The 57671-nt window shown below is 42.6% G+C and carries 48 protein-coding genes and 7 pseudogenes (1 of these 55 running past the window's edge); 51 read left to right on the top strand and 4 right to left on the bottom strand.

The annotated features are described in order from the left end of the window. The 27 genes and pseudogenes from B9Z54_RS12185 to B9Z54_RS12050 all read left to right on the top strand — a co-directional run. Positions 1-763: the 3' portion of an NAD(P)H-dependent glycerol-3-phosphate dehydrogenase gene (locus tag B9Z54_RS12185; protein ID WP_113928657.1), read on the top strand. The gene continues 290 nt to the left of window position 1, outside the view; 763 of the gene's 1053 nt are visible here — the last part of the coding sequence; the start codon falls outside the window, past its left edge; the stop codon is at positions 761-763. A 1149-nt stretch (positions 764-1912) separates the two neighbouring features. Then, the gene (locus tag B9Z54_RS12175; protein ID WP_481747793.1) at positions 1913-2101 is read left to right on the top strand and encodes a DUF2768 domain-containing protein; all 189 of its coding nucleotides are present in this window, start codon (positions 1913-1915) and stop codon (positions 2099-2101) included. Positions 2102-2188: 87 nt separating this feature from the next. Then, on the top strand, positions 2189-2896 hold the full coding sequence (locus B9Z54_RS12170; protein ID WP_205207708.1) for an LptM family lipoprotein: 708 nt from the start codon (positions 2189-2191) through the stop codon (positions 2894-2896). A gap of 237 nt (positions 2897-3133) precedes the next feature. Next, positions 3134-4612 carry a stage IV sporulation protein A gene (gene spoIVA, locus B9Z54_RS12165; protein WP_113928654.1) on the top strand — a complete coding sequence of 493 codons (1479 nt, stop codon included), beginning with the start codon at positions 3134-3136 and terminating at the stop codon, positions 4610-4612. Positions 4613-5020: 408 nt separating this feature from the next. Beyond that, positions 5021-5293, top strand: a complete 273-nt coding sequence (locus B9Z54_RS12160) for an HU family DNA-binding protein (RefSeq protein ID WP_113928653.1) — start codon at positions 5021-5023, stop codon at positions 5291-5293. 916 nt (positions 5294-6209) lie between these two features. After that, complete coding sequence (gene mtrB, locus B9Z54_RS12155; protein WP_162785193.1) at positions 6210-6440, top strand: trp RNA-binding attenuation protein MtrB; 231 nt, start codon at positions 6210-6212, stop codon at positions 6438-6440. Positions 6441-6835: 395 nt separating this feature from the next. Next, positions 6836-7657: a heptaprenyl diphosphate synthase component 1 gene (locus B9Z54_RS12150; RefSeq protein ID WP_113928652.1), complete on the top strand. Its 822-nt coding sequence runs from the start codon at positions 6836-6838 to the stop codon at positions 7655-7657. Positions 7658-7660: 3 nt separating this feature from the next. After that, positions 7661-8374, top strand: a complete 714-nt coding sequence (locus tag B9Z54_RS12145) for a demethylmenaquinone methyltransferase (RefSeq protein ID WP_113928651.1) — start codon at positions 7661-7663, stop codon at positions 8372-8374. A 27-nt stretch (positions 8375-8401) separates the two neighbouring features. Next, a complete protein-coding gene (gene hepT, locus B9Z54_RS12140; RefSeq protein ID WP_113928650.1) occupies positions 8402-9364 on the top strand; it encodes a heptaprenyl diphosphate synthase component II in 963 nt (320 codons plus the stop codon). Between the two features lie 102 nt (positions 9365-9466). Continuing rightward, positions 9467-9912: pseudogene (ndk, locus tag B9Z54_RS12135) on the top strand (nucleoside-diphosphate kinase). Between the two features lie 596 nt (positions 9913-10508). Further along, positions 10509-11279, top strand: coding sequence for a CheR family methyltransferase (locus B9Z54_RS12130; RefSeq protein ID WP_481747792.1), 771 nt, complete (start codon positions 10509-10511; stop codon positions 11277-11279). Positions 11280-11562: 283 nt separating this feature from the next. Continuing rightward, positions 11563-12734, top strand: a pseudogene (aroC, locus tag B9Z54_RS12125) (chorismate synthase). 3 nt (positions 12735-12737) lie between these two features. Then, positions 12738-13820, top strand: coding sequence for a 3-dehydroquinate synthase (gene aroB / locus B9Z54_RS12120; RefSeq protein ID WP_113928648.1), 1083 nt, complete (start codon positions 12738-12740; stop codon positions 13818-13820). A 315-nt stretch (positions 13821-14135) separates the two neighbouring features. Continuing rightward, positions 14136-15230, top strand: a complete 1095-nt coding sequence (gene hisC, locus B9Z54_RS12115; protein ID WP_113928647.1) for a histidinol-phosphate transaminase — start codon at positions 14136-14138, stop codon at positions 15228-15230. Between the two features lie 118 nt (positions 15231-15348). Further along, a complete protein-coding gene (locus B9Z54_RS12110) occupies positions 15349-16446 on the top strand; it encodes a prephenate dehydrogenase (protein WP_113928646.1) in 1098 nt (365 codons plus the stop codon). A 40-nt stretch (positions 16447-16486) separates the two neighbouring features. Then, a complete protein-coding gene (gene aroA / locus B9Z54_RS12105; RefSeq protein WP_240189903.1) occupies positions 16487-17758 on the top strand; it encodes a 3-phosphoshikimate 1-carboxyvinyltransferase in 1272 nt (423 codons plus the stop codon). A 398-nt stretch (positions 17759-18156) separates the two neighbouring features. Continuing rightward, complete coding sequence (locus B9Z54_RS12100) at positions 18157-19053, top strand: hypothetical protein (protein ID WP_113928644.1); 897 nt, start codon at positions 18157-18159, stop codon at positions 19051-19053. A gap of 68 nt (positions 19054-19121) precedes the next feature. Further along, positions 19122-20381: a tetratricopeptide repeat protein gene (locus B9Z54_RS12095; protein ID WP_113928643.1), complete on the top strand. Its 1260-nt coding sequence runs from the start codon at positions 19122-19124 to the stop codon at positions 20379-20381. Positions 20382-20426: 45 nt separating this feature from the next. After that, positions 20427-20969 carry a ReoY family proteolytic degradation factor gene (locus tag B9Z54_RS12090; protein WP_113928642.1) on the top strand — a complete coding sequence of 181 codons (543 nt, stop codon included), beginning with the start codon at positions 20427-20429 and terminating at the stop codon, positions 20967-20969. A gap of 407 nt (positions 20970-21376) precedes the next feature. Further along, positions 21377-23041: a transposase gene (locus B9Z54_RS12085; RefSeq protein WP_113928641.1), complete on the top strand. Its 1665-nt coding sequence runs from the start codon at positions 21377-21379 to the stop codon at positions 23039-23041. A gap of 228 nt (positions 23042-23269) precedes the next feature. Continuing rightward, positions 23270-23859, top strand: a pseudogene (locus B9Z54_RS26685) (YpiF family protein). A gap of 147 nt (positions 23860-24006) precedes the next feature. After that, positions 24007-24522, top strand: coding sequence for a QcrA and Rieske domain-containing protein (locus B9Z54_RS12075; RefSeq protein ID WP_113928640.1), 516 nt, complete (start codon positions 24007-24009; stop codon positions 24520-24522). A 3-nt stretch (positions 24523-24525) separates the two neighbouring features. Continuing rightward, positions 24526-25200 carry a menaquinol-cytochrome c reductase cytochrome b subunit gene (qcrB, locus tag B9Z54_RS12070; RefSeq protein WP_113928639.1) on the top strand — a complete coding sequence of 225 codons (675 nt, stop codon included), beginning with the start codon at positions 24526-24528 and terminating at the stop codon, positions 25198-25200. 41 nt (positions 25201-25241) lie between these two features. Continuing rightward, complete coding sequence (locus tag B9Z54_RS12065; protein ID WP_113928638.1) at positions 25242-26012, top strand: menaquinol-cytochrome c reductase cytochrome b/c subunit; 771 nt, start codon at positions 25242-25244, stop codon at positions 26010-26012. Positions 26013-26188: 176 nt separating this feature from the next. Beyond that, positions 26189-26785, top strand: coding sequence for a lipoprotein heptaprenylglyceryl N-acetyltransferase LhaT (gene lhaT / locus B9Z54_RS12060; protein WP_113928637.1), 597 nt, complete (start codon positions 26189-26191; stop codon positions 26783-26785). A gap of 65 nt (positions 26786-26850) precedes the next feature. Beyond that, entirely contained in the window at positions 26851-27642 is a 792-nt protein-coding gene (ypjB, locus tag B9Z54_RS12055) for a sporulation protein YpjB (protein WP_113928636.1), read from the top strand. 56 nt (positions 27643-27698) lie between these two features. After that, on the top strand, positions 27699-28379 hold the full coding sequence (locus tag B9Z54_RS12050; protein ID WP_113928635.1) for a zinc metallopeptidase: 681 nt from the start codon (positions 27699-27701) through the stop codon (positions 28377-28379). 96 nt (positions 28380-28475) lie between these two features. Here the strand turns inward: B9Z54_RS12050 and B9Z54_RS12045 are convergent. Next, positions 28476-29347: pseudogene (locus B9Z54_RS12045) on the bottom strand (YitT family protein). A gap of 398 nt (positions 29348-29745) precedes the next feature. Here B9Z54_RS12045 and B9Z54_RS12040 point away from each other — a divergent pair. The 20 genes and pseudogenes from B9Z54_RS12040 (at position 29746) to B9Z54_RS11940 (ending at position 49238) form a co-directional block, all read left to right on the top strand. Then, positions 29746-30098, top strand: a pseudogene (locus tag B9Z54_RS12040) (nucleotide pyrophosphohydrolase). Beyond that, the gene (dapB, locus tag B9Z54_RS12035; RefSeq protein ID WP_113928634.1) at positions 30085-30885 is read left to right on the top strand and encodes a 4-hydroxy-tetrahydrodipicolinate reductase; all 801 of its coding nucleotides are present in this window, start codon (positions 30085-30087) and stop codon (positions 30883-30885) included. The pseudogene B9Z54_RS12040 and the gene dapB overlap by 14 nt, the downstream one beginning before the upstream one ends. A gap of 78 nt (positions 30886-30963) precedes the next feature. Continuing rightward, positions 30964-31389, top strand: a complete 426-nt coding sequence (gene mgsA / locus B9Z54_RS12030) for a methylglyoxal synthase (RefSeq protein ID WP_113928633.1) — start codon at positions 30964-30966, stop codon at positions 31387-31389. Beyond that, positions 31379-32071 carry a bacillithiol biosynthesis deacetylase BshB1 gene (gene bshB1 / locus B9Z54_RS12025; protein WP_113928632.1) on the top strand — a complete coding sequence of 231 codons (693 nt, stop codon included), beginning with the start codon at positions 31379-31381 and terminating at the stop codon, positions 32069-32071. Before mgsA ends, bshB1 begins: the two co-directional genes overlap by 11 nt. A gap of 3 nt (positions 32072-32074) precedes the next feature. Continuing rightward, positions 32075-33207, top strand: a pseudogene (bshA, locus tag B9Z54_RS12020) (N-acetyl-alpha-D-glucosaminyl L-malate synthase BshA). Further along, complete coding sequence (locus B9Z54_RS12015) at positions 33207-34397, top strand: CCA tRNA nucleotidyltransferase (protein WP_113928631.1); 1191 nt, start codon at positions 33207-33209, stop codon at positions 34395-34397. The pseudogene bshA and the gene B9Z54_RS12015 overlap by 1 nt, the downstream one beginning before the upstream one ends. Before the next feature lie 10 nt (positions 34398-34407). Beyond that, on the top strand, positions 34408-35361 hold the full coding sequence (locus tag B9Z54_RS12010) for a biotin--[acetyl-CoA-carboxylase] ligase (RefSeq protein WP_113928630.1): 954 nt from the start codon (positions 34408-34410) through the stop codon (positions 35359-35361). Between the two features lie 327 nt (positions 35362-35688). Next, entirely contained in the window at positions 35689-36525 is an 837-nt protein-coding gene (gene panB / locus B9Z54_RS12005) for a 3-methyl-2-oxobutanoate hydroxymethyltransferase (protein WP_113928728.1), read from the top strand. Position 36526: 1 nt separating this feature from the next. Continuing rightward, the gene (gene panC / locus B9Z54_RS12000) at positions 36527-37393 is read left to right on the top strand and encodes a pantoate--beta-alanine ligase (RefSeq protein WP_113928629.1); all 867 of its coding nucleotides are present in this window, start codon (positions 36527-36529) and stop codon (positions 37391-37393) included. Further along, a pseudogene (gene panD / locus B9Z54_RS11995) lies at positions 37386-37768 on the top strand (aspartate 1-decarboxylase). Before panC ends, panD begins: the two are co-directional and overlap by 8 nt. A 1806-nt stretch (positions 37769-39574) precedes the next feature. After that, positions 39575-42376: an ATP-dependent DNA helicase DinG gene (gene dinG / locus B9Z54_RS11985; protein ID WP_113928628.1), complete on the top strand. Its 2802-nt coding sequence runs from the start codon at positions 39575-39577 to the stop codon at positions 42374-42376. 81 nt (positions 42377-42457) lie between these two features. Continuing rightward, positions 42458-42880: a hypothetical protein gene (locus tag B9Z54_RS11980; protein WP_113928627.1), complete on the top strand. Its 423-nt coding sequence runs from the start codon at positions 42458-42460 to the stop codon at positions 42878-42880. Between the two features lie 23 nt (positions 42881-42903). Next, complete coding sequence (locus tag B9Z54_RS11975; protein WP_113928626.1) at positions 42904-43287, top strand: ComEC/Rec2 family competence protein; 384 nt, start codon at positions 42904-42906, stop codon at positions 43285-43287. Between the two features lie 385 nt (positions 43288-43672). Continuing rightward, positions 43673-43843, top strand: a complete 171-nt coding sequence (locus B9Z54_RS11970; protein ID WP_113928625.1) for a YpmA family protein — start codon at positions 43673-43675, stop codon at positions 43841-43843. A gap of 12 nt (positions 43844-43855) precedes the next feature. Then, entirely contained in the window at positions 43856-44329 is a 474-nt protein-coding gene (locus B9Z54_RS11965; protein WP_113928624.1) for a cell wall elongation regulator TseB-like domain-containing protein, read from the top strand. A gap of 15 nt (positions 44330-44344) precedes the next feature. Then, positions 44345-45529, top strand: a complete 1185-nt coding sequence (locus B9Z54_RS11960) for a pyridoxal phosphate-dependent aminotransferase (protein ID WP_113928623.1) — start codon at positions 44345-44347, stop codon at positions 45527-45529. 161 nt (positions 45530-45690) lie between these two features. Beyond that, positions 45691-46983 carry an asparagine--tRNA ligase gene (gene asnS, locus B9Z54_RS11955; protein WP_113928622.1) on the top strand — a complete coding sequence of 431 codons (1293 nt, stop codon included), beginning with the start codon at positions 45691-45693 and terminating at the stop codon, positions 46981-46983. Between the two features lie 198 nt (positions 46984-47181). Continuing rightward, positions 47182-47889: a DnaD domain-containing protein gene (locus B9Z54_RS11950; RefSeq protein ID WP_113928621.1), complete on the top strand. Its 708-nt coding sequence runs from the start codon at positions 47182-47184 to the stop codon at positions 47887-47889. Between the two features lie 183 nt (positions 47890-48072). Further along, positions 48073-48723 carry an endonuclease III gene (gene nth / locus B9Z54_RS11945; RefSeq protein ID WP_113928620.1) on the top strand — a complete coding sequence of 217 codons (651 nt, stop codon included), beginning with the start codon at positions 48073-48075 and terminating at the stop codon, positions 48721-48723. Continuing rightward, a complete protein-coding gene (locus tag B9Z54_RS11940) occupies positions 48723-49238 on the top strand; it encodes a YpoC family protein (protein WP_113928619.1) in 516 nt (171 codons plus the stop codon). The genes nth and B9Z54_RS11940 overlap by 1 nt, the downstream gene beginning before the upstream one ends. A 163-nt stretch (positions 49239-49401) precedes the next feature. Here B9Z54_RS11940 and B9Z54_RS11935 read toward each other — a convergent pair whose 3' ends face one another. Together B9Z54_RS11935 and recU are read right to left on the bottom strand one after the other, a co-directional pair. Further along, the gene (locus B9Z54_RS11935; RefSeq protein ID WP_240189899.1) at positions 49402-52035 is read right to left on the bottom strand and encodes a PBP1A family penicillin-binding protein; all 2634 of its coding nucleotides are present in this window, start codon (positions 52033-52035) and stop codon (positions 49402-49404) included. Positions 52036-52111: 76 nt separating this feature from the next. Continuing rightward, a complete protein-coding gene (gene recU, locus B9Z54_RS11930; protein WP_113928617.1) occupies positions 52112-52717 on the bottom strand; it encodes a Holliday junction resolvase RecU in 606 nt (201 codons plus the stop codon). 113 nt (positions 52718-52830) lie between these two features. Here recU and B9Z54_RS11925 point away from each other — a divergent pair, with 113 nt between their 5' ends. The 3 genes from B9Z54_RS11925 to B9Z54_RS11915 all read left to right on the top strand — a co-directional run bounded on the left by B9Z54_RS11925 (position 52831) and on the right by B9Z54_RS11915 (position 55090). Further along, entirely contained in the window at positions 52831-53832 is a 1002-nt protein-coding gene (locus B9Z54_RS11925; protein ID WP_113928616.1) for a DUF2515 family protein, read from the top strand. 468 nt (positions 53833-54300) lie between these two features. Further along, a complete protein-coding gene (locus tag B9Z54_RS11920; RefSeq protein ID WP_113928615.1) occupies positions 54301-54555 on the top strand; it encodes a DUF5446 family protein in 255 nt (84 codons plus the stop codon). Positions 54556-54727: 172 nt separating this feature from the next. Then, a complete protein-coding gene (locus tag B9Z54_RS11915; RefSeq protein ID WP_113928614.1) occupies positions 54728-55090 on the top strand; it encodes a YppE family protein in 363 nt (120 codons plus the stop codon). 53 nt (positions 55091-55143) lie between these two features. Here B9Z54_RS11915 and yppF read toward each other — a convergent pair whose 3' ends face one another. Then, positions 55144-55335 (bottom strand): YppF family protein, encoded by a 192-nt coding sequence (gene yppF / locus B9Z54_RS11910; protein ID WP_113928613.1) that lies wholly within the window; start codon positions 55333-55335, stop codon positions 55144-55146. 246 nt (positions 55336-55581) lie between these two features. On the opposite strand from yppF, the gene B9Z54_RS11905 reads away from it, so the two are divergent. Next, positions 55582-56079 (top strand): YppG family protein, encoded by a 498-nt coding sequence (locus B9Z54_RS11905; RefSeq protein WP_240189898.1) that lies wholly within the window; start codon positions 55582-55584, stop codon positions 56077-56079. Positions 56080-57671: the final 1592 nt, after the last annotated feature.

Raw genomic sequence — 57671 nt, 5'->3', positions numbered from 1 at the left:
CACTGAAGCGAAGCCTTTGACAATCGTCCATGTAAGTAAAGGGATTGAGCCAGATACATTGATGAGGATTTCTGAAATGATCAGGGAAGAAATGGGTGAGTCGGGATTAAAGGATGTCGTTGTCCTTTCCGGCCCTAGCCATGCAGAGGAAGTCAGTTTGAGACATCCGACAACTGTCACGGTATCTTCTGAAAACATGGAATCCGCAGAACATGTACAAGATCTCTTCATGAATCAGCATTTCAGGGTTTATACTAATCCGGATGTTATCGGTGTGGAGATAGGCGGGGCACTCAAAAACATCATCGCTCTTGCTGCGGGAATCACTGATGGTCTTGGATATGGCGATAATGCCAAAGCAGCTCTCATAACGAGGGGACTTGCTGAGATTGCGCGGCTGGGTACCAAGATGGGAGCAAACCCGCTTACTTTCTCAGGATTGACGGGGATTGGCGACTTGATTGTGACATGTACAAGTGTCCACTCCAGAAACTGGAGAGCGGGAAACCAGCTTGGAAAAGGAATGAACCTGCAGGACGTGCTGAATGAAATGGGAATGGTCGTTGAGGGCGTCAGAACTACAAAAGCAGCCCACCAGCTGGCGGAGAAGTACAACGTCCAGATGCCTATCACCCAAGCGCTCTATGATGTCCTTTTTAATGACGTTCCTCCAAAACAGGCAGTTGATTCATTAATGGGCAGGATGAAAACCCACGAAATGGAAGATCTGTTCAATATACTCGGTGAAAAAATGACGGATTAATTCACAATAATGGGCATTCGACGATGCAAATGCCTTTCATTTGCATACGATGAATGGAACATAAACAGCTTTAAACGTGGATGGGGTAACTGTCACTTTGGACTGGAGTTGGGAAATTTCCCGGCTTCAGTCTTTTTTTGCTGCATTGGAACTGCCTATGGGCTTCATTGCCGTTTAATCATGATTTAAAAGCACTATCAGCCGTAATTGCCGAGGGTCGGATGTGGGTGTTTGGAAGGAGCGGCAAACAGGGAGAAATGCCCTCCAGAAACCTCTGGCAGGCTTCAGATATATACAGCCAGATCAGACGGCTATGGTTTTGAGGGCCTTTAAAATCATTCTTTCGTGTGCTGAAATTTAATTCAGCTCCTTGCCCTATGAAAAGTGACTTTCATACTAACCGATTTTATAAGAAACAATGTAATTGTAGAGAAGTAGTGCGTCTGAAGCGGAAAGGCTTTACTACTCATTATCCAGAATCTTTAACGAGCGAAATTTGTAAGAGACGCCATTATCCACCGAAGATATTTTGGAAAGCAAGGAGAAAAGACCTCATCCCAGTTTAGAGAGAAAAACCTTGGTATCAGGCAAGAATCCTGTCTTGAATTTTTCCGGAAACCTATTTATAGCGAAAAAGTATATTTTCTTTGCTTTTATAAAAAAATGTCGCTTTAGATCGTTATTTACCTTCCTTCCCTGTAATAGGAGGATCTTCGCTGCAGGCGTAAGATCTCTTGCGGGACTAGCGGGACAGGTGAGACCAAGGTTACGTACCCACACTGGAACGTAACCCCCAATCTAGTTCCAGCGCCTAGCACCTCGGGGTCAAATAACCTCAAGAGAATAAAAGGAAAGACCGCCTTTTTTTCTCTTGAGAACATTTGCCTGTCGGGTCTGACCAAGGCTCTTCCACTTTTGATACAGGCGTATCCGAGGCTCACCGCACGCCCCGCGGAGTCGTACGGCTGGAGCGGAAATCCATTACTTTTCAATAGCTGCATTTTTTGCAAAAAGAGAAGCAAATAAAAATCAATACAAATATCCACCTAAATACGACATAAACGTGAATTATCTTCATTCTCTATTAACATTATTGGAGGGTGTGATATAATACTTTCGACAAATAAGGAGGGACGTCCAATGTCTTCGATGATGAAAATGTGGGTTTCATTTGCTTCCATGGGATTTATGATATTTGCCATATTAACTATTTACGTAAGCAGATATAAATTAAAAAAAGGCTTTTTCCGCTTTGTTACTGCATTAATAGCATATGTTTTAATGATTACCGGCGGATTGATGATGGCCTATATAGTGTTAAGCGGGCCAACGAACTAAGTTTTATTGACTGTTGATGGAAAACAAATAGAAGAGGAATAGAAAGTAAAAATATTACCAGAAGTTATGCTTGAAGGATGTGTTACGTTGAAGAAAATTATTGCCGCACTGCTTATGGTGCTTACAGTATCGCTTCTGACCGGCTGTTTATATCCCCAGGAACAGCTGCAAAAGAATCAGCTGCCGTATGATGACCAAATCGCTGCGGTCCAGTCGGCTGTTGAGAAATATCAGTCAGATAATGGCGGGATCCTGCCGATTAAAACGAAAGACCAGGACACACCCATTTATATAAAATACCCGATCGAATTTAACAAATTGAAAGGCCAGTACCTTTCCGAAGTTCCCGGAAATGCCTATGAAAATGGCGGGATCTTTCAATATGTCTTGATTGATGTGGAAGAAAAGCCGACAGTAAAGATTTTTGATTTGAGGATTGCGGAGAAAATCCGTGAAATCAATATCAGAATCCGTTCAGCCGGTTACCCTCCATTCAAGGAGAGTATTGCCGACAATGTTTATACACTTGATTATTCCCAGATTGGTTATGATGAGGAGCCATTCGTTGTGAGTCCTTATTCAAAGCAAAATCTGCCGCTTTTAATCAGCGGCAGCGGAGAAATTTTTGTTGATTATCGAAATGACTTAACTCGAAAACTGCAGGATCAAGAATACAAATTGGAAGAAGGAGAAGATATCCGGTCAATACTGACGGAAGACTCTGCATTCGTTCCGGCATACTCGCCTGCATATACTATAAATGAAAAGAATGAACCGGTCTTTATGACTAAATAGGCATAACCCCTTACTTACAAAATATATTTGTATAGAAAGGGGTTTTTTCATTTTCGTTACTCCCATTTCAAATCTGCAATTTTCTTGTCTTCAGTATTTATTTTCCCTTTTTAGTAATAAGGAGGCAAAAAAACATATTAATAGTCATAAGTAATTGGGACAACATCATAAATATATATTGTCCAAACAGCTAAGCGGATGAAACATCCCTGGAAGATAAAGATTGGAGGGAATCTCTTGGAAAAAGTAGATCTGTTTAAAGACATTGCAGAAAGAACCGGCGGAGATATTTACCTAGGTGTTGTAGGAGCCGTTCGAACCGGGAAATCGACATTCATCAAGAAATTCATGGAACTAGTCGTCCTTCCTAATATTTCAAGTGAATCAGAACGGGCACGAGCTCAAGACGAACTGCCTCAAAGTGCAGCTGGCAGAACTATCATGACAACGGAACCGAAATTCGTTCCGAATCAAGCGGTTTCTGTTCACGTGGATGAGGGCTTGGATGTTAATATCCGATTGGTCGATTGTGTGGGCTATACAGTCCCTGGAGCAAAAGGCTATGAAGACGAGAATGGGCCAAGAATGATTAATACACCTTGGTATGAGGAACCGATCCCATTTCATGAAGCAGCTGAAATTGGAACAAGGAAGGTCATTCAGGAACACTCCACTATTGGTGTGGTTGTCACGACAGACGGTTCGATTGGGGAGATCCCAAGAAGTGACTATTTAGTTGCAGAAGAAAGAGTAATCGAGGAACTGAAAGAAGTCGGAAAACCATTCATCATGGTGATCAACTCCGTCAAACCACATGCACCTGAAACTGAGGATCTGCGGATTCAACTGCAGGAAAAGTATGATATACCTGTACTCGCTATGAGTGTTGAGAGTATGAGAGATTCAGATGTTCTCAATGTACTGCGCGAAGCATTATATGAATTCCCAGTGCTTGAAGTGAATGTAAATCTTCCAAGCTGGGTAATGGTGCTGAATGAGGACCACTGGCTGCGTGAAAATTACCAGGAAGCAGTCAAAGAAACGGTCAAAGACATAAAACGATTAAGGGATGTCGACCGGGTAGTGCACTACTTCAGCGAATTTGAGTACATTGAAAGAGCTGGATTAGCTGGAATCGAGATGGGTCAGGGTGTAGCAGAGATTGACCTATACGCGCCAGATGAACTGTACGATGAGGTGCTGAAGGAAATAGTCGGTGTTGAAATTCGCGGCAAGGATCATTTGCTGGAGCTGATGCAGGACTTTTCTCATGCCAAGCGTGAATATGACCAGGTAGCTGATGCTTTAAAAATGGTAAAACAAACAGGGTACGGTATTGCCGCTCCTTCGCTGGCTGATATGAGTCTGGATGAGCCGGAAATTATCCGCCAAGGGTCCCGCTTTGGTGTCAGTTTGAAAGCTGTAGCTCCATCTATTCATATGATTAAAGTAGATGTACAGTCTAAATTCGAACCTATAATCGGTACTGAAAAGCAGAGCGAGGAGCTTGTCAGATATCTGATGCAGGACTTTGAGGATGACCCGCTTTCAATTTGGAATTCGGATATTTTTGGCCGAAGCTTAAGCTCGATCGTCAGAGAAGGTATCCAGGCTAAATTGTCCTTAATGCCTGAGAACGCCCGGTATAAATTGAAGGATACGCTGGAAAGAATCATCAATGAAGGTTCAGGCGGCCTGATAGCGATCATCTTGTAGGAGGCTCTCTTTTGAGAGTCTTTTTTTTTGTACATCTTACAAGGCGCAATATTTGCGAAAACAGTTTTGCTTTATTAAGAAACAGGTTTAACTTTAGAAGCCCTTCTATATAAGGATTTACTTTGTTGAATCCGTTTTGAATGTTAAAATAACAGCCAAAAACGTTCGTTAAGAAGAATTTAATGCCCGGAAAAGAAAAGATTCCCATTATTTCTTGGATTATTCTTGCTAACCTTATTTTTATATGATAATCTTTTAACAGAATTGATGTCGAACATTGATTCTACAACGTTTTTTGAGGTTTTTGTTCACCTTCATGTATAGAAACCGAAAAATATGTTCACTAATGTAACAAGACAGTTATATGAATCATGACTGAAACATTTCCTTTGGGAGGAGGTGAATGGCATGAACAAAACAGAACTAATTAATGCTGTTGCAGAAGCTGCTGAGCTTTCTAAGAAAGATGCTACAAAAGCAGTTGATGCCGTTTTTGAAAGTATTCAAAACGCACTGGCAAATGGTGATAAAGTACAATTAATCGGTTTTGGTAACTTCGAAGTTCGCGAACGCGCTGCTCGTAAAGGACGCAACCCGCAAACTGGTGAAGAAATCGAAATCTCAGCTAGCAAAGTACCTGCATTCAAACCAGGTAAAGCGCTTAAAGATGCAGTAAAATAATTACATACTTTAAAGCGTTAAAAAAGAGCCGCATCATGCGGCTCTTTTTTAAATTTAGTGGATACCTTAAGATTTCCTGATTAAAAAAGCTGACGTACACTTGAGACTATATTTTGCCAGAAGACAGTGGAAAAACCATCGTTTCCTTTTTAAAGGCTCATTTCGTAACTTTGTGGCTATTTTATATGAACTTCCTAAGTTGAAATCATTATTCACAGGAAATATTCTGGTAAGCAAGAACAAAAGTGCTGTGCCCCTTTTGAGAGAGTAACTGGGTAACCGGCTATTCCTGCACTAGAGATGTTTCCGAATGCAACAATTCATTGAAAACAGTCTATTATTTAAAGGGCTCTTTAAAAAATTTGTTTGAGAATCCGCTTTTACCATCTCGTTCTTGCCGGAGAAGGATCTTCGCTGCAGGCGTACGATCTCCTGCGGGACTAACGTCGTCTAGTTCCAGCGGCCAGCTGCTAGCAGATTTCGGTCTCTCTCCTTGCGATAAGTCAACATCAACTCACTCCGTTCGTTTTGTTTCCTTTACCTCATCCGAGAGCCCTGAAATGTGTACGTCGCTGAACGGCCGCTTCCGCTTTTTAATTCACCGCCCGCCCCGCGGAGTCGTCCGTCTGGAGCGGAAATCCATTAATTCTCAACAGCCGAAATCAGTCTGAAAAGAACGTTTTTTAAAAATAACACTCTTTGGTGGATAAATGGCCTTGTGCTACTATTAATTTATAGAATGTTTAAAAGAGACTTTATGTTTACGGATAACAGTAATTGAAACAGGTGTCACCTTGGAATCAGCATGATTCCTATAAACTTTGATACAATATTAGTATGAACATAATGAACTTGTAATACATATATGAGTTTTCAGAAAAGGAAAATCAAATTTTTAAAAACAGGAGTGAAGAAAATGGCAAACAACTCAACAGATTATATTGTGATCAAGGCAATTGAAGACGGAGTAAACGTGATAGGCTTGACTAGAGGGACGGACACGAAATTTCATCATTCTGAAAAGCTTGATAGGGGAGAAGTAATGATTGCTCAATTTACAGAGCATACTTCTGCAATCAAAGTCCGTGGCAAAGCGAAGATCATTACAAGCAATGGAGAAATCGAAAGTGAAATGAGAGAAAAATAATCCCTCTAGCCGGTGGCATTCAGCTGCGGGTTTTTCACTCGATAGTACCGCTGCTTAATGACTGTGAATTACTTCTAATAATTTCAACTGCCAATAATGGGGAAAAATTAATTTGGAATAATGATTATTGCACTTTAATTTCTTTTCTAAAAAGGCTGATTAAAGGAGCTATGGAAATGCCTCCTTGTGTCCCTCACAGGGTCAAGCCGGTTTGGAGCGAAGGTTCAAAGACCTCTCGGAAAGGGAATTAAAAACGGACTTTCCAAATGAGGGGTAAAGGCAGTCTAAGTGCCTAATGGGGAGATATAGTATTCGCCCGGTATAGCTTATTATGTTATAATATTTGTTGCTGAAACGACTAAGTAGATACATATACGAAATGGGGATTTAGGTTTATGAAACGTTTGGACTGTTTTCATCTTGAAGCATCAATAAAACACTATGTGGAAGAGAAATTATCTTACTCTTATTTGCAAAAGTATATTGATTCTCCTCAAATTGATGAAGACAGGATCAGCTTTTTGCTCGTTCCATTTTTACAAGGTGGACATGAGCTGGATGAGAATGAGATCATTCGGGTCATATCGACTGTGATGCTGATCCAGATAGGCCTCGATACCCATGAAAAAGTTTCTAATTCACCAACCGGTTCCTTGAAGGAGAGACAATTGACTGTTTTAGCTGGAGTTTATTTCAGCGGTCAATATTATAAGATCCTTTCAGATCTTGAAAATGTAAGCCTGATCAATCAACTGGCACAAGCTATTAAAAGGGTGAATGAAAGCAAGATATCCCTTTATAAACAAGAATATTCAAGCATTCATGATATCATGGAAAGCATCAGGACAATTGAATCTGCTGTAATAACAAGTTTTTATGGCCACTATGGTGCAGCACAATGCATGGAACTTGTAAGCGAGATATTGTTTTTGCGCCGGATGCTTAACGAGAAAAATAAATTGAATCAAGGAATAGTGACGCCGGTTTTTCCATCAGTTAAGGCTGCACTGCTGCCGCAGGACATTCTCCCTTCAGCAGGGGGCAGAGGTAACCAGCTGCTGGAAGAGATATTCACAACATACATCAGTGAATCGAGGGACAGGGCAGCAAAACTGTTGAGAAATGGATCCTTCGTCGGCTTGGGTGTGGAAAACCGCATCCATTCCTTGCTCAAACAAACGAGGCTACACACGAAAATTTTTGCGGAAGAGGGTTAATGGATGAACCAGTCAAAAGAGCAGAGAGTTCATACCGTTTTTGAAAAAATATACGGCAATTATGACAAGATGAACTCCCTTATAAGTTTTCAACAACACAAAAGATGGCGGAAAGATACAATGAAACGGATGGCCGTCAAACCAGGGTCTTCCGCACTTGATGTTTGCTGCGGTACCGCTGATTGGTCGCTGGCATTGGCGGAGGCGGTCGGAGAAACAGGAACGGTAAAAGGACTGGACTTCAGTAAGAATATGTTGAAAATCGGGGAAGAAAAGGTACGTAATTCAGGGATGGACCAAGTGGAGCTGATTCATGGAAACGCAATGGAACTTCCCTTTACGGACAATTCATTTGATTATGTCACAATCGGCTTCGGCTTGAGAAATGTACCTGATTACCTGCATGTCCTTAAAGAAATGAACCGGGTGCTGAAACCGGGTGGAATGGCTGTTTGCTTGGAAACCTCCCAGCCAACTATGTTTGGTTACCGTCAGGCTTATTATTTTTATTTTCAATTCCTGATGCCTTTGTTCGGCAAGGTTTTCGCTAAGAGCTATAGTGAATATTCCTGGCTTCAGGAATCAGCCAAAGATTTTCCTGGCATGGAAGAGCTCTCGGATATGTTCAGCAAAGCCGGTTTTGATAAAGTGGCTTACAAGCCATATACCGGCGGAGTGGCGGCAATGCATATGGGGTACAAAAGAAATAATCAATAGAAAAATTTAAATCTGGGTGGAAATGAAATGAAGTTTAAAATGATATATTCGTTTCTGAAAGCGGATATCGACCTCATTGAAAATGAATTAAAAAAGGCTATCGATTCCCGCTCGCCTCTTTTAAACGAAGCATCACTTCACTTGGTGGAGGCGGGCGGAAAACGTATCCGCCCCGTTTTTGTTTTGTTGTCTGCGAAGTTCGGCAGCTATGACATTCACAGTATTAAGAACGTGGCAGTTGCCTTGGAACTCATTCACAGTGCCTCACTAGTTCATGATGATGTGATCGATGATGCGGATCTTAGAAGAGGAAAACCGACGATTAAGTCTCAGTGGGATAACAGGACGGCGATGTATACGGGAGATTATATATTCGCTCGTTCACTTGAATATATGACGAAAATCCAAAATGAAGATGCTCACAAAATCCTTTCTAATGCCATCGTTGAGTTGACAGTTGGGGAAATTGAGCAAATCAAGGATAAATACCGTTTTGATCAGAGCCTCAAGGATTATCTCAGAAGAATAAAGAGGAAGACGGCTTTGTTGATAGCTGTCAGCTGCCAGCTTGGAGCCATTTCAGCAGGAGCACCGCCTCATATACATAAGAAGCTTTATCGTTTTGGATATAATGTAGGTATGTCCTTTCAAATCACGGATGATATTCTTGATTTTACAGCAAACGAGGAAGAGTTGGGAAAACCTGCCGGAAGCGATCTTCTCCAGGGGAATATTACACTGCCGGTTTTATTCGCCATGCAGGATGCTGCGTTAAAAGAGAGAATAATCCAAGTCGACGAGACTGCTGATCAACAATCCATGACTGCCGTTATCGAGGATATCAAAAGGTGCGGGGCGATTGAACAATCTCATGATCTCAGCTCGCGTTATTTGAAGAAGGCATTAAAAGAGCTTGAAGGACTGCCGAAGAACGGGGCAAACAAAACGTTGAGAGACATCGCCAATTTCATCGGCAAGCGAAAATTTTAGAAAATTTCAAATGGAAACGTTGCCAAAACGTGAAATCAATGATACCATTTTTGTGGGAAATGAAATAGAGACCCATACATACATATCTAGGAGTGGAAAAAAATGGAAAAAACATTTTTAATGGTAAAGCCTGACGGCGTACAACGCGGTTTGATTGCTGAATTTGTTTCTCGTTTTGAAAAAAAGGTTTCCAACTTGCTGGTGCCAAGTTGATGAGCATCTCTAAAGAATTGGCTGAGGAGCATTATGGCGAACATAAAGAACGTCCATTCTTCGGTGAGCTTGTGGACTTTATCACTTCTGGTCCTGTATTCGCTATGGTATGGCAAGGAGAGAACGTCATCACTACAGCTCGTACAATGATGGGTGCTACCAACCCTAAGGATGCTGCACCTGGAACTATTCGCGGCGATTTTGGAATCACTGTAGGTAAGAACGTCATTCACGGCTCGGACTCTCCTGAAAGCGCAGAGAGAGAAATCGGCTTATTCTTTAAAGAAGAAGAGTTGGTTGAATACTCTAAATTGATGAATGAGTGGATCTACTAATTTTAATTTAATAGAAACTTTCCTTTTCTGAATAGGGGGAGGAAGGAATAAAAAAGCCTGATCCAGGTAGATTATCTCTTGGATCAGGCTTTTTATGTATTTAGGGTTTAGGAATTTAAAGGAATGAATGTTCTTTAGGATGGAAGCGGCGGGAGGGGAATATAGGCTGTAATGTTAGAGATACGTTCTTTTCTCAAGGCTGTTTTCACATATATTGTTGCTTTCGGAAAAATCCCAAGAGCCGGATTTTCCCCCGGATACTAAGAGTTTTATCTCTTATTGGGGGAGAGTAGCTCTTTTCTTTTCGGTGTTCCCAGATTTTCCCCTCTTAATATGGTTACTTTTTCGGAATTAGTATCAAATAGCAACAAATTTTACGAAATGAGCTTTTCTCAAAGATGGTGGCTGTTTTTTAGTAATAGATTTCCGTTCCAGGCGCGCGGCTCCGCGGGGGCGGGTAATAGGATCCCGAGGAGTTAGGTGCTGTAACCAGATACCCGGTTTATTATTATTTCTGCTAAATTACCCTTTTCTCTGAAAATTTCCGCTATACTAGAAAGGAACTTATTAACCATTGCTGGAGTGTTTGCATGATGATTTATGATTACAGTCATTTCACTAAAGATATACATAAGAAAACGGGAATCGATCTTTCCCTCTACAAAGAAGCCCAGATGAAGAGAAGGCTGACTTCTCTTTATGAAAAAAAAGGTTTTTCTGACTTTAGAGCCTTCTACCAAGGAATTGAAATGGACACGCCGCTCTTGCATGAATTTCTCGACAGGATGACTATCAATGTTACAGAATTTTACCGAAATGAAAAGAGATGGTCAGTTCTGGAGGAGAAGATCCTTCCGCGGCTGCTGTCACAGAACAATAGGCTGAAAATTTGGAGTGCTGCCTGCTCGACAGGCGAAGAACCTTATACGATAGCCATGGTGCTTTCCAACCACCAGCCCCTATCGGGAATATCTATAAAGGCTACTGACATAGATGATAACGCAGTTGCAAAAGCCAAGCTTGGAGTATACCCTGAGCGCTCTTTGAATGAAGTCCCAGCTGTTATTAAGCAGAAATACTTTTCTAAAAGCGGCGATTTTTATAATCTATCTTCACAAATTAAAAGCAGGGTCTCATTCAAGAAACATAATCTTCTCTCTGATTCTTATGATTCCCATCATGATCTAATCGTTTGCCGGAATGTCATGATTTATTTTACCGAAGAAGCAAAGGAAGAAATATACCATAACTTCAGTTCAGCCCTGCGTCCTGGCGGTGTGCTGTTTGTTGGAAGTACCGAGCAGATATTCAATCCTGCCAAGTATGGTTTGGAGACAGAGGATACATTTTTTTATAGAAAAAAGTAAGGGGAACGCCGAGTGAAACGGCGTTTTTTGTTGGTTTTCGGACCACTCCATGTCATTTTGGTTTGAAGTACAATCTTTCATTGAGTCTTAAATTAGCGGAAATTTTCCAGTTAAACTGCTGAAGAGATATCGAGTTTGGGTATATAAGCGGGATTTTTCCGATTAGGCACAGCAAGAAGAATTAAATTTACAGCTATTAAGCAAAAGATTATCTTCTATGTTTTTGGCGGAAGAATGTGTTATATTGATACAAAATTATTTAAGCAGGGAAGGGGAATACTGGATGAGATATTTAACAGCCGGGGAGTCACATGGCCCACAATTAACGGCTATCCTTGAGGGTTTGCCTGCAGGAATGCCTATAAGTGCTCAAGATATTAATGATGAGCTGGCGAGGCGCCAGAAGGGTTACGGAAGAGGCCGCAGAATGCAGATTGAAAAAGACCGGGTCAATATTGCCGGGGGAGTGAGGCATGGGCTGACGCTTGGCTCACCACTCGCGCTTTTAGTTGAAAATAAAGACTGGACCCATTGGACGAAAGTTATGGGGATCGAACACATTTCTCCTGATGAGCAGGAAGAAGTCAAAAGGAAGATTACAAGACCGCGTCCCGGTCATGCTGATTTGAATGGCGGAATTAAGTATGGCCATCGTGATCTCAGAAATGTTCTTGAAAGATCCTCTGCAAGGGAAACGACAGTAAGGGTGGCAGCTGGAGCTGTAGCCAAAAAGCTGTTGAATGAGCTGGGTATCAAAGTGGCAGGCCATGTAAGGGAGATAGGTGGAATTATAGCAGAAGAAGTAACCTATTCATCTGTTGAAGAGTTAATAAAAAAACAGAGGACTCTCCTGTACGTTGTTTAGATGATGAAGCAGCTGTGAAAATGATGGCGGCAATTGATTCTGCCAAGAAGTCCGGAGATTCTATCGGCGGCGTGGTTGAAGTCATCGTGGAAGGAATGCCTCCGGGGATAGGCAGTTACGTACACTATGACCGAAAGCTTGATGCCAAAATCGCAATGGCCATCATGAGTATAAATGCATTTAAAGGAGTAGAATTCGGCCTTGGTTTTGAAATGGCAAGAAAACCAGGGAGTGAAGTCCATGATGAGATTGCTTGGACTGAAGAGAAGGGCTATTACCGTAAAAGCAACAGACTGGGTGGATTTGAAGGAGGCATGACGACTGGTATGCCGATTATTGTGAAAGGTGTTATGAAGCCTATCCCCACCCTTTATAAACCATTAAAAAGTGTGGACATTGAAAGCAAGGAAGAATTTTCAGCAAGTATAGAGCGGTCTGACAGCTGTGCAGTACCCGCGGCAAGCGTTGTTGCCGAATCGGTGGTGGCATGGGAATTGGCTAATGCCATAACGGAACAATTCAACAGCGATCAATTCCAGGCATTAAAAAATTCTGTTGCTGAATACCGCCGGCACTCCAGAGAGTATTAAGCCATGGATATTTTGCAGATTTCTACAGATTCAAAACAATATCCTGTTTACATAGGCAGAGCCATATTGGGAAAGCTGAGGGATTTCCTGCTGGAACAAGCAGTCCCAATTTCACAAATCATGATTATCGCCGATAGCACTGTATATGATTTACATGGTGAAACACTGAAAGGTTTTCTCCCATCATCTCTTGAGTACTCTGTCTTTATTGCGCCTTCAGGAGAGGAAGCAAAGACGTTGAAGGTCTATGATGATTGTATGACTTTTGCCATTCAGAAGGGGCTGGACCGCCAATCGTGCATCATTGCGTTTGGAGGCGGGGCCTGCGGGGATTTAGCGGGATTTGCCGCATCCACTTATATGAGGGGAGTAAGGTTTATCGGACTTCCGACAACCATCCTTGCTCATGATAGTTCAGTAGGAGGAAAAGTAGCCGTCAATCATGAACTTGGGAAAAATATGATTGGACAATTTTATCATCCTGAAGCCGTGATTTATGACACGAAATTTTTGGAAAGTCTGCCCCTCAAAGAAATCAGGTCTGGCATGGCAGAGGTTATCAAGCACTCTTTGATAGCGGACAAAGCTTTTTATACGAGGCTGAGAGAAAACGTGGCAACCCTTTCTTCAATTGACCACCCTTTTCTTATAGACTCTTTAAAGCAGGGGATTGCCATTAAGGCAGGAATCGTGGAAATGGATGAAAGGGAGAAAGGGGTAAGGGCTTATTTGAATTTTGGCCACACCTTTGGACACGCGTTGGAAAACCTCGCGGGGTACAAAGGGATTTCACACGGAGAAGCTGTGATGACCGGAATGGTTTTCGCCCTTTTTCTCAGCGTGAAGCATGCAGGATTGCGTCTTGATCTGCCCGAGTTCCTTTTATGGATCAACCAGCTCGGATATACAGCCGATTATGCAGCTGAACATTCATTCGACGATATATATGATGTCATGACAAGGGACAAAAAAGCTGAGAATAAAATTCCCCGGTTTGTTCTTCTCCAGGAAATTGGCAAGCCTCTCATGAAAAAGGTGAGCAAGGAAGACCTGAAGGAAGCTCACGATTTTGTTCTGAGCCTCTAAAAGAGTGAACGCTGCAATGGAAGTACAGACTACCTGCCATTCCGAGATAGATGAATCAGGGATCATGAATGAAGTCGGTATCATATCGTAAAAGGAATAAGTAAAATTGTCCGCCGCACTTATACCGGAGCAGTCAGCGAAGCCTCTGGAGGAAAATCAAGGTCTTTTTTCATAGACATTTCTTTGCTTAGGCAACCTCATAAATTCACTGTACATCTCCATATAGAAATAAACATAGAGTATATGTTAATATTATTATTGTAACGCTTTAACGTGATAACGTATTAGAGGACTGAAGGGAAGGGTGGATATACAGTGAATTGGAAAAAACAAATAGAGAATTTAAAAGCATATCAGCCTGGCAAAACAATAGATGATGTGAAGAAGTTATATGGGCTTGACTCAATCGTAAAGTTATCTTCGAATGAGAACCCGTTCGGATTTTCGGCGAGAGTAGAAGAGTACTTGAAAAAGGCGGACTTCACTTATTCCATTTATCCTGATGGATATGCTAAGACGCTTAGGAGTGCACTTTCTTCGCACTTGGGAGTGTCAGAAAAAGAAGTGATCCTTGGGAACGGATCCGATGAAATCATACAAATTATTGCGAGGGGGCTCCTGCAGCAGGGAACGAATACGGTAATGGCGAGACCGACATTTCCTCAGTACAAACACAATGCTGTAATTGAAGGGGCAGAAGTGAAAGAGGTTGTGCTGGATGAATACGGCCGCCACAACCTTGATGAAATGCTTGAAGCCATTGATGAAGAAACAGCTGTCGTATGGCTTTGCAGTCCAAACAATCCAAGTGGAGAGTACATATCAGAGAAAGCATTGACCAGTTTCTTGGACAATGTCCCATCACATGTATTGACGGTTTTGGATGAGGCTTACTTTGAGTATGTGACAGCAGGAGACTATTATGATTCCGTGGATCTGGTACAGAAGTATCCCCGTCTTTTGGTCACAAGGACTTTTTCTAAAGCCTATGGACTTGCAGGGCTTCGTGTCGGCTACGGAATCGCCAATGAAGAAATTATCTCGAAGCTGGAACCATTGCGGGAGCCTTTTAACAATAATATCGTTGCCCAGGGTGCCGCTGCAGCTGCTCTCACCGACCAGGAGTTCATTGAGGGGTGCCGGATTGAAAACAGAAAGGGCATGGAACAGTATTATGAGCTATGCAGAGAAAAGAACCTGAAGTACTTTCCGTCACAAGCCAATTTTATCGTGATCGATTTTGGTGTTGATGGAGATGAAGTTTTTCAATTCCTATTAAGCAAAGGGTATATCGTCCGTTCTGGAAAGGCACTGGGCTTTCCGACAGCCGTGAGAATCACGATAGGAACTCCTGAGCAGAATGATGGCTTAATCAAAACAATCAGGGAATTCCTGAAAAAGGGCAGCTGAAGATTAAAGTACGTGCGTATGGAGCGGGGAGCATCTGCTTCTTAAAGAGCTATTATGGTTAAAACACAGACATTGGAAAAGACGCGAATCAAGACAAGCAGAAAAGAGGGTGAATCTTTTGAAAGGAACCGTTCTGGCTGCCGGATTAGGGTTAATTGGCGGCTCCCTTTGCATCAGCATCAAAAAGGCGCACCCGGACAGCAGGATAATCGGGTATGACAGTAAAAAAAGTGAACAGAAGCTGGCGAAGGAACTCGGAATTATAGATGAAGAGGCTGCTTCTTTTGAAGAGGCTGCTGAAGCAGCGGATTTGATCATCCTTGCCGCCCCTGTCAACGCTATCGTTGGATTGATTGAAAAACTTGGGAATCTGACTTTACGAGAAAATGTCTTAATTACAGATGCGGGAAGCGTGAAAAGTCCCATCATGGAAGCCTCTAAGCAGCTTGCAGGGAAAGGGGCAGCTTTCATAGGGGGTCACCCGATGGCAGGATCTCATAAAAGCGGTGTTCAAGCTGCAAAAGACCTTCTTTTTGAAAACGCCTATTATATTTTGACTCCCGGAGATGGTACCTCCCCGGAAGAAATAGCAGCACTTCAGCGATGGCTTGAAGGAACGAGAGCGAAGTTCCTTGCACTTAATGCAAGGGAACACGATGAACTAACCGGTGTGGTAAGCCATTTCCCTCATTTGATTGCCTCTTCACTGGTCCATACAGCCAAGACGGCTGAAGGTCAATTTCCTTATATTTCGAGGCTTGCTGCAGGAGGATTTAAAGATACCACCAGAATTGCATCCGCAGACCCGCAGATGTGGAGCGACATCACTTTACAGAACAGCCGGGTGCTCCTCAAGCTTTTGGATGAATGGAAGGAAAGTATGAGTTCTCTCATTGAAAAAATTAAAGCGAAAGATAACGGAAGTGTGTTTCGTTTTTTCTCTGAGGCAAAGGTATTCCGAGATGGACTACCGATGAAAAGCAAAGGAGCAATTCCTGCTTTTTATGATTTGTATGTCGATATTCCGGACCATCCAGGTGTCATTGCTGAGATTACAGGAGTGCTGGCAAGGGAACAGATAAGCCTTACGAATATTCGGGTCTTGGAAATGAGAGAAGATGCGGTGGGAAGGCTGGTAATCAGTTTCCAGAATAACATGGATCTTGAAAGAGGAAAAAAGGTCTTGATACAACAAACGAGTTATGAAGTATTTTAAAAAGGAGGCTGCTATGGAAACCTCAAGAAAGCTAGCTTTTATGAGCAATGGAATTAAAGGAAAAATGAAAGTTCCTGGTGATAAATCAATTTCCCATCGTTCCATCATGTTCGGAGCAATCGCCAGCGGCACCACAGTCATACAAAATTTTTTAAGAGCAGAAGACTGCATAAGTACGATGACCTGCTTTAAACAATTGGGTGTGGAAATCACCGAAGAGGGTGACAAGGTGACCGTCCATGGAAAAGGCTGGGAAGGGATTCAAGAACCGGAGACCATTCTTGATGTTGGAAATTCGGGGACTACCGCCCGCCTGATGGCTGGAATATTGGCGGGGAGACCGTTTCATTCTGTTCTGGTCGGGGATGAATCAATCGCCAAGAGGCCAATGAAACGAGTCACTGGTCCATTGGGCCTTTTCGGTGCTGACATAGCCGGCAGGAGAAATGGAGAATTCACTCCTTTATCAATCAGGGGCCGAAAGCTGTCTCCTGTTGACTATAATCTGACAGTCGCCAGTGCGCAGGTCAAATCAGCGATGATCTTTGCCGCTCTTCAAGCAGAAGGTGTCTCTTACATCAAGGAGCCGCTTTCCACACGGAATCATACGGAAACGATGATAAAAAAATTCGGAGGGAATATCAGCAATGAGAATGGTTTGATTAAAGTCAGCGGGGGACAGGAATTCAAAGGAACAGAAGTTGAAGTCCCTGGAGACATTTCTTCCGCAGCCTTTTTCCTTGTGGCAGCTGCCATTGTGCCTGGAAGTTCATTGGTTCTTTCAGATGTTGGCCTTAATCCGACAAGAACAGGCATCATTACAGTATTAGAAAAAATGGGTGCGGATATTAATGTGGTCAAATCGGAGGATAGCAGCGATTTTGAAGCAAGGGGATCAATTTCGATACAAGCGTCTCATCTTAAGGCGATCGAGATAGGGGGAGAAATCATTCCGGCATTGATAGATGAGCTTCCAGTTATCGCTTTGCTGGCAACACAAGCAGAAGGGCGTACAGTAATCAAAGACGCTGAAGAACTGAAAGTGAAAGAAACTAACAGGATTGATGCCGTAGTTTCCCAACTGAAGGTTCTTGGAGCGGATATTGAAAGCACGGAGGATGGCATGATCATCAATGGCAAAACCAGTCTGCATGGGGGAACAGTAGACTCTTTGGGGGATCACAGAATAGGCATGACGCTGGCTGTTGCAGCTCTCCTCAGTAAAGAAGAAGTTACCCTGAAGAATGCGGATGCTGTCAATATCTCTTTCCCGTCCTTTTATTCGGATCTGGCATCATTATCCACTACTTAAGTTCGACTCTAAAAGGTGCTTCTGTTCTTTTATAGAACGGTGGCGCCTTTTTCAGCATAATTGGCAAGGGAAGTTGAAATGACAGGTCACTATCTATTGTTAATAGGGGCTTTGAGAGACAATTGGAGGCGTCTCCTGATTGGTAAAGTATTTGAAGCTGGTTCTCAGAGACAATAGTAAGTATTCCCGGATTTTTGCAGATACCTTTCCGGGTAAATGGAACGGCCGGCTTGAATGAGGTCGCTTCTGTATGTTGAGGCTGTGCTATAAAGCGAAATTTGCTGTAGTAAAACTAGCAGCAAATCCTAAGAGGTTAATAGAGAGTGCGGGTAATTTAATTGTCATTACTTTGCTCTTTTTCTCATAGCTTGTCTTAAGAGAAGAAGGGAGAGCTGACAATGGCCTATATAATAGATAATGTCCCCTGCATCGAATACGACCGGAGAAGAGATATCACAATGCTCGTTGAAGACAATACTATTCGTTCTATTAATTCGAATTTTAAACGCTATACTTTTCCGCGGATGAATGTTTCCCCTTTCCTAATGTCGCCTGTCCACGTTATGGCAGATCTTGAACTTCCTGATTTTTTGGAATTCCACCATTTCAAATCTTATTTTACAACTGAATTCTTGATGAAGGGATGTACAACCCTTATCACGTCATTTTCTATAGATTTTCAGTCGCAATTTGAATTGAACTTAAGACGCACGAGAACTTCACTGCTGAGCAGCCCGATTGATTATGTGCTGGTACTTCGGTGCAAAGCCAAGCTGGTGGCACCTGACTTGATCAGGCAGCTGAAACGGAACAAGATTCCTGCGGTATTTATTGAATTCTCATCAGAAGAAGAGCTCAGGAACATAGCGTGGGGATGGGTAAGGGAGGCTTTATATGGTTACCCATTGGTTTTTTGTCCTCTTATTTCACCAGAAATCGACAAAAGGAGAAGGGAGAAATTGTTGAATGCGTGGCAGGAAATCTTACGAGACGAACTGATTCCGCATATTCAGTCACCATTATCAATCAAAAGACCGCTGCCTCTGCAGTTTTTGAAAAAAATTGGCATCTATCCTCTTAAAGGGAATTTCATGGTAGGCGGAGAAATTAGTTATAACCTATATGAAAGCCCAGCTTCTGAAATAGTTGCCCATTGCCAATCATTTCTTTATGATAATCATATGTTAATTCTTACAGTAAACAAGGGTAAAGTACTTATGTCTAATGGAAGATGCTTCTTTCAGCCTGGAATCGGGGAAGAATTGATGATTAAAAATCCCGGCTATTTAATATGATCATCTCTTGATATAATTTCTGAACAGCCCTTCTATAAAGTACCTGTAGAAGAAAGGAATTTTTTATTATGAACTATGCAGAAGAAATGATAACATCACTCGAACAGGGAGATCTTGACAACGCCGCAAAACATTTCAAGCGGGTGAAGAATCTAGGTACAGATGAAGAGAAGTTTACACTTGCGGAAAACCTCTATCACTTGGGTTTTTTGGAAGAGACAAAAGAATTGCTCGAACAGCTTTTGACTAAATACCCTGGAGAAGGCGAACTGATAGTGACCCTGGCAGAAGTCCTCGTTGAGATGGATGATGAGGAAGGTGCCTTGGAACTGCTGTCAGAAATGGATGAAGAGGACCCGGATTATCCCAGGGCGTTATTACTACAGGCAGACCTCTATCAAATGCAGGGCCTTTTTGAGGTGAGTGAACAGAAGCTGCTTCAAGCCAAGAAGATACTCTCAGAAGAACCAGTTATTGATTTTGCGCTTGGTGAACTCTATCTTGAAATAGGGAAATTTCTTGAAGCGATCCGTTCTTACGAAAATGTCCTTAAAGCTCAAAAGACAAATGTTGGCGGAGTGGATGTCCATCAGAGGATGGGTGAGGCCCTCAGTGCCGGCGGTGACTTCGAGCAGGCCCTGGACCATTACGAGAAGGCTCTTGATGAGCATTTGGAAATCAATACGCTGTTCGGCTATGCCTTCACAGCTTATCAAGCGGGGTACTATACGAAGGCGATAGAAAAACTGGAGTCTGTTAAAGCACTGGATCCTGGCTATAGTTCACTTTACCTGCTCCTGTCTAAGGCCTATGAGCATGAAGAGGAACTCGAGAAGAGTCTGGAAACAGTGAAAGAGGGAATCACCCATGATGAGTTCAACAAGGAGCTCCTTTTCCATGGAGGTAAAATTTCCTTGAAGCTCGGCCTTGAAAAGGAAGCAGAGCAATTCATCCGTGAATCTCTTGCTCTTGACCAGGGCTATATGGAAGCCGCCCTCACTTTGAACAAACTCTTTCTCCAACAGGAAAGATATGACGATATCCTGGAAATCATTAAATTGATGGAGAGTGAAGGTGAAGAAGAACCCCAGCTTCATTGGGACGCGGCGGTTGCTTTTGAAAAAACAGAAGATTATAAAGAAGCATTAAAACAATACCGTCTTGCATATACTTTCTTTAAAGAACATCCAGAATTTCTTCAGGAATATGGATATTTCCTTATTGAAGAAGGAAAACGCGATGAGGCTCGAGAAGTATTTAATGAACTGTTAAAGAAAGACCCAACCAACGAAGAGTGGGCAATGATGATCGAAAGGTTGGAAGATTGACTGCCTGTATCGCTGCAGGACATAACATGCAGAGGAGGGAAATGAATGAAGACCCCTGTATCTGTCAACGAGAAAAAGGATTTCATCCGGTGGTTTTTAAATCGTTATCAGCTGAAGAGACGTGAATGTGTCTGGATTCTTAATTACCTTATGAGCCATGACCAGCTAATGAAAAAAGTTCATTTTGTCGAAGAAGCACAATACTGTCCAAGAGGGTTGATCATGTCCACCCATTGTGTAGAAGAAGTACCGTTCAGGTTTTATAAAGAAAATATTATGACGACGGATGCTGAAAAATCATTTCATGATATCAGGCTGAATAAAGATGAGGATATCTATATTCAACTAAACTTCAGCAAGGCCAATGCTTCCTACCAATATGCCGCGGTCCGTGAAGAAAATCCGTTCATGCCAAAGTATTTGTTAATTAATGAGAAAGACCGGATTATAGCCGAGCAGTTCTTGAAAATAAGTATTGAAACCTATCAGAGACAGAAGATCCTCGATGCCATTGATGATGCTTTGGATAGAAATGATAAAGAGAAGTTCAGGGAATTGACTTCGAAATTAAAGAATTTGCTGGTATAGTTCTAAGCTGACAATCCAACAGGGTTGTCAGCTTTTTTTATGGTCTTGAAAACCTCTGGCTATGCCGGGGGTTCCAGAGGGTATATAGCCAGGGCCAGGAATCCTCACTTCAAGATGAGGCAAAGTTGGTTATCCGGCATTTCCCTTCCATCATAGAATGAGGTTTATCCTGTGGGATGGAACAAACATTCATTGAGTCACCAATTATATCTAAAATAAGCGTAATTTTTCCGGTTAAGCTGTGGAGCCGATATCGATTTGGGGTATATAAGCGGAATATTGAGACCGTCGATTAATTCAAGAAAAACCCCATTTTCACAAACTTTGTTAGAATTCTTCTTTTTATTATCACTTCATTCCATCTATTCGGTAAAATTGAGATATAACTTGTATATGGAGTGATTGTGATGGCGCACGTTCAATATAAATCTTTTGGCCAGTTAACCCTTTCGGATTATGAAGTCTTCTCTTCGGTTCCTTCCCATCCTTTCTGGAGTCGAGTAGAAAAAGTGATTGACTTTTCCTTCGCTGATAAACTCTGCGCCCCATTGTATTCCTCAAAGGGGCAGCGTCCTTATGCCCCGTCCCTAAAACTGAAAGTTCATTTAGTTCAGCGCTATCATAACTACTCCGACCGCGAAATGGAAGAGGCCATCCTTTACCATCTACATTTAAAAAGCTTTCTGGGAGTGCCCGTTGCCTTCAACGGCTTTGACCATAGTACTTTGGGAATGGACAGGGGCCGCATGGGTTCCGACCTTTTTGATGCATGCCTTCATCATATTCTTTCCCAGGCCCTGGCGAAAGGGCTGTGGGGCAAAGAAGAAGACCGGTGGCTCATCGATTCTTTTCATACCTTCGCTAATATCGCCAAGGTGGGGGCATACCGACTAATCCAACAGGGAATGCTTCAGCTTATCCAGCACATTAAGCGGTCACATCTAAAGTTATATGCCCAACTTTTACAGGACTGTCCCCTAACAAACTTTGAGAAACGACTCTCCGATAAAGCACCAGAAGAAGACCGCCTGGTCATATTCAGCCGGCTTGTAGTGGAAGCATACAGCTTATTGCATTGGCTCGAAAGTGACAGGGCGAAACCATTATTCTGGACATGGGAGAAAGACAGACAACAATTGAAATGCTTAGAGCTTCAAGCAGTTCTATATCAAATTTTACAGGAGAACACGAAACCGGCTAATCCCGAAGGAACTGACGAGGAACCCCTTCTCTATCAGGAATTATCCAAAAAGGAAAAACCTCAAAATCGCATCAGAAGTGCTTATGACCCGGAAATCCGCAGTGGACATAAGACGAAATCAATGAAGTTTACCGGAGATAAAATCCAAATCCTAGAATCAAGGGAGTATGGATTGGTCTTGGATGCGGAACCCATTCCCGGCAACGAGTGGGATGGGGATCGCCTTGTCCCCATGGTGGAGAATATCATTAACCGTCACAAGGCAGCCCCAGCACAAGTCATCGGTGATACGGCTTATGGCACAGGTGAAAATCGCAAAAAAATAACAGATATGAAGATTTTACTGTGTGCTCCCGTACAAAGAAGCTCAAATCCCACGGGACTTTTAGAAAACAAATGTTTTATTTATGATGCGGAATCGGATACAGTAACCTGCCCGCAGGGCAACTGGACCTCAAAAAAAGTACGAAACAACAAGAGCCAAGGGCATCAATTCAAATTTGATGGGGATCTCTGTAAAAATTGTCCGATGTTTGAAAAATGTACGACCAATGAAAAAGGCCGGACCATCTTTATCAGTGATTATCATGACATCATGGAACAAGGGAAATCTTATAATATGACAGAAGCAGGGAAGCGGGCATTAAGGGACAGGTACGATGTAGAAAGAACGAACCATGAAGCTGCCAACCACCATGGTCTCCGGAAGCCAAGAACAAGAGGGCGGGAGTCATTAAGGATTGCATCCAAATTGACGGCAATGCTCATCAATTTAAAGATTATGGTCAAGGAATTAGCCCACCCCATCAAGCCGTTATATCGTTATAAAAAATGTGAAAATCGGGTTAAGGCACCCGTCTGCCCAAATTAGGAAAATCTGGACAGAAGAAAGGCATAGAAAGTTAGATAAACTATAATATTAACTAAAATTTGTAAATAAACGGATGGAAATTCCCGTTGATTGTGAAAAAACTCTAAAAAGCCTGTGAACAAAGGATTGGTGAAGAAAAATCACTATTTAATCGACGGTCTCATATTTCCGTTTAAGTACAGTAAAAGGAATCATTTTTGCGTTTTTATTTTCTTCCGACTCATTTTAATGATTACTCAAGAATTCCCCATTAGTTCTTACATTCCCTCGCTTCCCATGCATCGTTTACCTTTCAATGTCCTCCCTAAAGTGATATCATATTCCGCAAGAAGGACAAATAAGAGGTGTTGTATAGTGAATTGGAATGGAAAAGAAGTAGAAACCTATATGAAAGAGAAAAAATATATCGATACAGCGATTATCCCGCTTCTTCCGCTGGGTTTTGAAGAGGAGATGAAGACATCTGCGGCACAAGGAGAGTTCATTTCTCTACTATCCATGCATCTGGAGCATCAATTCAAAGGCAGGCTGATGCTGTTCCCTGCATTTACATACCTGAAATCAGAAGAAAAAGGAGCTGCTGAAAAGAGGCTGCGGGGATGGAAGGCGGCCATGGGAGATTCCGGCTTTCAATATGTTTTTTTCTGACTTCCGACAGCGATTGGAGATTTGCGAGTGATGAACTTGAACGAAGCCTTATGTGGCTCCCTTCGATCCCGCTTGATAACATGGATGAGAAATATAAGCATTCCATCATGGAAGATCAGGTCAAACAGCTGCTGAATGTCATCGTGAAAAAATGGCAGACAGAAGCTTGAATATAAAAAAGTCACATTGTTGACATCATTTTAAAGGACTGAGTTATTGACCTGGTAGAGAGATTAATATATCATTATTATGTCCTAGTTTTATATTTGTGCGAAAAATGTCCATCGGACTGACCTTACGATAGAGGGGGGATAAGGATGAGCAAACAACGTGTATCTAGACGTCAATTCCTTAATTATACGCTTACTGGTGTAGGCGGTTTCATGGCTGCTGGAATGTTGATGCCAATGGTTCGATTTGCAGTGGATCCTGTTTTGAAAGCTCAAGCAGGAGGAGATTTCATTGCAACGAAGCAAAGAGTTGATGAAATAACAACAGAACCTGTGCGTGTGGATTACAGCTACGAGCAAGTCGATGCGTGGTACACTTCTGATGTTACTCAGACGGCTTGGGTTTACAAAAACGAAAATGATGAAATCGTGGCACTTTCACCTGTTTGTAAACACTTGGGATGTACAGTTAACTGGAATGGCGACAAGAACAATGAAAACATGTTCTACTGCCCATGCCATGGCGGTCTTTACAAGAAAAACGGGAATAATGTTCCTGGAACACCGCCGGTATCACCGTTGGATGTATATCCAACACAAGTTAAAGACGGTATTCTGTACCTTGGAAAACCGGAAGCAAATAATCTAGTAAAGGAGGCGTAATCCGTGCTTAACAAAATGTATGATTGGGTTGATGAGCGTTTGGACATTACGCCTTTATGGCGCGATATCGCTGATCACGAAGTACCTGAGCATGTTAACCCTGCACATCATTTCTCTGCATTTGTTTACTGCTTTGGCGGATTGACTTTCTTCGTGACAGTCATTCAAATCTTGTCTGGAATGTTCCTGACTATGTACTATGTTCCGGATATTCAAAATGCTTGGCAATCTGTTTATTATCTTCAAAACGAAGTAGCTTTCGGACAAATCGTCCGGGGTATGCACCACTGGGGAGCGAGTTTAGTTATTGTAATGATGTTTTTACATACTCTGCGCGTCTTTTTCCAAGGAGCATACAAGAAACCTCGTGAACTGAACTGGGTTGTAGGAGTTCTTATCTTCTTCGTAATGCTTGGTCTTGGTTTCACAGGATACTTACTGCCATGGGATATGAAAGCGCTATTTGCGACTAAAGTTGGCTTGGAAATTGCGGCAGCAACTCCGTTTATTGGTGAACAGGTTAAGATTCTTCTTGCCGGTGACGCCTCGATTGTAGGAGCTCAGACTCTTACTCGATTCTTTGCCATCCATGTGTTCTTCCTTCCGGCAGCATTGCTTGGATTAATGGGAGCCCACTTCCTGATGATCCGTAAACAAGGAATTTCAGGCCCATTGTAAAAAATAATGTTCAATAGGTTAACTAAAAAGGAGGGGACACTATGCATAGAGGAAAAGGGATGAAGTTCGTAGGCGACTCTCGTGTGCCTGCAGAACGTAAGCCTAATATTCCGAAAGATTATTCCGAGTTCCCTGGGAAAACAGAAGCCTTCTGGCCCAACTTCTTGTTGAAGGAATGGTTGGTCGGAGCGGTATTCTTAATCGGTTATCTTTGTTTGACGGTCGCTCACCCATCGCCGTTAGAACGTATTGCCGATCCAACGGATGCGGGATATATTCCATTACCAGACTGGTATTTCTTATTTCTTTATCAATTGCTGAAGTATACTTATGCATCAGGTCCATATAATGTTATCGGTGCATTTGTCATTCCAGGAATTGCCTTTGGAGCTCTTCTTCTGGCTCCATTTATCGACCGTGGACCTGAACGCCGTCCGGTTAAACGCCCATTTGCTACAGGCTTCATGCTTTTGGCTCTTGCAGCTACTATATTCCTTACTTGGGAATCGGTCGTCAACCACGATTGGGAAGCAGCTAAAAAGCAGGGTCAAATCGTTGCGGAAGTGGAAGTTGACACGGAATCTGAAGGATATCAAATCTATCAGGAAAACGGTTGTATCAACTGTCACGGTGATACGCTTCAGGGTGGTTCTACTGCCCCTTCATTAGCTAACCTCGAGCTTAGCGAAGAAGAAATCGCTGATATTGCAGTGAACGGTAAGCCGCCGGGAATGCCTGCTGGTCTGTTTGAAGGTACTGACGAAGAACTTGAAACGCTTGCAGCATTTATCGCTGGACTAGAAAGTGAATAAAAGATGTGGATCCGGCGTATGCCGGATCTTTTTTTGAATAGGCTTTTTTCGTAAGGAACAATATAGGTGAAAACAGCCTTTGGATAATGAGAAGCATAAGGTGAAAAACCTTTTGCTTTTTACTATAATTAAATACATAAGATAATTTGTAATAATGGATATGAAAAGGAGATAGCATGATTCGACTATATTCCTACTTAACACACAAGTCATTTCTCGCCCTGCTGCTTGCTGTCAATATTCTGGGCACAATTTACGGCTACATATGGTATCTGCCTCAGTTAGAAAAAACGGCTCCGCATTTTTGGGTTTTTGTTCCTGACAGTCCTACAGCGAGTCTCTTCTTTTGCTTTGTAATTGCTGCACTTTTAATGGGCAGAAATTGGCCATTAATGGAAGCTTTAGCGATCATCACTTTATTCAAATATGGAATATGGGCAGTGGTCATGAATTTGCTGACTCTCGGGGTTACTGGTTATCTGCCGTGGGAAGGATATATGTTGATAGGGTCTCATTTTGCCATGGCAGTCCAGGGAATCCTTTACTCTCCTTACTATCGGGTGAAAACTTGGCATATTATTGCGGCCGCGGTATGGACGCTGCACAATGATATAATCGATTATGTATTCATGCAGTACCCGATCTATTCACAGCTTCATCTTTATATTAGCGAAATAGGTTATTTCACTTTCTGGCTGAGTTTATTTTCCATATTTTTGTGCTATTTTTTCACAAAAAAATTGGAAAGACGTGAGATTCAGCCGGGACGATAGAATTTTCAGGTCTACTCTTGTCCTCCCCTTCATACAATTTAGTAGTAGTTTGAGGGGGGACAAGTATGAAGTTATTCCGATCGGTTTTTATAGCGCTTATCCTTTTGGTGATTTGCATTCCCGTACAGTCATCAGCTGAAGAGACTTCTTTTAAAGAGCTGGATAATATCGCGGATGAGGCCTTGCAGATGACAAAATCGGGCAGGTTCGATGAAGCGAAACAGCTTTTACAATATTTTTCGGACAAGTTTTCCGAAGCAAATGCAAGAAATCGATCCTTTTCGATGGATGAATTGAGGATTCTCACCGTTGCTCATGAAGGGGCTTTGCAATCTCTTGCCGGTACTTCTGAATCCATGGAACAGAGGATTGATTCTGTGATCACCTTCAGGCTGGTCGTCGATGCGATATCTTCCCAGCATCAGCCAATGTGGACTGAAATGGAAAAGCCGATCATGTCAGCTTTCCAGCAGGTGCAAACTGCCGCAAATGAGGGAGATGCCCAGGAATATCATTCGACCCTTAATCAGTTTTTGACTAAATACAGCATCATCCAGCCCAGCATCAAATTGGATATCCCGGTTGAAAAAGTACAGGAGCTCGATTCAAGGATAACATTCATTGACCGCTACAGAAGTGAGAGTGGAAATAGTGTCGAAACACTTAATGAATTGAATACACTTGAAGATGATTTGGAAGATTTATTCGATGGGCTTACTGAAGATGAAGCTGATCCTTCACTCTGGTGGATGATTACTACGACAGGAAGCATTATTATCCTTACATTATCTTATGTTGGATGGAGAAAATACAAAGGAGAATCTGAACAAACCAGGTCTGAAAGGCAAAAGGATTGACAACCATTCCAACAGTGGATAAAATTTTAGTAACTACATCTAGATGGAGGTTTGAAATGGGAGGAATAATCCTTTATTTCATTTTGATTTCGCTTATACCGATATTGGCAAGTATGAATGTGAAAAAAACATTCAAGAAATATTCCAGGGTTGCCACCACTTCAGGAATGACAGGAGCGGAAATGGCACGCCGTATCCTGAATGAAAATGGTTTGTATGATGTAAAAGTGGTTGAAGGACGCGGATTTTTAAGCGACCATTACAACCCTCTAAATAAAACCGTTGCACTATCACCTGATAACTACCATGGCCATTCAGTTGCCGGTGCGGCAGTTGCTGCCCATGAAGTGGGACATGCGATTCAGGACAGCGAGAGCTACGCTTTTCTCCGATTCAGGCATGCGCTGGTTCCGGTAGCAAATATAGGTTCAAATATGTCATGGGTATTCATTATGATAGGGATCTTCAGTGGACTCTCTGGTATGCTTTTGCTGGGTATTGTCCTGATGGCCGCAGGGGTTCTCTTTCAATTGATTACGCTGCCGGTGGAGTTCAATGCATCTTCCCGGGCAATGAATCAAATTGTCTCGCTGGGATTGATCCGTAATGAAGAAGAGCGCCATGCCAAGAAAGTGCTAAATGCGGCCGCGTTGACTTATGTTGCTGCTGCAGCTGTTGCGATTATCGAATTGCTTCGTCTCCTTTTAATTTACACTGGTATGCAAGGAGAAGATTGATATAAGGCGGACTGGTCTGTTCGGCGGTATCTCAACTGAAACGGCCTAACTGTTAGAAAAGTGCTTCCCGGGAATGGGAAGCACTTTTTATTATTTTTAGTCCTCAAGGGGATGTTTGTTCTCATCCAGAGTGAAACCCTCGCCTAATACATCGTGAACCACTGTTACAGAAACAAAGGCATGGGGATCGACAAAGCTGATGATATTTTTCAAACGTACAATTTCATTTTTTCCAACAACACAATACAGTACATTGCGGTTTTCTTTTGTAAACGAGCCGTGTCCTTTGAGAACGGTAACTCCACGATCCATTTTTTCATTAATAGTGTCCGCAATTTCTTCATATTTGTCGGAAATGATCATGGCCCCTCTGGCAGCATAGGCGCCTTCCTGCATGAAATCAATCACTCGTGCCCCCACAAATACCGCCACAAGGGTGTACATCGCTTCTCTGTAGCCCAAGTATGTAAGAAGGGAAACCCCTATAACAAGCGCATCAAAGATAAACATTGTTTTACCCATGCTCCAGCCTACATATTTATGTACGAGCCTTGCGATGATGTCCACTCCGCCGGTTGTTCCGCCGTACCTGAAGATAATCCCCAGTCCCACACCGAGGAAAGCTCCGGCAAAAAGTGCCGCGAGGAATAAATCGCCTTCTAATGGTATTACCATTTGATATCTCTGAAATATCCACAGAAACACAGAAAGGCTTATCGTACCGATAATAGTATAGAAAAAAGCACGCCTTCCTAAAAACTTCCATCCAATAAAAAAATGGGAATATTCAATGCAAGGTTAGAATAAGAAGGGTCAATGCCTGCAAGAAAGTATAATAATAACGTAATACCTGTAAAACCACCTTCTGCCAGCTCATTCTGCATGTTGAAATGGACAAGTCCAAAGGCGAAGATGGCTGATCCGAGAATGATGAAAAGTGTGTTTTTGACTCGCAGTCCGAGTAACATGATTGTTCCTCCAATCGTTGGTAAGTTAGAGTATAAGATTTAAAGACGTATTTGTTAATGAATCCGGCAGTGGGTCCGATCGGCAAAAATCTTTGCCAAATTACCCCCATACATACAAAATGATGATGGCTTCGTGGAAACAGCCGCCGTATTCTTTTCTTATAACAGAGCAATTATATAGGAAGAGATGTAAACTATCAATAAAGGGTTTATTCTAAGACATTTTTAGTGTTTTATGTGATCGAAACATGCTGCTTTAAGTAGAATAAGCGAAGAGCTTGAATGTAATATTCTGAGCTGGCCGGGAACTTCCTTGGTATATAACCATCTGGTTTAATTATTTGTCAAAAATCAATTATTTAGCTAACATAAATAGAAGAAATCAGCGAGGTGTTAGTATGGGAGAAAATAAAACAATCAAGGAAATGCAGGCAGAAGTAGATACATACATAGGACAATTTAAAGAGGGGTACTTCAGCCCGCTGGCTATGATGGCCAGATTGACGGAAGAAATGGGTGAATTGGCCAGAGAGGTTAACCATTACCACGGAGAAAAACCGAAAAAAGTACTGAAAAAGATAATACCATAGAAGACGAACTTGGCGATATTCTTTTTGTTGTTACATGCTTGGCCAATTCATTGGGGCTTGACCTCGAAAAAGCACATAATTCAGTTATGCATAAGTTCCAAACAAGAGATAAAGACCGATGGACACGCATAGAGGAGGAAGAAATCAATGGCACCGATTAAAGTTGCGATAGCGGGTCCCAGAGGAAGAATGGGCAGGGAAGCAGTCAAAATGGTAGAAAGCACTGAAAACTTTCAATTGATTAGTGTGTTGGATCATAAATATGATGGCAAACGGCTGCATGAATTAGAAGGTTTTTCAGGGGCTGATGTACCAGTCTATACAGACATTAAAGAATGCTTTGATACCGAGGCTCCCCATGTACTGATTGATTTGACGACCCCTGAGACCGGGTATCTCCATACAAAAACAGCCTTGGAGTATGGAGTAAGGCCAGTTGTTGGAACAACAGGATTTTCTTCGGATCAACTGGCTGAATTGACAGATCTAGCCCGGGAAAGAAAACTGGGATGTATCATTGCCCCAAATTTTGCAGTCGGGGCAGTGTTGATGATGAAGTTCTCCCAAATGGCCGCTAAGTATTTTCAAGATGTGGAAATTATAGAACTGCACCATGATCAAAAGCTCGATGCTCCTTCCGGAACGGCTGTAAAAACAGCAGAAATGATTGCTTCTCAAAGAGAATCCAAGGAACAGGGACACCCTGATGAAAAAGAAACGATAAAAGGCGCAAGAGGAGCAGACTACGATGGCATGCATATCCATAGTGTCCGTCTGCCGGGTCTTATTGCTCACCAGCAAGTGATGTTCGGTGCTGAAGGGCAGAGCTTGACAATCCGACATGATTCATATAATCGGACTTCCTTTATGTCAGGAGTTAAGGTATGCGTAGAAACGGTTATGAAAATTGATACATTGATTTATGGACTGGAAAATATACTGGATTAAACAGGGGGCTTCCCTGCGTATAGGTATGAGGATAACTTTTTCGCAGAGGGCTTCACTTCGAGTCAAGGAGTGATTGTTTTGAATATTGCTTTAATAGCGCATGATAAGAAGAAAGATAATTTAATTCGTTTTGTATTGGCCTATAAAGATACGTTTCAAAAGCACAACTTGTATGCAACAGGGACAACAGGTTCAAGAATCAATGAAGAGACGGGTCTCGACCTTCACAGGTTTAAGTCAGGTCCTCTGGGCGGCGATCAGGAAATTGGTTCATTCATCGCAAACGATAAAATGGACATAGTCATCTTTTTCAGGGACCCATTGACAGCGCAGCCGCATGAGCCGGATGTTTCTGCCCTCATTCGTTTATGTGATGTTTATTCTGTCCCTCTGGCAACCAATATGGGTACTGCTGAAATTATTATAAGAGGACTGCAGCGCGGTGATATCCATTGGCGCGAGATCTCCAAAGAGCAAGGGGAGAATGACGGTAATGGAAATTGATATCCTGGCATTCGGTGCACATTCAGACGATGTAGAAATCGGGATGGGCGGCACGCTAGCCAAGTATGCGGCAGCGGGAAAAACAGTAGTGATCTGTGACCTGACTAAAGCAGAACTGTCTTCAAACGGCACTCCTGTGTCAAGGGAGGAAGAAGCTGAAGAAGCCGCCTCTCTATTAGGTGTAACGGAAAGGATAAACCTTGGCCTTCCTGACAGGGGACTTTACTTGATGAAAAATTACATTGATGAGATAGTACGTGTCATCAGACTCTACAAACCCAAAATTGTGTTTGCGCCTTATGAAGTCGACAGGCACCCGGATCATGGAAATGCATCCTCGCTGGTGAAAGAAGCTTTTTTTTCCGCGGGAATAAAAAAGTATGGAGAAGGAGAATCGCATAAACCTTTATCTTTATATTTTTATATGATTAACGGGTTTCACAAACCTGATTTTGTTGTGGATATAGAACCATACATAGAGACCAAAATAAAAAGCTTGGAAGCATATCAAAGCCAATTCGTCAGTTCATCGGGAAGTGTTTCTACTCCTTTGACTGAAGGGTACCTTGAATCGATCGAGGCAAGGGAAAGAATGATGGGCAAAACAGCCGGTCTTTCATTTGCGGAAGGATTTATGACCCACACCACTTTGATTGTCGACAAGGACTTATTAGGAGAGTAGTTTATGAAATTAAAAATCGGGATCACTTGCTATCCGACGGTTGGGGGTCCGGGGTAGTAGCGACTGAACTTGGAAAACTGCTTGCGGAGAGAGGGCATGAGATTCATTTTATCACCTCCAGTGTACCGTTCAGGCTGAACAGGATGTACCCAAATATTTATTATCACCAGGTAGAGGTGAGCCAGTATTCGGTTTTTCAACATGCTCCATATGACATAGCTTTGGCTAATAAGATGGCAGTGGTGGCCAAAAGGGAAAACCTCGACATACTGCATGTTCATTATGCTGTGCCTCATGCTGTTTGTGCCATCCTGGCAAAACAAATGGCAGGCACGGAATTGAAAATCGTCACAACGCTGCATGGAACGGATATCACCGTCCTGGGATATGACCCGTCGTTAACGGAAGCCATCCGGTTTGGAATTGAACATTCTGACCATGTTACAGCAGTATCCCATGCCCTTGTAGACCAGACGTACAGTCTTATTAAACCAGAGAAAGACATTGAGACAGTTTACAACTTTATTGATGAGCGTGTTTATCGCAAGGTGGACTCGAATCATTTGAAAAAAGAATATGGTTTGCGCCCCGAAGAGAAGGTCGTCATCCATGTATCGAATTTCAGGGCAGTCAAAAGGGTGGAAGATGTTGTTCAGGCTTTCAGCAGGATTGCAGATCAAATCCCGGCCAAACTTATGCTGGTAGGAGACGGGCCGGAAATGACTGTCATCTGTCAACTGGTAAGAGAACTTGGGCTGAAAGAGAAGGTTCTTTTCCTTGGTAAGCAGGATAGCCTTGAAGAACTTTATTCACTGAGCGACCTCATGCTCCTCCTTTCTGAAAAGGAAAGTTTCGGACTTGTAGCTCTTGAAGCGATGGCGTGCGGAGTTCCATGTATAGGGACTGATATCGGTGGAATACCTGAAGTGATTGAAGACGGAGTCAATGGATATATTTGTCCCCTCGGGGCTGTTGATTCTGTTTCGGAGAAGGCGGTATCATTGCTTTCTTCGGAAAAGCTCTATCAGGAACTATCAGAGAATGCCACAGAGACGGCCAGGACAAAATTTCATTGGAGCAAAATAGTGGATCAGTATGAACAAATATACAGAAAGCTTCTCGTAAAGGGTAGGTGATGAAGGTGCTCCCTTCCATATTCCAGCGTGCTTTGCCTGTACTGAAGAAATTGGAAGAAGCCGGGTATCAGGCTTATTTTGTCGGCGGTTCTGTAAGAGATCTGCTTTTGAACAGAACGACAAATGATATTGATATTGCCACTTCGGCCCTCCCTGAACAAGTTAAGGAAGTTTTCCCCAAAACGATTGATGTTGGGATTGAACACGGAACAGTAGTGGCGGTCTATAACAAAATTCCTTATGAAATCACAACCTTCAGAAGTGAAGATAACTACAAGGATCATCGAAGACCGGAATCGGTTACATTCATCACCTCGTTAAAAGAAGATCTTCAAAGACGGGATTTTACCATCAATGCGATGGCGATGGACAGCACGGGAGAAATTCATGATCCTTTTCGTGGAAGGGAAGATCTTAAGGAAAAGGTGATCCGTACGGTAGGTGATGCAGATGAACGATTCAAAGAGGATGCCCTTAGAATGATGAGGGCCGTCCGCTTTATGTCTCAGCTCAATTTTAAAATTGAAACCGAAACCATTAAAAGCATAGAGAACAACAGAAATACTCTTAAGTATATTGCTGTTGAAAGAATATCTGCTGAATTCGAAAAGTTAGTAAGTGCCCCATATAAACGTTCTTCATTTAATATCCTGGAAGAAACAAAGCTCTATGAGTATCTTCCTGAATTGAAAGAGGAAGTAGTAATGTCTGCTGCCGCCTTGCCTATTGACCACCTGAGCAATGAACAAATGTGGCTGCTGCTCAATTACCTAACTAAACCGCGATCCGGCTTTTTAGATCCATGGAGACTTCCTGCAAAGAAAATGAAATACATAACCAAAGCAATAGCTTTTCTTTGTGAGAGGAAGGAAAGTGAATGGGATTCTTACAGACTTTATCATGCAGGGGTTTCGATGGCGGTTGATGTTGAAAGAGTATACCAGGTGCTGAATACTTCAGATGGAAAAACAGATGAAAGCTGCTTAAAGGATTTGCATGATGCTTTGCCGATTAAAAGCCGTGCTGAGCTGGAACTGTCCGGAAATGACCTGATGAAGTGGACGGGAAAAACAGGCGGCCCATGGATAAAAGACATAATTGAAAAAACGGAAAGAGCTGTCATAGAAGGGGAAATACCCAATCAAAATTCAAGCATAAGGGAGTGGTTAGGGCTTTGCAATCACCAATAAGAAAAAATTAATGGAAGCTTTCAGAATGGCAGATGGAGAGTTTCTTTCCGGACAAGCCCTGGCAGATATAGCAGGCTGCTCTCGAACAGCCGTATGGAAACATATCGAAGAGCTTAGAAAAGAAGGCTTTGAATTTGAAGCTGTGAAGAAAAAGGGGTACAGAATTTTGAAAGCTCCTGACAGGGTAAGTGCGGAAGAAGTATATTTAGGTCTGAGGACAAGAGCAATTGGAAGAGTGATTGAATATATGGAATCTGTACCATCCACACAAAAAATCGCCCATGCTCTTGCGCAAGAAGGAAGTGTGGAAGGAACCACTGTAATAGCTGATGAGCAGACAGAGGGAAGAGGAAGGCTCCTGAGAAGCTGGCACTCTCCGAAAGGAACCGGAATCTGGATGAGCATCATCTTGAAACCCCAGCTGCCTCCACAAAGAGCCCCGCAATTCACTCTGATTGCAGCGGTAGCGGTCGTGCAGGCAATCGAAGAGGTATGCGGCCTAAGTCCAGAAATTAAGTGGCCGAATGATATTTTACTTAACGGCAAAAAGGTTACTGGAATATTGACAGAGCTTCAGGCAGAGGCGGATAAAATCAATTCCATTATTATCGGGATCGGGATGAACGTAAATCAGAAGAGGGAAGATTTCCCTGAAGAACTGCAAGCCATTGCCACCTCTTTGTCCTTGGAGAAAGAAGAAAAGATATCGAGGGCAAAACTAATCCAAAAAGTGCTCGAGAAACTCGAATTGTATTATGATTTATACATGGAAAAAGGCTTCACCCCGATCAAGCTGCTCTGGGAAAGCTATGCCATCAGTATCGGAAGACAAATTACGGCGAGAACCATCACAGGCAGTATTAAAGGAAAAGCCCTGGGCATCAATGAAGATGGCGTGCTGAGAATTGAAGACGCCGAGGGAGCCATTCACGAAGTTTACTCAGCAGATATTGAACTGGATTAATATGAAAACGTTTTCTCTCAGTCTTTTTTTCTATTGAAATCCTGTTTCTTTTGTTATAATCTTTTATTGAAGGGCAGTATCCTCAGTGAACTGCACCGTATCTCAAAAACTGAATACATCAACTTATATCTGCCTTGATCCATTTGGACAGGGACGGAGGGTCGAAACTTTAAATTGAACTTAACGGGATCCTTCTGCCTTTATTTGCGGAAGGATCCCTTTTTGTCAGGTTCTTTTGCAGCAGCCCATTCTCAGCGGATGGAGTTTGCAAAAGCAGCCAATATACTAGATGTTTCGCCGCCTCTGATAAAAAAGGAGGAACTAAAAATGAAGAGCACATCCGATTTTATCAAAATGAAAAGTGAAGATGAAAAAATATCAATGGTGACCGCTTATGACTATCCTTCAGCAAAGCTTTCCGAGAAAGCCGGCATCGATATGTTGTTGGTAGGAGATTCCCTGGGGATGGTCGTATTGGGCTATGGCTCAACGGTTGCTGTGACTCTTGAGGATATGATTCATCATACCAAGGCGGTAAGAAGAGGAGCACCTGATACTTTTGTGGTGACTGATATGCCTTTTATGACCTATCACCTTTCCAAACGAGATACCCTGCAAGCGGCAATGGAAATTGTTCAAAAAAGCGGTGCCCATGCTGTGAAGGTTGAAGGCGGGGGGGCTGTAATTGATACAATTGCCGACCTCACAACAGCTGGCATTCCCGTTGTCGCCCACCTTGGACTAACTCCGCAGTCAGTTGGTGTTCTTGGCGGATACAAAGTTCAGGGGAAAACGGCAGAAGCAGCCGAAAAACTTATAGAAGAAGCAAAAAGGTGCGAAGAAGCCGGTGCGTTTGCACTTGTCGTTGAATGTATCCCCCGCCAGCTGGCAGCTGAAGTGACGAAAAGCATCAAGATCCCGGTGATCGGCATTGGTGCCGGAAGTGAAACAGACGGCCAGGTCTTGGTATTTCATGACATCATGACCTATGGTGTTGAAAGAATACCGAAATTCGTGAAGAAATATGCAGATTTTAACGAAGCGGCTGCTGCCGGTCTACGGACTTACCATAATGAGGTGAAAGACGGCCGGTTTCCCGAAGTCGGCCACACTTTCACAATGAAAGAAGAAGAATTGCAATCCTTATATGGAGGAAAGAATTAACATGATAAAATACACCTCGATTCCTTCCCTGCAGGAGTTTTTAATGAATGAAAAACGCAGAGGAAAAACAATAGGTTTCGTGCCGACAATGGGCTTTCTGCATGAAGGCCATCTTACCTTGGCGCAGCAGGCCAGGGAGGAAAACGATATTGTCGTCATGAGTATCTTTGTCAACCCCCTGCAGTTCGGACCAAATGAAGATTTTGAAAGCTATCCCCGCAACCCGGAAAGAGATGCGGAGCTCGCCCAATCGGCAGGAGTCGATATCCTGTTTCTACCGGAGGCGGAAGAAATGTACTCAGGCACTTCAGTTAAGATGCATGTCACCGAGCGGACCGATGTTTTATGCGGAAGCAAGAGGGAAGGCCATTTTGACGGTGTTGTCACCGTGGTGTCGAAGTTATTTAATATCGTCGGACCTGATAATGCCTATTTCGGGTTAAAGGATGCACAGCAGGTAGCTGTTATTGAAGGTCTTGTTAAGGATCTGAATTTTCCTGTGAATATCGTCCGTGTTCCAACGGTCAGGGAGAAAGACGGCCTTGCCAAGAGTTCCAGGAACGTTTACCTATCCGAACAGGAAAGAATGGAAGCTCCGGTTTTAAACAGAAGCCTGAATGATGCAGAAAGGTTGATCAAGGAAGGTGAAGCAGATCCAGGTCGGATTATTTCCTTTATCCGTGATAGAATCAGCGCAGAAACCAGTGGAATCATTGATTATATCGAAATCTATTCTTATCCTGAATTAACAACCTTGGATAAACTTCAGGGAGAGGTCATAATAGCCTTAGCAGTGAAATTTGATAAAGCCCGGCTGATTGATAATATAATCATCAAAGAGGCACAGGAGGAGATACACCATGTTTAGAACGATGATGAGCGGAAAAATCCATAGAGCGACAGTGACAGAAGCGAACTTGAATTATGTGGGCAGCATTACGATTGACCAGGATATCCTCGACAATGTTGGCATGCTTCCAAATGAAAAGGTTCAAATCGTCAATAATAATAATGGTGCAAGACTGGAAACTTACATCATTCCGGGAGAACGCGGAAGCGGTGTATTCTGTCTGAATGGTGCGGCCGCACGTCTTGTACAGCCTGGTGACGTCATTATTGTCATTTCGTATAAGCTTGTTCCGGATGAACAGGCCCATACCCACGTGCCGAAAGTGGCCATCATGGATGAAAAAATAACATAGTTGAAATGCTGGGAACGGAGCCTGAAGCTACGGTTTATTGATTCTTTTTTTAAGGCTGTTTTCCCAAAGACTGTGGTTGTTCTAAAAGTAATGGATTTCCGCTCCAGGCGCACGACTCCGCGGGGCGGGCGCCCGGCCTCCTCGGCTTCGCCTGTATAAAAAGTGGAAGCGCCCTGATCAGACTCGACAGGCAAATGTTCCGCATCGAAAAAAAGGCGGTCTTTCCTTTTATGCGATGCGGGTTATTTGACCCTGAGGGGCTGGGCGCTGCAACTAGACGCCGCTAGTCCCGAAGGAGGTCGCGCGCCTTCCGCTCCAATCCTTCTGCCTAAAAGGAGTAGGAGTATAAAATACCATTCAAAAGCAACCATCTTTTAGAAAAGAGCTTTTTTAAATACCTCGGGAATCTTATGGTTCTCCGTTACGAAGTGAAAGTATAATCCTTATTAATGGAGGACGAAATCGTTTATGGTTTCGTCCTTTTCTTTATTCGTATATGGAAGTTTCAAAAGCTGGGCTTGGATACATATTTTGATTAGAGATACGACGGGACTCGTTTATCTAGGAGGGTGGAGTGGGTACATAGCACGGCCGAAATTCCAGGACTCATGTATCCACCAGCGCGAGGTAGATACATGTCTCGGCTGAAAACCAGTTACTCATGTATCCAGAAGTGCGGAGTGGGTACATATCTCAATCGAAAACCAGATACTTATGTACCCAGAAGTGCGGAGTGGATACATATCTCAGTCAAAATACCAGAACTCGTGTATCCACCAGTGCGAGGTAGATACATGTCTTGGCTGAAGGTGTGTACCTTATGTACCCAGAAGTGCAAGGTGGATACATATCTCACGCGAAAACCAGTTACTCATGTATCCACCAGCGCGAGGTAGATACATATCTTGGTCGAAGTGTGCACCTTATGTATCTAGAAGTGCGGAGTGGATACATAACTCAGTCAAATACCAGAACTCATGTATCCACCAGTGCGAGGTAGATACATATCTTGGCTGAAGGTGTGTACCTTATGTACCCAGAAGTGCGAGGTGGATACACATCTCACGCGAAAACCAGTTACTCATGTATCCACCAGCGCGAGGTAGATACATATCTTGTCCGAAAGTGTGTACCTTATGTACCCAGAAGTGCAAGGTGGATACATATCTCAGTCAAAATACCAGAACTCATGTATCCACCTGCGTGAGGTAGATACATATCTTGTCCGAAAGTGTGCACCTTATGTACCCAGAAGTGCAGAGTGGATACATATCTCACGCGAAAACCAGTTACTCATGTACCCAGAAGTGTGTAGTGGATACATAACTCAGTCAAAATACCAGAACTCATGTATCCACCAGTGCGAGGTAGATACACATCTCATCCGAAATTCTAGAACTCATGTATCCACCAGCGTGAGGTAGGTACATATCACGGCTAAAAAGTTATGATCCATGTATCCCTCAACCCGCTAGAAGACAAGCGTTGTCCTGGTGACAAAAAAACGGTGGATCTCTAAATAAAACGCTTATTCTGATTTTAGAAGAAGGCTTTCTTCCTATACATTGTTGCTCTCGGATATCCCCGGGTACTAAGGGTTTTCACTCTAATCGGAGGGATCAGCTCTTTTCTTTTCATGTTAACTAGGTTATTCCGGAGAATTAAGGTTGTTTTTCTCGGGAATTAGTATTAAATAGCCACTAAGTTTACGAAAAGAGCCTAAAAGAATAAGGCATTCAAATCAGGCACCAGCTAACAAGTATATCAGCCACCACTCTTCTGGCTCTGCTCCAAGGAATTATGGTACACTTGTGAAGATAAAGAGATGATAAAGGCTGTGTGATTTTATGGTACCTCATAAAATAGTTGTAGTGGATTTGGAAACTACAGGTAACTCCCCGAAAAAGGGAGATAAAATGATTCAATTAGCTGCAATGGTGGTCCAGGATGGAGCTGTTGTAGATTCGTATACTACTTTTGTTAATCCTGGAGTGAGGATTCCTTCATTCATAGAGGAATTGACCGGGATTAATGGTGAAATGGTGAAGGATGCCCCTGATTTTTCCGAGATAGCTCCAAAAGTTTTGGAGCTGTTGGACGGGGCTGTTTTTTGTGCTCACAATGTCCAGTTTGATTTGGGGTTCCTTCAGGCGGAATTGGAAGAGGCAGGCTATAATACATTTTCCGGCCCCTCCTTTGATACTGTCGAGCTTGCGAAGATCACTCTTCCGACTGCAGACAGTTATAAGCTCACGGAACTTTCCGACCGCTTTTCATTTGATCACAGCCGGCCGCATCAAGCTGATAGTGATGCTTTGGTTACAGCAGAATTGCTTATCCATTTTATTAAGAAGCTTGCAGAACTTCCGCTCGTGACACTTGAGCAACTGGAGAAGCTGTCCAACTGGTTGAAAAGTGACTTATCTTTGCTTTTTTCTAATATCCTTACCCAAAAGAGGAAGTCAATTGGAGACATTGATCGGGAACTTGAGGTTTTCAAGGGGATTGCTATTAGAAAGAAAAACGTTCAGCCGTATGTGCGTATCGATCCTTCAGAGGCAGTCTATCCCAATAAGGATGAAGACAAAATAGATTTGTTATCCACTGCTTTAGCTTCATTTGAAAAAAGGGATGGCCAATTCTTGATGATGGATAAAGCTTATGAAGCAATGAAAGAAAATAAGCACATCATTATTGAGGCGGGTACGGGTGTCGGAAAGTCGTTAGGATATCTTCTGCCTGCGATTTTTCACAGCAAACAGGAAGGGATTCCTGTGGTGTTAAGCACTTATACCATCCAGCTTCAGGAACAGCTGCTGGAAAAGGAGGTCCGATTCCTCAGAGAGATGCTGGACTTCCCTTTCAATGCGGTCCTGTTAAAAGGGAAAAATCACTATTTGAATCTGTTCAAATTTGAGCAGTCGTTGTCAGAGGAAGAGAATCATTATGATATAGCTCTTACGAAAATGCAGATTCTCGTCTGGTTGACTTCAACGGAAACCGGGGATGTTGATGAGCTTAATTTGACAAGCGGAGGAAGGTTGTTTTGGAACAGGCTTCGCCATGACGGCTGGCATATCGATAAGGACCCTTGGATCAGCAGGGACTTTTATCTTCACGCCCGGAATCTGTCCAAGAGTGCGGACCTGATTGTCACCAACCATTCAATGCTGCTTGCTGACCTGGTCAGTGAAAGGAAGCTCCTTCCAGGATATGAAACGGTCATTATTGATGAAGCTCATCATTTGGAAAAGTCGGCAAGGAGCCACTTTGGCAAGATAATCGATTATCTATCGGTGAAGTTTGTCATTGGACAGCTTGGGGCTATCGACCAAAAACAGCTCTTTTTCAAAATGGAAAATATGATTGACAAATATGCCCTTAAGCCGGGGCTTCATTCTTTTGAGCTTGACCGGTATGTCAATGATTTTTACAGAGAAATCGAAGAGTGCTTTTCGATCATTACAGCCCTTTTCCTAAAACAGGCAAAAAGGAGAAAAGGGATTCAGAAGATCCAAATGAGGCTTACACATTCACTTTTGAACTCAAATGAGTGGAGGCCGGCGGTTATGTCTGTCGAACGAGTGGTCTCTCAAATGAAGAGGCTGGAGGGAGAAATGGAAAGCCGCTTGCAAATGTTGAAGGAAAAAGAAAATTCCCTGGATGATTCCGAAAAGGCTTCTTTGGAGGAAATGTACAGCTTCCTGGTTGAATGGGCTGAACTGAGGTTGAATTTCCGGGAAGTTTTTATGTTCCCTTCAGACAACGATGTGATATGGCTGGAAGGCGATTTGCGTTCACTGCCTAACAGTCTGTTAATCCAGTCTCAGCTCGCAGCGGTTGGGGAGAAGCTGAAGAGCTCGTTTTTTGATGAAAAAAAATGTGCGATTATGACATCGGCAACCTTGACAGTCCAAAATTCTTTCAATTATTTTCAGGAAGAAGTAGGTTTGTCACGCCAAAAAGTGGATTCTATCCGTATTTCTTCGCCGTTTAATTATAACGAGATGACCAAGCTGTTCATTCCAACAGATGTTCCAGAAATCCAGAACGTCTCTTTGGATGAATATGTGGAAGCCATATCGACACATTTAATTGGAGTGGCCCAGGCTACAAAGGGAAGAATGCTGGTTTTGTTTACCGCTTTTGATATGCTCAGGAAGACGCATGATTTAATGAAAGACAGCGGTCTCCTGGATGACTTTGTGTTGATGGCACAAGGAATTTCCAGCGGAAGCAGAACAAGGCTCACTAAAAATTTCCAGAGGTTTGACAAAGCTATACTTTTTGGAACGAGCAGCTTTTGGGAAGGTGTTGATATTCCCGGAGAAGATCTTTCTTGTCTAGTATTGGTAAGACTACCGTTTTCACCTCCCGATGAACCAGTTGCGCAGGCTAAAAGTGATTTCTTGAAAGCTGAAGGAAAGAACCCGTTTTCACATTATTCGCTTCCTGAAGCTATACTCCGTTTCAAGCAGGGTGTCGGCCGCTTAATCAGACGCAGCACAGATAGAGGCATCGTCATTGTATTCGACAGAAGGATCATTACAGCCAGGTACGGAAAAGCTTTTCTGGAATCAATCCCGGAGATGCCTGTCCGTCAAGGAGAACTCAATGAAATGGTGGAATTGATCGAGGAGTGGTTGTAGAATCACCCTGCGACTTAACGGGATAAAATTTCATGATTAACGTACTCTAAATGTAGAAGTGAAATAGGAGGTATGTTAGTCTTGAAACGCTTTATCTTGGCACTCCTGATTTTAATGTTTTTTCTTTCCTTTGAAGGGAATATAATAGCAGCCGGCCCGCAGGTTGACTTGAAGTTAAAGCCTGATGAGTTTGCCCTGACTTTCCTTCCCTTCGAAAAAGGGGAAGTTGCAATTATCCACCTTCCGGATGAAGTTAATTACTTAATCAACACCGGCGAAATTAATCAGTCCGAGTCCCTTTTTTCCACTTTAGATAAGTATGGTATTAAAAAGATCAATGGAATTTTAATCACTGATATAAAGGAATTCCACAAGGATGCGATTAACTCTATCATTGAAAAACGGGGAGTGGAACAAATTTTTACAGGTGTCAAGCTTGCCCCGGGATTTACTGGTCTTGATTTGCCGGTACGGCCTCTGGAAAAAGAAAAAAGATCAACCTGAATCAAAAGACTGTCATAGACGTCATGTATGAAGGCAGCTTGGAAGATGAAGGGCTTGATTTCACGATCACCTCTCCGCCTCATCGTTTCCTTTGGCTGAGTTCTAATTCCGCGGATTCTGAAGCCGGTTTAATCAATGAGCAGTTAAGTGATGTCAATATACTAAAAGTTCCGTTGTATAATAAAGCTGAGCTTTTATCGGAAAGGCTGTTGAATCACATCGATCCTCAAACAGCCATTTTTTATCGTGAGAAGAAAAAGTACATGAATACAGATCAGCTTGAACTTTTCCACGAAAGCTGGATTGATGTTTATTTCACTGGCCAGCATGGGCTTATTACGATAAAATTCAACAAAAATAATTATGAAGTGATTACCTTCCCGGAGGAAAACCAGGTGCTGGGCTGATTAAAAAATGAAAAGGCTCTTTTCGTAAACTTTGTTGCTATTAAATATGAATTTGGTGAGGTAACGTCAAATTTCCCCCATGATATTCTGAGAAAAAATAAAGAAAAGAGCTACTCACCCAGAATAAAGGAAAAACTTTAGTATCCGGGGAAAAATCCGGCTTTTGGATTTTTCCGAAAGCAACAATTTATGAGAAAACAGCCAATGAAAAAGAGGACTGTTCTGGCAGCCCTCTGAAGAAATGTGTGTGGAATAGAGTTTTTTGTTTGGTTGTGTTCGGATTTAAGCTTATTTGCTGTTATAATGAGTAATGGTTCTAATGTTATTGTGTCTAAATGCTTTTCAAATATTAATAACAATTTTTGTGATGTAAGGGGGATTTTCGTTGGAAAGTAAAATAGAAGTTTTATCCACGGTCAAAATTCAGCACTCGCCTGATTTTTATAAAGTGGTGGACGCTTTAAACCGCACATTGAAAGAAAGAGATCTGATGTTTGGTCTGGCCTTGGATCCCGAAGACCAGGAACAGGCAGTCTTTACAATATATCGTACATAAAGAAGTGATGAAATGAAAAAATTTATATTTTTATCAGTGATAATACTAGTTGTAGTTGTTGGAGCAATGGCAGCCGTTTTCCTGAATGCCCGTTCCCCTGTTAATGAAAAGGCAGACGCTGCCCTTCAAAGAGCTGAAGCAGAAACGGAATTGAAGTCAACAGAAGATGTTACTTTATATAATGGCAATAAGTCATACATTGTCATTACCGGTGAGAATGCTGCCGGTGAAAGAATCATCTTATGGGTTCCGGATAAAGATGAAGAGATTATTGTCAAAAAATGGGCTGATGGAATTTCGAAAGAAGACGCGATTAATAAACTGAATCAAGAAAATGATGTTGCAAAAATCCTGTCTGTTAAATTAGGAATGGAAAGTGTAGGGCCTGTATGGGAAATGACGTATCTTGATGAAAATGACTATCTAAACTATTACTACCTTCTGTTTGAAACAGGAGAGTGGTGGAGGAAGATTGAAAATCTTTAATAGGGGGAAATGTAGATGAAATTGGAATTGGCACAGAGAGTCAGTGCTTTAACACCATCCACAACCCTTGCCATTACGGCAAAGGCAAAAGAAATGAAATCACAGGGCATAGATGTTATTGGGCTTGGTGCAGGGGAACCGGACTTTAATACCCCTGAACATATCATGACTGCTGCCACTGATTCAATGCATAAGGGACATACCAAATATACTCCTGCCGGCGGTTTGCCGCAATTAAAGGAAGCCATCATCAACAAATTTAAAAAGGATCAAGGGATCTCTTACGAACCCTCCCAGGTCATTGTAACAAACGGTGCGAAACACGGATTGTACACTTTATTTCAAGTCCTTCTTAATGATGGGGATGAAGTAGTCATTCCCACTCCTTACTGGGTAAGCTATCCTGAACAAGTTAAACTGGCAGGGGGTAACCCGGTATTCATCGAAGGAAAAGAAGGAAATGAGTACAAAATCACTCCTGCACAGCTTCAAGAGGCTGTGACCGATAAAACCAAAGCTGTCATCATCAATTCACCAAGCAACCCGACAGGCATGTTGTACAGCAGGGAAGAACTGGAAGCTATCGGCAGAGTCTGTCTGGAGAATAACATCCTGATTGTTTCTGATGAAATTTACGAAAAGCTCATATATGGGGAAAATAAACATGTGTCAATTGCAGAGATTTCTCCCGAATTAAAAGAGCAGACAATTGTCATAAACGGAGTATCGAAGTCACATTCCATGACAGGCTGGAGAATTGGTTATGCAGCAGGAGATGCCCAGCTTATCAAAGCGATGACAAACCTTGCCAGCCATTCAACTTCCAATCCGACGACAACTTCCCAGCATGGTGCGATTGCCGCATATGAGGGTACACAAGAGCCTGTCGAAGATATGAGACAAGCTTTCCAGGACCGCTTGGGCACCGTCATCGAAAAGCTGAATGCGATTCCTGGATTCAACTGTATTGAGCCCCAGGGAGCCTTTTATCTTTTTCCGAATGTAAAAAAAGCCGCAGAGCTGACAGGTTATGAGTCAGTTGACTCCTTTACGAAAGCTCTGCTAGAAGAAGCAAAGGTCGCTGTAATTCCTGGTTCCGGATTCGGTTCACCGGATAATATCAGGTTGTCGTACGCAACATCTCTTGATTTATTTGAAGAAGCATTAAAAAGAATCCATTCTTTTGTTACTCAAAAATAAAGAAATCCAACTAAATAACAAGTTTGGGCGGCAGGTTTTCTGCCGCTCGTCCTGATGAAAAACCCCTTGCCGTGTTTTCTGTGTTGCTAGGGTATGGGTGGATATGTATAATAAAAAGAAATTGATACATAAGAGTGTTGAGTTTTTGGAGGGAATTAAACGTGAAAACAACAATTGCAGAAGTGAATAAGCATGTTGGAGAAGAAGTGACAATCGGCGCATGGCTTGCGAACAAAAGGTCAAGCGGCAAGATCGCATTCCTGCAACTTAGAGATGGTACAGGCTTCATACAGGGAGTTGTCGTGAAGAGCGAAGTCGAAGAAGAGATTTTCCAAAAAGCTAAATCAATTACCCAAGAGACATCTCTATATGTCACTGGTGTGATTCAGGAGGATACACGCTCTCCTTTTGGTTATGAAATGCAGGTGAACAGCCTTGAGGTTATTCATGAAGCTGTTGACTATCCTATTACACCGAAAGAGCATGGAACGGAATTCTTGATGGACAACCGCCATCTATGGCTTCGCTCCCGCCGTCAGCATGCGGTGATGAAGGTCCGTAATGAAATCATCCGTGCAACCTATGAATACTTCAATAAAGAAGGATTCGTCAAGGTAGATCCGCCAATCCTGACAGGCAGTGCCCCTGAAGGAACTTCGGAGCTTTTCCATACGAAGTATTTCGATGAAGATGCTTACCTTTCCCAAAGCGGACAGCTTTATATGGAAGCAGCGGCAATGGCTCTTGGAAAAGTATTTTCTTTCGGCCCGACTTTCCGAGCCGAAAAGTCAAAAACCCGCCGCCACTTAATTGAGTTCTGGATGATTGAACCTGAAATGGCTTTTTACGAGCATGAGGACAGCCTTAAAGTGCAGGAAGAGTATGTGTCCCATGTTGTACAATCTGTTCTTGAAAATTGTAAATTGGAATTGGAACGATTGGGCCGTGATACTTCCAAGCTTGAGAATATCAAAGCTCCGTTCCCTAGAATCACTTATGATGAAGCTGTTAAATTCCTGCAGGAAAAAGGGTTTGATGATATAGAGTGGGGAGACGATTTTGGTGCTCCGCATGAAACGGCCATTGCTGAAAGCTATGACAAACCGGTATTCATCACTCACTATCCAACGTCCTTGAAACCTTTCTACATGCAGCCGGATCCAAATCGGGAGGATGTTGTCCTGTGTGCAGATTTGATTGCTCCAGAAGGCTATGGAGAGATCATAGGAGGTTCTGAGCGTCTTCATGACCATGATATCCTCAGCCAGCGCATCAAGGAGCATGAGCTTGATCCTGAGGCTTACAAATGGTATCTGGAATTACGCAAATATGGCTCCGTTCCCCATTCAGGGTTCGGCCTTGGCCTGGAGAGAACAGTGGCTTGGATCAGCGGCGTAGAACACGTACGCGAAACCATCCCGTTCCCAAGATTATTAAACCGACTTTATCCTTAAGAAATTATCACACACAAACGACTGCCTTGCGATTAATTCCTCGGCGGTCGTTTTTGCTTGATAACGGGAAATACGCAAAATTTTTAAACCATAATCATGTTAGGTAAGTACCTATGCTTTCCAAGGCACTTTTGTAGTCTTTTTCCATGTTCAGTGTTTCTTTCATCATGATATACTATTATTTGAGGTGGACGTATTATGGATTATAAACAGTTAATGGTCAGTTGGCTGGAAGAGGGCACTATCAGCATCCCTCAACTGCTTCTTTCCAATTACAATAAACTCGGTTTGAGTGAATCAGAATTTGTATTGCTTCTTCAAGTTTACTCTTTTATTGATAAAGGCAACGATTTCCCCACGCCTGAAGAAATTTCCTCCAAAATGAGCTTTTCGAGTGAGGAGTGTTCCTCAATCCTCAGAAGGCTCGTTCAAAATCAATTCATTTCCATAGAGGAAGGAAATTCATCCAGCGGAATTCTGTATGAACAATACTCATTGAAACCGCTTTGGACAAAATTGGCTGAATTTGTGCTGAACGAAAGCAAAGGGGAAGGCATGGAAAAGGCTCTTCTAGAGGAAACGGACTTGTATACGGTTTTTGAACAGGAGTTCAGCAGGCCGCTTTCGCCTTTGGAGTGTGAAACACTTGCCATGTGGATCGATCAAGATGAACATAATGCAGTGATTATTAAAGCAGCGCTTCGGGAAGCTGTCATTTCCGGAAAACTTAACTTCCGGTACATTGACCGTATCCTTTTTGAATGGAAAAAGAATGGCGTCAAAACAATTGAACAGGCCAAGAAGCAGGGAGAAAAATTCAGGCCGCATCAAAAGCAGCAAGTATCCTCCCAGACTGCGCAATCAGATAAAAAAACAGTCCCATTCTATAATTGGCTTGAGCAGTAGCATCTTTGCTTAAAAGGTGTCATTTGGATTTAATGGTTTTTTTCGCGTGAGGGTATGCTGTTCCCGCAGGAGACCTGTCCATCACTTCCGGCTACCATGTAAATAAGGGAGAGGTAAAACCAGCATTCAAATAGCAACAAGGGATATCACATCCAAAAACAATCGATCAGTGGTGAATATATTATGTTGAATAAAAGTCAAATAGAGTATTGCTTTAATGAAATGGAGAGAATGTTTCCGGATGCTCACTGTGAGTTATACCATCGAAACCCTTTCGATCTGGTCATTGCGGTTCTATTGTCAGCTCAGTGCACGGATGCTCTTGTCAATAAAGTAACCAAAAACTTATTTGAAAAATATAAACAACCGGAAGATTACTTAAAGGTCAGCTTGGAAGAGCTGCAGCAAGATATCCGCTCAATCGGACTATACCGAAATAAGGCGAAGAATATCAGAAGTTTATGTGAAATTCTTTTGGAAGAGCATGGGGGAGAAGTCCCTCAATCTAGAGATGACCTTGTCAAACTGCCAGGTGTTGGCCGCAAAACGGCTAATGTCGTGGTTTCTGTTGCATTCGGGGAACCAGCATTGGCTGTTGACACCCATGTTGAGAGGGTAAGCAAGAGACTGGCAATATGCAGGTGGAAAGACAGTGTGCTTGAAGTCGAGAAGACATTGATGAGAAAAATTCCAAGAGAAAAGTGGTCAGATACCCATCATAGGCTGATTTTCTTTGGAAGGTACCATTGTAAAGCTCAAGCTCCTCAATGTGAAATATGTCCTTTGCTGGATCTGTGCAGGGAAGGCCAAAAGCGAATGAAGAGGAAGAAGTGATGGAGAAGCTTTATCGGCTGCCGGAAGAGGTAAAGCACCCATTTTTCTATATGGATACAGATGCTCTGGTGTCCATAGATGATGAAAATACGGATCCGCTTCAACCTGTTTTTTGTTATGAAATTCTCTATTACAATAATGTCAGTCTTTCAGTGATTCCTTGGGAGGAACCTTTCTCCATCAAAAAGGCAGAAGAGACGTGGACGGAACTGCGTGAACAACTGAATGTCGTTTTTGCTGCGCGTACTTCTGATGAAGTTAAAGTGCTGATGAATAAAGCGGCAGCACATTTTATAATGTATTTATTCTGGACCAATGAAAAGCCTGCTAACCCTCTTAAGTGGAAAGAGGAACTGGAGGTTCTGTCCGTAAAGCCGGTAAATGTCAGAGAAAGGCTTGAGTTTGTTTTAAATCAGCCGTCTTTGTTTCATTCCTACAAACAATTGGATCAGTTGTTCATTGAGCAAATAAAGCAATTCGCAAAGGCTCAGGCTGTTCGAAAACACCTTAAATAAGGTTGCAGCTTCTTTAAAAGTAAGGGGTTTTCGCACCAGCCGTATGTCTTCCGTACCCATCCCTCTATCCAGATGGAGGAGGGATAGCATTGCCACACAGGATTTCCTAAAAATTGAGCAAATAAAAACAGCGTCTGACTGAGTCAGACGCTGTTTTTTAGTATTACTCTTCATCATCAGAGTTATTATTTGTACCGTTGCTGTCCGCGTTACCTTCGCCTTGGCCTTCATCTTGGCCATCGTCGTCATCTTCATTTTCTCCATCTGTGCCATCTTCGGCTGGCGGTGTGGTTTCTTCCTCTTCATTTTCACCTTCGCCGTTGCCTTCACCATTTTCTTCTTCATCATCTTCATTGTTACCGTCTTCGTTTTCTTCACCTTCAGGAGTTTCTTCTGAATCCTCTTCAGGCTCTTCCTCAGGCTCTTGGCCTTCAACGTTGACGTTTACTGTTGCAGGCTCACTGCGCTGTTCTCCATCGACAGCAGTAACGGTGAATGTGTAGCTGCCGTCAGCTGCGATGTTTTCAACAATCAAACCTTTTTCAGAAGTCGTGGAGAGGACTTTGGGACCTTCTTCATTGAAGGAACCTGAAACCTCAAAGTTTGGATTTCGATCGTCGTCATTATAGTCCCATGTTAACGTAATGGTCTTTTTGTCGTTATCGAATTCTCCCTTCAAGCCTTGTGGTTCAGGGATTTTATCGAACTGCTCAGATACCTTGCTAGGCTCTGTCCCTCGAACAAATAGTTCATAGGTGATTCTATCTTCCGGTGTGTAATCACTTGGAAGCCGTGCAGGGTTGGATCCTTTTTCTACAGGAGATTCGACCACACTCTTAGGCTTCTTGAAATCTGGTGTATCGATATCCTGTGATACGTAGCTCATGATGTCTTTGACGATATATTGCGCGATATGACGTTCTGAAGGATTGAGTGGATATTTCCTTTCTCTATATCCGGTCCATACAGAAGCAGTGTAATTCGTTGTATAACCGACAAACCATGAATCTGGTGCTTCATTCGCTGCAACATTGTATTTAGCTCTATCTTCATCTGTATAATTGGTTGTTCCTGACTTTCCTGCCATCGGAAGACCTTGTACGTTTGCATAAATGCCCGTTGCACCTGGCTTTAATACATCCTTCAGCATGTCAGTAATCATGTAAGCGGTGTAATCCTTCATAGCGTTCTTTGGTTCAGGGTTGACGTTGACCTCGGTTTCACCATCTCTAAGTACGATTTTTTGAACAGAATGCGGCTTATTGTATATTCCGCCGTTTCCGAAGGCAGCATACGCTCCAGCCATCTGTACGGAATTCACTCCAGGTGTTCCGCCTAGAGCATAGGCTTCAAAGATATCTTCAAAAGAAATTCCCAGACCTGATAGGAATTCTCCTGCTTTCGCAGGGCCCACTTCCTGTAATGCCTTTACTGCAGGGACATTACGTGAATCCCAGAGTGCTTCACGTATGGAAATATCTCCTTTGAAACGTGTATCCCAGTTATTGATATCGATGTCAGTATCCGTATATTGATATGGTTCATCTTTTATTTGGTGGTAAGTAGACCATTTTTCATATTCTACGGCAGGTCCGTAATCCAATAGAGGTTTAATTGTCGATCCAGGCTGTCTTTTGGCATCAACAGCATAGTTGAATCCACGTTTGATTTCTCCATAGTCACGGCCGCCTCCAATAGCGCGTATTTCCCCGGTTTCTGTATCTAGGAGGGTGATGCCGGCCTGCATCAATTCCTCAAATCTTTCAGGATATTCAAAATCAATCGCTTCCCCTGCAAGAATAGCCTCGACACGTTCCTGTGCTTTCGGATCTACAGTTGTGTAAACCTTCAGGCCGTCCGTGAACAGGTTATAGTCTCCAAGTTCCGCTACTTCATCGATTACAACGTCGACAAAAGCCTGATATTTATCAATAGAGCGTTCTTCCCTTGCTTCCTCAGTAACGAGAGACTCTGTGACTGGCATTGCTTGCGCCTGTTCCATTTCTTCCTTGCTGATTTTTTCATGCTGATGCATTAGGCTGAGAACGATGTTCCTTCTCTTTTCAGCTTTTTCCGGATAATCAAAAGGGTTATAGTTATTAGGACTTTGCGGCATACCGGCAAGCAGGGCTGCCTCATGCAGCTCAAGGTCCTTTAGTTCTTTTCCATAATAATAGGTAGCAGCTGTGCCGAAGCCGTTAATCCCGGCAGACATATATACCTTGTTAAAATACATCTCGAAAATTTCCTCTTTGGTGTAATCCTGTTCAAGTTTAACAGCGAGCCATGCTTCCTGTGCTTTACGTTCAAGCGTCTTATCAGGTGACAGGAAAGATCCCTTGATGACCTGCTGAGTTAAGGTGCTCGCACCCTCTGAACCGAAACCGTTGGTGACATTGGCAATCACTGCACCGCCTAAACGGATTAAATCAATTCCATTATGTTTATAGAAGCGGTTATCCTCGGTAGCAAGTATCGCATCTTCCATAAGAGGGGGAATCTGTTCATAATTTACATAATCCCTCTTCTCGGTCCCTACAGTGGTGATCAAATCACCGTTCATATCGTAGATCTCAGACGCAATCGGATCCTTCAGCAGTGATTCGTCCAACTCGGGCGCTTTGCTTGCGTAGTAGGCAAATAAGCCTGCTCCTGAAAGCATCCCGATAATTCCAATGATAAATAAACTGATGATGGCCTTTGCAAAAAACGATTTCTTTTTGCCTTTGCCCTTTCCTTTAGCCTTTTTTTGCTGAGCAAGGCGTTTTTCTTCCCTGGATTTATATTGACCAGACATAGTGTGTATCCTCACTTTCATCTTTACTCCACATTTGCTGCACGCTCTTTATTGTACTGCAGCAGGAGACCTGAGTTTAGAAATATAATGAATGTACCGTCTTAAGATAATCAATGCGGGGGTGGAAGCCCAATGAGATTTTCACTCCATCTGCTTCAATCTCTTCTTTCTTGATTGATTTTCTACCGCCCTGATCCATTCTCTTCCAGTACTTATACAGCTCAATGAATTTCATGAAAAAGATTTCTTCTGTCATTGAAAAACGGATTAAGATAAATGCGATGCCATCCTGCTCATCCACCTGTTTCATATGCTGAATTTGATGGATATGAAGATTTTGAAGGGGAAAAGAAGTTTTGTTCTTCGTTTCTTTTGCTTCAAAATCAATGTATCTGCCTTTATAAAGACCATTGTAATCCGTTGTTGAAGGCTGTTTGAAATAGGCCTCTTTAATGACTGCCGCGCTTCGCTGAGGATAGTGGACATCGACAATTTGAACGGGTGTCGGTTTTTTATGGATAACAGCGACTCCGTTAGCAAGATAATATTGATTGGTTTCGTTAATATCCTCCTCAAGAGTCATTCCCCGGTTGCTGTAGGAGACTTTTTTTGCCGCCGTTTTTTTAATGGCGGGGGAAGCCTTCTGGATAAATTTTTTTCCATTGGGATAATGGAAGTTCATATTCCCACCTCACAAACTAATCTATATCATATCAGATACGTCAAGATGATGGGTGAATAAAAATGCCTAAATCTCGTTAACATAACCCTATAACGACGAACGGGGCGGTTAATATGGCCAAATTATCCTTTTTTCACCGGTTTTTACCCGAATACTCGCTTGCTGAAACTCCTGAACAGATTATGGGGGTGATTAGCGAACAAACATTCAAATATAACCGTGATAATATATCAAGAACTAAGGCTTATCAAGAGTATTACCTATTACATCCAGAAATAAAATGGTCATTTTTAGCCTCGATGGTCTCACGGAACGCCGGTTGGAATATGTGCGATCTCCAAGGACCCTGGCTTCCATCGATTCTTGATAAAAGAACCAGGGAGACTTTATTCCTTACCTATGAACGAGCGAATTGGCTGATCTTTCAGGACATTTTTCCTCAGCTGCTGATACATCATTATAAGACGGAATTAGATGTAGAAATGTTTCACTTATTTCGTGAATTTTTTGTGTCTTCCTTCATGCAGTCTGAGTGGAGGAGGTTTTGGGAGTCAGGGGACCAGGACCGGTTGATGCAGGCTCTTATTATCAATGAACAGAATGTTATAGAGGAACCAGTGATCCGCCACCCGGTTTATAAACGCAAGGTTTTCAAAAGTAAGGTGTTTTTCCTGGAAGATCGTTTTCACTTTAGTTCAGTAGTTTTTCCTACAAAGAAGGGGAGTCTTTATGGGGCAAGTGTGAGTGACTTCAGAAACTTGGACAGCAGAATTGCGCTTGGAAACAGATTATCGCAGATTCTGTTCAAAGAAGAACTATACCCATACTTTAAGGAATTCGCACTCTCGACAGAACCCACTGGGTCCAGAAGGGATTATGAGCGCTGTTGCAGGGATGCCCCTTATACAGGTACTCCGATTTTAAGAACCGTCTATGAGGAACAAGAGCACCATGTACACAAGGAGTTGGAAGACTGGTCCAAAAAGAGAAAAGTGAAAGAAAGGTGGTTTCAGAGGTCAAAGTTTGAAGAACCGGTGAAGTTGACAGAGTGGTTTTTCCAAAAGCAGAGACAGCTTCACAAATTAATTAAATTGGAAGAACTGTTCAGGGGATAAAGGCTGCCACTCGTTTTAGGGGCGGATAACCAGGCAGTGAAAAAGTTTTATCCCAACCCTCATCAATTTAGATCACCCCGGTGACACTTCTTGAAAACAACCTGTAAAATAAACAGTGCCGGCAATGCTTCATCCATGAGCACGCCGGCACTGTTAAACAGAATGTATTAAGTTGATGGGCGGTCGGGACCTGATAATTTCGGGTTCCCTTTACCAGCTTTCGTTTCTATCCGCTTCGCTTCTTTCACTCTTTGTTCTTTGCTTTCATTTTTTGTCATGATTTTAACACCTCCTCACTATATTGTTCGAAAACACCATTGTTTTCATTCAGTAATCTGTCGAAAGAGTTTGCTCAACTTGTTTGATTCCGACTTTCTTTGCCGAAAGAGTACTAGTTTTGTCAAGGGGGAAGGTGCAGGTAAGAGAAGGGCGAATACTACAATAAACGAAATTCGAGGAGGCTTTAAAATGGTGTGCAAAGATGACCTGCTCCTGCTGCTGTCGGATATAGAAAGTCAATTGGATGAACTGGAAGAAAAAATTAGTGTAAAGGTCTCAGAAGAAACTCATGCATTGGTCAATGAGAGAAAGTTAAAGCTGGCAAAGGCCGAAAAAAAATATACTAAAACGGAGACCCGGGTTCTCCTTAAAATGAGCTTATACGGAGAAACATCTCTCGAGAAAGCGATGAATAATCTTGAATTATCTTACAAAACCACATAAAATGAAGAAACAATAAAAGCAGCTGACAAAGGCTGCTTTTTTTAAATCTCTTGAAAGGCTGTTTCTCAAAGAGCATGTAAGCGAAACAGGATATTGCTGCCATAAAGCTAAATTCGGTTAAGAAACTTATACGGTCTGCCTCAAGGAAGTTTTAAAGCAAAGGAGAGGTCATGTGAAAAATCTCAGGGAATTAACTTCAGAACTACTGGAAACCAATGGAGAAATCCTGAAATTATATAAAGAAACTCGAGAGCGGGGAGAAAAAGGCGATTTTTATCAAGAGGTAAAGCCTTTCGCCGATGAAGCCAAAGAAAAAATCGATCTTTGGCAGGAAACTGCTCTCGAATGGATGAAGAAGCAAAGGCCGAAAAACCTTCACCCCAGCCAGATTATTAATACGGCTGAGAATTTGGAGATGATCTCCATTCAAGCCTTTTTTCCTGAAGCAAGCTACAAAAGATTCATCAGCCACTCCCAGTCTGTTCACTATGTATTACAAACAGTTCTGGAACAATTAAAGGCACAACAGGAATAGCAAGAGGGGGGCAGATTTGTTGAATCTGCCCCCCTCTTGCTATAAATATATAATTAGTTTGAAACCATTGGAGAATCGGATGCAGGATAGGCTGCTTCAATTTCTTTTACAAGCTGCCTGTATTCAGTAATTGTGATTTCATTCAATATGTAACATTTTCGGGCAAAAGTCAGAAGTTCATTTAACGAGGCTGGCTTAAAGTTGTATTTCTCTTGAAATAATTCCTGAATAGTTTCCAAATTCATAATGAATCCTCCCCTTGTTACGTTTAATATCAGCAGGTTTTCTCCCGCTTCCCCTTACATGCTCATAGTAACATGAATTGCAGATATTTAAAGTTGTAAGAAAAATGGAACTTCCGACAAAGTTCTTCATTTGTCGAATAGTCTTTGAAGGAAGGAAGCCTGTAGACTAAACCGGGCACCTGCACATTTTTTCTGAGAAGAACATACTTTATAGCAGAGATTCCTTTGTCAGGAGGATGAGTGGAAATGTATCAATTTCATAATCACTATCAAAATTGGAGAATACCTGCCCGACGATATTACGGTCACCAACAACAACATAATGGAGCCATGCCTTACCCTCCTTATGGAAGCCCCCAGCAGTTCCAGCAGCCGCCGTACCTGCAGCAGCCGGCATACGGCTATAACCAAGGCTACCAAAATCCGGCTGGGGACTATGGGATTTATTCTCAAGGTAATCACTATGCCAACCAGTATTTTCAAAATCCTTTACAGCCCGATGAAATCAATCATTCTCAAGGCGGCATCTATAATGATTATCAAGGAATGATGAATCCATATCCTAAAGGCAGTTTTATGGCAAAACCGCAGTCATCCGGGATGGGAACCATCATGAAATCATTTAAATCCCAGGACGGTTCCCTTGATTTCAATAAAATGATGAATACAGCTGGTCAAATGATGAATGCAATGTCACAGGTCTCTTCGATGGTCAAGGGAGTGGGAGGATTCTTCAAAGTTTAGTATAAGTATAGAAAAAGCTCAGGAGAGGTCCTGAGCTTTTTTAGGTACTTTTTGTAAACTAGTACAATGGAATAATCTGCGGATAATGAAAAGAAAAGAGCTGCTCTCCTCTATTCGAGAGAAAACCTTTAGTATTCGGGGAAAAATCCGGCTATTAAAAGTTTTACAGCAAAAAAACAATATTAATCAATATATTGGTAAGTGGTTCGCGCTAAGAAGGGTAAATTGATTTCCACTCCAGGTGCCTGACTCCGCGGGGCGTGCGGTGAGCCTCCTCGGCTTCATAAAAAGCGGAAGCGGCCGTTCAGCGACCTACAGATTGTAGGGCTCTCGCATGAGATAAAGGAATCACGAAGAGCTTAAGCGATTCGATGATGACTTATCTATATAAAGTGGAAAGGCCCCGCTCAGCGGCGTACGGACTGGACTGACTCCGCATGAGATAAAGAAAACACAACAAACGTAGTGAGTTGATGTTGACTTATCGCAAGGAGGAGGCAGGGAAGTACGCTAGCCGTTGGGCCTTGCAGCTAGAATAGCAAGGAGAGAGACCGAAATCTGCTAGTCGCTGGAGCTGGATTCGCCTGCGTGGGCTCACCTGTCATCAAAAGTGGAAGCGCCCTGCTCAGGCCCGACAGGCAAATGTTCTCAAGAGAATAAAAGGTGGTTTTTCCTTTTATTCTCTTGAGGTTATTTGACCCCGAGGGGCTGGGCGCTGGAACTAGACGTCACGCTAGTCCCGCAGGAGGTCACGCACCTTCCGTTCCAATCATATCATTGCTAGCATTATTATAGTTAACTGCATCTCATATACATTAATATCCGGTATGAAATGTATAGGGAATTATGCAGCAAATTTTAAAGAACACTTAGTTCTGTCATTTGCTATTTAGAATACATATTGTATTACCAATTGAACAGAATTACTAGCAAAAATACTGTGATATAAACAAAAAAGAAGTGTCAAATTCTATGCGATTTGACACTTCTTTTGAGGTGCAATTGTTAGTTTTGTACTCGAAAACAGAACCCGTTACTTTTCTAAGAGATTGTTGCTTTCTAATGCTGTTTTATCATCGTCTCCCTTTTAAGAAGAAGGATTAAGCTCAATGCGCGCGAACTCTTGGAGCGACCGAGCCTAGGTCGTGACATATAACGGGTGGGATTCCCGTCGAGAAAGAACTAGCCATTCACTCGTAGCGAGTCTTGGAGGGCAAAGTGGTAACACATTGCCTTTAAGCGTAGACAGCGAGGTAGTGGGCCGTAAACTAACTGGTTGAAGGGATTGAGCTCCGAAAACGCGCATTATTTAGGAAGGCCGATATTTTCGGGAGTATAGAAGGCAACATTGTTATTCACGTTAGCGGCAAGAGAATAACAACTTCCTCGGAGTCGATGACCTCGGCACGCTATACATTGATATGTTACGGCAACTCGGGAGATCCTTTAGGTCTTTTGCCGAAGAACCGGCAAGAGTAATGACGAACAAGCGATAATAAAGTGAGGGTTGTCAAATGCCTAAAGGAAGTCGGATAGGGATATAGTACCTATGAAGTCGGTCAACGCTGATGGAGGGAAGGTTCCTACCTGTC

The sequence above is a fragment of the Bacillus sp. P14.5 genome, from assembly GCF_003316765.1.
Classification (GTDB): domain Bacteria; phylum Bacillota; class Bacilli; order Bacillales; family Bacillaceae_B; genus Rossellomorea.
The sequence above is the reverse complement of the archived record's forward strand: the minus strand, read 5'-3'. Positions and strand labels throughout refer to the sequence as shown.

Coding starts and splice junctions, on each gene's coding strand:
- lhaT (WP_113928637.1), top strand. CDS start 26,189: ATGATTCGACTATATTCCTACTTAACACACAAGTCATTTCTCGCCCTG.
- B9Z54_RS11920 (WP_113928615.1), top strand. CDS start 54,301: ATGGTGTGCAAAGATGACCTGCTCCTGCTGCTGTCGGATATAGAAAGT.
- aroA (WP_240189903.1), top strand. CDS start 16,487: ATGAGCAATGGAATTAAAGGAAAAATGAAAGTTCCTGGTGATAAATCA.
- B9Z54_RS12075 (WP_113928640.1), top strand. CDS start 24,007: ATGAGCAAACAACGTGTATCTAGACGTCAATTCCTTAATTATACGCTT.
- mtrB (WP_162785193.1), top strand. CDS start 6,210: ATGGCAAACAACTCAACAGATTATATTGTGATCAAGGCAATTGAAGAC.
- dinG (WP_113928628.1), top strand. CDS start 39,575: ATGGTACCTCATAAAATAGTTGTAGTGGATTTGGAAACTACAGGTAAC.
- B9Z54_RS12145 (WP_113928651.1), top strand. CDS start 7,661: ATGAACCAGTCAAAAGAGCAGAGAGTTCATACCGTTTTTGAAAAAATA.
- B9Z54_RS11950 (WP_113928621.1), top strand. CDS start 47,182: ATGGATTATAAACAGTTAATGGTCAGTTGGCTGGAAGAGGGCACTATC.
- recU (WP_113928617.1), bottom strand. CDS start 52,717: ATGAACTTCCATTATCCCAATGGAAAAAAATTTATCCAGAAGGCTTCC.
- nth (WP_113928620.1), top strand. CDS start 48,073: ATGTTGAATAAAAGTCAAATAGAGTATTGCTTTAATGAAATGGAGAGA.
- B9Z54_RS11960 (WP_113928623.1), top strand. CDS start 44,345: ATGAAATTGGAATTGGCACAGAGAGTCAGTGCTTTAACACCATCCACA.
- B9Z54_RS11965 (WP_113928624.1), top strand. CDS start 43,856: ATGAAAAAATTTATATTTTTATCAGTGATAATACTAGTTGTAGTTGTT.
- B9Z54_RS11925 (WP_113928616.1), top strand. CDS start 52,831: ATGGCCAAATTATCCTTTTTTCACCGGTTTTTACCCGAATACTCGCTT.
- B9Z54_RS12010 (WP_113928630.1), top strand. CDS start 34,408: ATGGAAGCTTTCAGAATGGCAGATGGAGAGTTTCTTTCCGGACAAGCC.
- ypjB (WP_113928636.1), top strand. CDS start 26,851: ATGAAGTTATTCCGATCGGTTTTTATAGCGCTTATCCTTTTGGTGATT.
- dapB (WP_113928634.1), top strand. CDS start 30,085: ATGGCACCGATTAAAGTTGCGATAGCGGGTCCCAGAGGAAGAATGGGC.
- yppF (WP_113928613.1), bottom strand. CDS start 55,335: ATGAATTTGGAAACTATTCAGGAATTATTTCAAGAGAAATACAACTTT.
- B9Z54_RS12150 (WP_113928652.1), top strand. CDS start 6,836: ATGAAACGTTTGGACTGTTTTCATCTTGAAGCATCAATAAAACACTAT.
- B9Z54_RS12015 (WP_113928631.1), top strand. CDS start 33,207: ATGAAGGTGCTCCCTTCCATATTCCAGCGTGCTTTGCCTGTACTGAAG.
- B9Z54_RS11905 (WP_240189898.1), top strand. CDS start 55,582: ATGTATCAATTTCATAATCACTATCAAAATTGGAGAATACCTGCCCGA.
- B9Z54_RS12085 (WP_113928641.1), top strand. CDS start 21,377: ATGGCGCACGTTCAATATAAATCTTTTGGCCAGTTAACCCTTTCGGAT.
- aroB (WP_113928648.1), top strand. CDS start 12,738: ATGGATATTTTGCAGATTTCTACAGATTCAAAACAATATCCTGTTTAC.
- B9Z54_RS12090 (WP_113928642.1), top strand. CDS start 20,427: ATGAAGACCCCTGTATCTGTCAACGAGAAAAAGGATTTCATCCGGTGG.
- B9Z54_RS12050 (WP_113928635.1), top strand. CDS start 27,699: ATGGGAGGAATAATCCTTTATTTCATTTTGATTTCGCTTATACCGATA.
- B9Z54_RS11975 (WP_113928626.1), top strand. CDS start 42,904: ATGTATGAAGGCAGCTTGGAAGATGAAGGGCTTGATTTCACGATCACC.
- bshB1 (WP_113928632.1), top strand. CDS start 31,379: ATGGAAATTGATATCCTGGCATTCGGTGCACATTCAGACGATGTAGAA.
- B9Z54_RS12100 (WP_113928644.1), top strand. CDS start 18,157: ATGGCCTATATAATAGATAATGTCCCCTGCATCGAATACGACCGGAGA.
- B9Z54_RS12065 (WP_113928638.1), top strand. CDS start 25,242: ATGCATAGAGGAAAAGGGATGAAGTTCGTAGGCGACTCTCGTGTGCCT.
- B9Z54_RS11940 (WP_113928619.1), top strand. CDS start 48,723: ATGGAGAAGCTTTATCGGCTGCCGGAAGAGGTAAAGCACCCATTTTTC.
- B9Z54_RS11935 (WP_240189899.1), bottom strand. CDS start 52,035: ATGTCTGGTCAATATAAATCCAGGGAAGAAAAACGCCTTGCTCAGCAA.
- B9Z54_RS12095 (WP_113928643.1), top strand. CDS start 19,122: ATGAACTATGCAGAAGAAATGATAACATCACTCGAACAGGGAGATCTT.
- hepT (WP_113928650.1), top strand. CDS start 8,402: ATGAAGTTTAAAATGATATATTCGTTTCTGAAAGCGGATATCGACCTC.
- panC (WP_113928629.1), top strand. CDS start 36,527: ATGATAAAATACACCTCGATTCCTTCCCTGCAGGAGTTTTTAATGAAT.
- B9Z54_RS12160 (WP_113928653.1), top strand. CDS start 5,021: ATGAACAAAACAGAACTAATTAATGCTGTTGCAGAAGCTGCTGAGCTT.
- B9Z54_RS12175 (WP_481747793.1), top strand. CDS start 1,913: ATGATGAAAATGTGGGTTTCATTTGCTTCCATGGGATTTATGATATTT.
- panB (WP_113928728.1), top strand. CDS start 35,689: ATGAAGAGCACATCCGATTTTATCAAAATGAAAAGTGAAGATGAAAAA.